46 protein-coding genes are annotated in these 48,068 nt (G+C 63.3%); 13 read left to right on the top strand and 33 right to left on the bottom strand.

The genetic code is table 11. The annotated features are described in order from the left end of the window. Nucleotides 1-39: 39 nt before the first annotated feature. From B6V73_RS18790 to B6V73_RS18800, 3 genes are all read right to left on the bottom strand, one after another. Nucleotides 40-2,736 carry a hypothetical protein gene (locus B6V73_RS18790; RefSeq protein WP_088726124.1) on the bottom strand — a complete coding sequence of 899 codons (2,697 nt, stop codon included), beginning with the start codon at nucleotides 2,734-2,736 and terminating at the stop codon, nucleotides 40-42. Then, entirely contained in the window at nucleotides 2,733-4,127 is a 1,395-nt protein-coding gene (locus tag B6V73_RS18795; protein WP_088726125.1) for a site-specific integrase, read from the bottom strand. The genes B6V73_RS18790 and B6V73_RS18795 overlap by 4 nt, the downstream gene beginning before the upstream one ends. 253 nt (nucleotides 4,128-4,380) lie before the next feature. Further along, nucleotides 4,381-5,943: an iron ABC transporter permease gene (locus B6V73_RS18800; protein WP_088726141.1), complete on the bottom strand. Its 1,563-nt coding sequence runs from the start codon at nucleotides 5,941-5,943 to the stop codon at nucleotides 4,381-4,383. A gap of 277 nt (nucleotides 5,944-6,220) precedes the next feature. Between B6V73_RS18800 and B6V73_RS18805 the strand changes: the two genes are divergently transcribed. Next, the gene (locus tag B6V73_RS18805) at nucleotides 6,221-7,096 is read left to right on the top strand and encodes a hypothetical protein (RefSeq protein ID WP_075774392.1); all 876 of its coding nucleotides are present in this window, start codon (nucleotides 6,221-6,223) and stop codon (nucleotides 7,094-7,096) included. Between the two features lie 46 nt (nucleotides 7,097-7,142). Here the strand turns inward: B6V73_RS18805 and B6V73_RS18810 are convergent, their stop codons facing one another. Next, the gene (locus B6V73_RS18810; RefSeq protein ID WP_075774391.1) at nucleotides 7,143-7,394 is read right to left on the bottom strand and encodes a DUF2312 domain-containing protein; all 252 of its coding nucleotides are present in this window, start codon (nucleotides 7,392-7,394) and stop codon (nucleotides 7,143-7,145) included. 204 nt (nucleotides 7,395-7,598) lie between these two features. Here B6V73_RS18810 and B6V73_RS18815 point away from each other — a divergent pair, with 204 nt between their 5' ends. Beyond that, nucleotides 7,599-7,814, top strand: a complete 216-nt coding sequence (locus tag B6V73_RS18815; RefSeq protein WP_075774390.1) for a hypothetical protein — start codon at nucleotides 7,599-7,601, stop codon at nucleotides 7,812-7,814. Between the two features lie 27 nt (nucleotides 7,815-7,841). Here B6V73_RS18815 and B6V73_RS18820 read toward each other — a convergent pair whose 3' ends face one another. Together B6V73_RS18820 and B6V73_RS18825 are read right to left on the bottom strand one after the other, a co-directional pair. Further along, nucleotides 7,842-9,839: an enoyl-CoA hydratase/isomerase family protein gene (locus B6V73_RS18820; protein ID WP_168173028.1), complete on the bottom strand. Its 1,998-nt coding sequence runs from the start codon at nucleotides 9,837-9,839 to the stop codon at nucleotides 7,842-7,844. Nucleotides 9,840-9,994: 155 nt separating this feature from the next. After that, on the bottom strand, nucleotides 9,995-10,333 hold the full coding sequence (locus B6V73_RS18825; RefSeq protein WP_075774388.1) for a TraR/DksA family transcriptional regulator: 339 nt from the start codon (nucleotides 10,331-10,333) through the stop codon (nucleotides 9,995-9,997). 198 nt (nucleotides 10,334-10,531) lie between these two features. Between B6V73_RS18825 and B6V73_RS18830 the strand changes: the two genes are divergently transcribed. Then, nucleotides 10,532-10,957 (top strand): YeeE/YedE thiosulfate transporter family protein, encoded by a 426-nt coding sequence (locus B6V73_RS18830; protein WP_075774387.1) that lies wholly within the window; start codon nucleotides 10,532-10,534, stop codon nucleotides 10,955-10,957. Further along, nucleotides 10,957-11,457, top strand: coding sequence for a DUF6691 family protein (locus B6V73_RS18835; RefSeq protein ID WP_240496906.1), 501 nt, complete (start codon nucleotides 10,957-10,959; stop codon nucleotides 11,455-11,457). The genes B6V73_RS18830 and B6V73_RS18835 overlap by 1 nt, the downstream gene beginning before the upstream one ends. A 43-nt stretch (nucleotides 11,458-11,500) precedes the next feature. Here B6V73_RS18835 and B6V73_RS18840 read toward each other — a convergent pair whose 3' ends face one another. The 6 genes from B6V73_RS18840 to B6V73_RS20895 form a co-directional block, all read right to left on the bottom strand. Next, nucleotides 11,501-12,724 carry a FliM/FliN family flagellar motor switch protein gene (locus tag B6V73_RS18840; protein ID WP_168174938.1) on the bottom strand — a complete coding sequence of 408 codons (1,224 nt, stop codon included), beginning with the start codon at nucleotides 12,722-12,724 and terminating at the stop codon, nucleotides 11,501-11,503. A gap of 89 nt (nucleotides 12,725-12,813) precedes the next feature. Then, complete coding sequence (locus B6V73_RS18845; protein WP_088726128.1) at nucleotides 12,814-15,540, bottom strand: ATP-binding protein; 2,727 nt, start codon at nucleotides 15,538-15,540, stop codon at nucleotides 12,814-12,816. A 1-nt stretch (nucleotide 15,541) separates the two neighbouring features. Next, nucleotides 15,542-15,883: a hypothetical protein gene (locus B6V73_RS18850; protein WP_233243029.1), complete on the bottom strand. Its 342-nt coding sequence runs from the start codon at nucleotides 15,881-15,883 to the stop codon at nucleotides 15,542-15,544. Beyond that, on the bottom strand, nucleotides 15,883-16,278 hold the full coding sequence (locus tag B6V73_RS18855; protein WP_088726129.1) for a response regulator: 396 nt from the start codon (nucleotides 16,276-16,278) through the stop codon (nucleotides 15,883-15,885). Before B6V73_RS18855 ends, B6V73_RS18850 begins: the two co-directional genes overlap by 1 nt. A gap of 51 nt (nucleotides 16,279-16,329) precedes the next feature. Then, nucleotides 16,330-17,688 carry a helix-turn-helix transcriptional regulator gene (locus tag B6V73_RS18860; protein ID WP_088726130.1) on the bottom strand — a complete coding sequence of 453 codons (1,359 nt, stop codon included), beginning with the start codon at nucleotides 17,686-17,688 and terminating at the stop codon, nucleotides 16,330-16,332. Between the two features lie 75 nt (nucleotides 17,689-17,763). Beyond that, nucleotides 17,764-17,931 carry a hypothetical protein gene (locus tag B6V73_RS20895; protein ID WP_157771568.1) on the bottom strand — a complete coding sequence of 56 codons (168 nt, stop codon included), beginning with the start codon at nucleotides 17,929-17,931 and terminating at the stop codon, nucleotides 17,764-17,766. Between the two features lie 169 nt (nucleotides 17,932-18,100). Here B6V73_RS20895 and B6V73_RS18865 point away from each other — a divergent pair, with 169 nt between their 5' ends. Beyond that, nucleotides 18,101-19,264: a mechanosensitive ion channel family protein gene (locus B6V73_RS18865; protein ID WP_088726131.1), complete on the top strand. Its 1,164-nt coding sequence runs from the start codon at nucleotides 18,101-18,103 to the stop codon at nucleotides 19,262-19,264. 44 nt (nucleotides 19,265-19,308) lie between these two features. On the opposite strand, the gene B6V73_RS18870 is transcribed toward B6V73_RS18865, so the two are convergent. The 8 genes from B6V73_RS18870 to B6V73_RS18905 all read right to left on the bottom strand — a co-directional run bounded on the left by B6V73_RS18870 (nucleotide 19,309) and on the right by B6V73_RS18905 (nucleotide 26,769). Continuing rightward, a complete protein-coding gene (locus B6V73_RS18870) occupies nucleotides 19,309-19,773 on the bottom strand; it encodes a hypothetical protein (RefSeq protein WP_075774380.1) in 465 nt (154 codons plus the stop codon). A 108-nt stretch (nucleotides 19,774-19,881) separates the two neighbouring features. Further along, the gene (locus tag B6V73_RS18875) at nucleotides 19,882-20,868 is read right to left on the bottom strand and encodes an ABC transporter substrate-binding protein (protein ID WP_075774379.1); all 987 of its coding nucleotides are present in this window, start codon (nucleotides 20,866-20,868) and stop codon (nucleotides 19,882-19,884) included. A 71-nt stretch (nucleotides 20,869-20,939) separates the two neighbouring features. Then, nucleotides 20,940-21,788: an ABC transporter permease gene (locus B6V73_RS18880; RefSeq protein ID WP_088726132.1), complete on the bottom strand. Its 849-nt coding sequence runs from the start codon at nucleotides 21,786-21,788 to the stop codon at nucleotides 20,940-20,942. Next, nucleotides 21,785-22,648, bottom strand: a complete 864-nt coding sequence (locus B6V73_RS18885) for an ABC transporter permease (protein ID WP_075774377.1) — start codon at nucleotides 22,646-22,648, stop codon at nucleotides 21,785-21,787. Before B6V73_RS18885 ends, B6V73_RS18880 begins: the two co-directional genes overlap by 4 nt. A 102-nt stretch (nucleotides 22,649-22,750) precedes the next feature. Continuing rightward, nucleotides 22,751-23,539, bottom strand: coding sequence for an ABC transporter ATP-binding protein (locus B6V73_RS18890; protein WP_075774376.1), 789 nt, complete (start codon nucleotides 23,537-23,539; stop codon nucleotides 22,751-22,753). Continuing rightward, nucleotides 23,536-23,958 (bottom strand): VOC family protein, encoded by a 423-nt coding sequence (locus tag B6V73_RS18895; RefSeq protein ID WP_075774375.1) that lies wholly within the window; start codon nucleotides 23,956-23,958, stop codon nucleotides 23,536-23,538. Before B6V73_RS18895 ends, B6V73_RS18890 begins: the two co-directional genes overlap by 4 nt. 6 nt (nucleotides 23,959-23,964) lie before the next feature. Further along, a complete protein-coding gene (gene hydA, locus B6V73_RS18900; protein WP_075774374.1) occupies nucleotides 23,965-25,416 on the bottom strand; it encodes a dihydropyrimidinase in 1,452 nt (483 codons plus the stop codon). A 102-nt stretch (nucleotides 25,417-25,518) separates the two neighbouring features. Continuing rightward, entirely contained in the window at nucleotides 25,519-26,769 is a 1,251-nt protein-coding gene (locus B6V73_RS18905) for a Zn-dependent hydrolase (RefSeq protein ID WP_075774373.1), read from the bottom strand. Nucleotides 26,770-26,896: 127 nt separating this feature from the next. Here B6V73_RS18905 and B6V73_RS18910 point away from each other — a divergent pair, with 127 nt between their 5' ends. After that, nucleotides 26,897-27,559 carry a TetR/AcrR family transcriptional regulator gene (locus B6V73_RS18910; RefSeq protein WP_088726133.1) on the top strand — a complete coding sequence of 221 codons (663 nt, stop codon included), beginning with the start codon at nucleotides 26,897-26,899 and terminating at the stop codon, nucleotides 27,557-27,559. A gap of 4 nt (nucleotides 27,560-27,563) precedes the next feature. Here the strand turns inward: B6V73_RS18910 and B6V73_RS18915 are convergent, their stop codons facing one another. Next, complete coding sequence (locus B6V73_RS18915; RefSeq protein ID WP_075774371.1) at nucleotides 27,564-28,427, bottom strand: hypothetical protein; 864 nt, start codon at nucleotides 28,425-28,427, stop codon at nucleotides 27,564-27,566. A 176-nt stretch (nucleotides 28,428-28,603) separates the two neighbouring features. Here B6V73_RS18915 and B6V73_RS18920 point away from each other — a divergent pair, with 176 nt between their 5' ends. After that, a complete protein-coding gene (locus B6V73_RS18920; RefSeq protein WP_075774370.1) occupies nucleotides 28,604-29,185 on the top strand; it encodes a VOC family protein in 582 nt (193 codons plus the stop codon). A gap of 125 nt (nucleotides 29,186-29,310) precedes the next feature. Here B6V73_RS18920 and B6V73_RS18925 read toward each other — a convergent pair whose 3' ends face one another. Then, nucleotides 29,311-30,636: an aspartate aminotransferase family protein gene (locus B6V73_RS18925; protein ID WP_088718966.1), complete on the bottom strand. Its 1,326-nt coding sequence runs from the start codon at nucleotides 30,634-30,636 to the stop codon at nucleotides 29,311-29,313. Nucleotides 30,637-30,836: 200 nt separating this feature from the next. Here B6V73_RS18925 and B6V73_RS18930 point away from each other — a divergent pair, with 200 nt between their 5' ends. Together B6V73_RS18930 and B6V73_RS18935 are read left to right on the top strand one after the other, a co-directional pair. Then, nucleotides 30,837-31,487 carry a TetR family transcriptional regulator C-terminal domain-containing protein gene (locus tag B6V73_RS18930; RefSeq protein ID WP_199224627.1) on the top strand — a complete coding sequence of 217 codons (651 nt, stop codon included), beginning with the start codon at nucleotides 30,837-30,839 and terminating at the stop codon, nucleotides 31,485-31,487. Between the two features lie 112 nt (nucleotides 31,488-31,599). Beyond that, nucleotides 31,600-32,232 (top strand): hypothetical protein, encoded by a 633-nt coding sequence (locus B6V73_RS18935; RefSeq protein WP_088726134.1) that lies wholly within the window; start codon nucleotides 31,600-31,602, stop codon nucleotides 32,230-32,232. 10 nt (nucleotides 32,233-32,242) lie between these two features. On the opposite strand, the gene preA is transcribed toward B6V73_RS18935, so the two are convergent. Next, nucleotides 32,243-33,544: an NAD-dependent dihydropyrimidine dehydrogenase subunit PreA gene (gene preA, locus B6V73_RS18940; protein ID WP_075774367.1), complete on the bottom strand. Its 1,302-nt coding sequence runs from the start codon at nucleotides 33,542-33,544 to the stop codon at nucleotides 32,243-32,245. A 3-nt stretch (nucleotides 33,545-33,547) separates the two neighbouring features. Continuing rightward, nucleotides 33,548-34,891 (bottom strand): NAD(P)-dependent oxidoreductase, encoded by a 1,344-nt coding sequence (locus B6V73_RS18945; RefSeq protein ID WP_088726135.1) that lies wholly within the window; start codon nucleotides 34,889-34,891, stop codon nucleotides 33,548-33,550. 295 nt (nucleotides 34,892-35,186) lie between these two features. On the opposite strand from B6V73_RS18945, the gene accB reads away from it, so the two are divergent. Then, on the top strand, nucleotides 35,187-35,687 hold the full coding sequence (accB, locus tag B6V73_RS18950) for an acetyl-CoA carboxylase biotin carboxyl carrier protein (protein WP_075774721.1): 501 nt from the start codon (nucleotides 35,187-35,189) through the stop codon (nucleotides 35,685-35,687). Nucleotides 35,688-35,697: 10 nt separating this feature from the next. Next, nucleotides 35,698-37,041 (top strand): acetyl-CoA carboxylase biotin carboxylase subunit, encoded by a 1,344-nt coding sequence (accC, locus tag B6V73_RS18955; RefSeq protein ID WP_075774365.1) that lies wholly within the window; start codon nucleotides 35,698-35,700, stop codon nucleotides 37,039-37,041. 45 nt (nucleotides 37,042-37,086) lie between these two features. Here accC and B6V73_RS18960 read toward each other — a convergent pair whose 3' ends face one another. Continuing rightward, the gene (locus B6V73_RS18960; RefSeq protein ID WP_075774364.1) at nucleotides 37,087-37,797 is read right to left on the bottom strand and encodes a class I SAM-dependent methyltransferase; all 711 of its coding nucleotides are present in this window, start codon (nucleotides 37,795-37,797) and stop codon (nucleotides 37,087-37,089) included. A 71-nt stretch (nucleotides 37,798-37,868) separates the two neighbouring features. On the opposite strand from B6V73_RS18960, the gene aat reads away from it, so the two are divergent. Then, nucleotides 37,869-38,507, top strand: a complete 639-nt coding sequence (gene aat, locus B6V73_RS18965; RefSeq protein ID WP_088726136.1) for a leucyl/phenylalanyl-tRNA--protein transferase — start codon at nucleotides 37,869-37,871, stop codon at nucleotides 38,505-38,507. Here the strand turns inward: aat and B6V73_RS18970 are convergent. From B6V73_RS18970 to B6V73_RS18995, 6 genes are all read right to left on the bottom strand, one after another. Next, the gene (locus B6V73_RS18970) at nucleotides 38,471-38,881 is read right to left on the bottom strand and encodes a DUF2155 domain-containing protein (RefSeq protein ID WP_075774362.1); all 411 of its coding nucleotides are present in this window, start codon (nucleotides 38,879-38,881) and stop codon (nucleotides 38,471-38,473) included. The two genes, aat and B6V73_RS18970, sit on opposite strands and share 37 nt — an antisense overlap. Then, nucleotides 38,878-39,348, bottom strand: coding sequence for an outer membrane lipid asymmetry maintenance protein MlaD (gene mlaD / locus B6V73_RS18975; RefSeq protein ID WP_088726137.1), 471 nt, complete (start codon nucleotides 39,346-39,348; stop codon nucleotides 38,878-38,880). The genes B6V73_RS18970 and mlaD overlap by 4 nt, the downstream gene beginning before the upstream one ends. Nucleotides 39,349-39,360: 12 nt before the next feature. Then, the gene (locus B6V73_RS18980) at nucleotides 39,361-39,735 is read right to left on the bottom strand and encodes an NADH:ubiquinone oxidoreductase subunit NDUFA12 (protein ID WP_075774360.1); all 375 of its coding nucleotides are present in this window, start codon (nucleotides 39,733-39,735) and stop codon (nucleotides 39,361-39,363) included. A 70-nt stretch (nucleotides 39,736-39,805) separates the two neighbouring features. After that, a complete protein-coding gene (locus tag B6V73_RS18985; RefSeq protein WP_088726138.1) occupies nucleotides 39,806-40,876 on the bottom strand; it encodes an acyltransferase in 1,071 nt (356 codons plus the stop codon). Nucleotides 40,877-41,005: 129 nt separating this feature from the next. Next, nucleotides 41,006-42,271 (bottom strand): ATP-dependent Clp protease ATP-binding subunit ClpX, encoded by a 1,266-nt coding sequence (clpX, locus tag B6V73_RS18990; RefSeq protein WP_075774358.1) that lies wholly within the window; start codon nucleotides 42,269-42,271, stop codon nucleotides 41,006-41,008. Between the two features lie 117 nt (nucleotides 42,272-42,388). After that, entirely contained in the window at nucleotides 42,389-43,018 is a 630-nt protein-coding gene (locus tag B6V73_RS18995) for an ATP-dependent Clp protease proteolytic subunit (protein ID WP_075774357.1), read from the bottom strand. A gap of 222 nt (nucleotides 43,019-43,240) precedes the next feature. Here B6V73_RS18995 and B6V73_RS19000 point away from each other — a divergent pair, with 222 nt between their 5' ends. Then, entirely contained in the window at nucleotides 43,241-45,847 is a 2,607-nt protein-coding gene (locus B6V73_RS19000; protein WP_168174939.1) for a methyl-accepting chemotaxis protein, read from the top strand. A gap of 42 nt (nucleotides 45,848-45,889) precedes the next feature. On the opposite strand, the gene B6V73_RS19005 is transcribed toward B6V73_RS19000, so the two are convergent. Next, nucleotides 45,890-47,188: a urate hydroxylase PuuD gene (locus B6V73_RS19005; RefSeq protein WP_088726140.1), complete on the bottom strand. Its 1,299-nt coding sequence runs from the start codon at nucleotides 47,186-47,188 to the stop codon at nucleotides 45,890-45,892. Between the two features lie 122 nt (nucleotides 47,189-47,310). Beyond that, the gene (gene uraH, locus B6V73_RS19010) at nucleotides 47,311-47,667 is read right to left on the bottom strand and encodes a hydroxyisourate hydrolase (protein WP_075774354.1); all 357 of its coding nucleotides are present in this window, start codon (nucleotides 47,665-47,667) and stop codon (nucleotides 47,311-47,313) included. Between the last annotated feature and the right edge of the window lie 401 nt (nucleotides 47,668-48,068).

Genomic DNA, 48,068 nt, shown 5'->3' on the forward strand with positions numbered 1-48,068 from the left:
GGCCGCATCGACGAACTTCTCCCGTGGAACTTCAAGCCGTCAAGCTGAACCTGAGGTGGGATGCAGCCGCCGCTTACAGATAAAGAGATCACCGTTGTGCTTAATGCGGGAAGTCAGTTGTCGAATTTTCGCGGCGATAGCAGGCAAGTGATCTATGCTCTTGCAAGCCAGTTTGCACACTCCGCATCTCATGGTTGCCCCCGCCGCAGCGATAACATCCTTGGGGCATTCTTCGCCGACAGGGCAGATATGAGTATCTCGAAACACGATATTCGCGACCGGACTGTTACGGAGGACATCGATACCCGTTTCATCCGCATCAGAGAGGGCCGTAGACAGGCTAATCATTCTGAAGCGATCAATGGTCTCTTCGCGATCGTTGGAGAAAGACCTTTGTAGCGCACTATTGGCCGACCTCGCCTTAATCGCGGCAGGGCCAGACTTAATCGTGGCAGAGGCAGATCGAGCCGCACCGGGATTGTATGCCACTTCTTCGCCTGCTCGCAATGCCTCGATTAACTCATGATGCTCGGGGTAGTCGTAGTGGATCGTTACCTCTTTGCTCTTCTGGCCGAGGAGTTTTGCCAGATACACGAAATCAGTTGCTCCGCTGCGCCGGGTTACATAAGTAGATCGGGCCGAATGAGGGGTTGAGATTCTCTTGATCGCCAGTTCGCAGTAAGGGAAGCCGTCCCGATTGTTTTTACCCGGATCAATTTCACCTTCGATCCCTGCAGCCTTTACAAAAGAGAACATCGGAGGCAGATTGAGGCTGTTGTCAAATGCGAAGCCCGCGAAAGCCACGAGAACTTCACTCCACGCATCATCGTAAGCCTGATCGGGGACAACCTTGCTTGATGCGTTCACGAAAAGAGGCGTAACGGGGTCAAATCGACTACTGGCGCGACCTTCGTATTTGAACTTGCGGGGTTTCGCCTTCAGGCGCTCCAGCTCCTCGACTTGCCTCTTGAGCAAATCGAAAACCCGCACCCGAATTGGTCGGGTCCATGGTTCATCCTTGGTCTTATCTGTATTGATGTATAGCATCCTAATTTCATCGTCGTCCTGGTTATTCGTATTGAGGTGATCCCACGTATATCGATCCAGCCACTGCACGGACTGAAAGCGCAATCCAGTTTCGAGTGCCACGATGATCATTCTCAGAGTGCTAAGGTTTATGCCCTTTTGAGCGTCACGTTGGCCGACGAGAAGCCTCAAGGGCACATGCCGGATGATGTAAGTCTCATCCATATATACGTAGCTGGGCGACGGACCGAAGTCAGAAGTCTTAATCAGATAATTATCGTTATACGTCCTGAATGGGATTGAACTGAGCACTTGCTTCGGCATCCTTGTGAGCTCGCACCCGAATTTCTCAACTGCGTTTAGATAGCTCATAAGGTGCGGAAACGTATCTTTGCGGATCGGGACCTTGTTGGTCTTGTTGTTTTTCTTAGTTGGCGGAGCGTTAAACTTGACGTTTAATGGGTTCTTGAATTGGGGTCCCGCTATGTGGGAAAACTCCTCGTCTCCGAAAGCATATGCAATCCAGTCGAAAAAGGACTGCACATGCGTGATGAGGACTCGAACGCCGCCCGGTGTCCGGGCTCTCGCCTTTGCGAAATCCGTGTAACTTTCGAACGCAATCGGCCTACCGGTTTGATCTACGAAGGGATACCTCTTGAAGTCCTTTGGAGCGGCAACAATAGGCAGGCTCGCCCCCGTTTCTTGACACCGCTGCGGAAGGAAGTAGGAGATGTAATCAGCAAAGGCATGAAACGTTTTCCTGACACCTTTTTCACTTTCCCAGCCTTTCTCATTAACTCTATAATCAATATACCTTTCAAACAGCTCGTTCCATTTGGCGGCCGTCACTTTAGGGAACTCCCACGCTGTGCCCACTAAGTGCTCGGGAAGTGCGAAGAAACCAAAGTTTCGCTGTCCCGCCCGGATATACGGGAGGTCCGAATTCTTACTCCGACCTTCCCAAGTTTTGTGCGCGGCAGTTTCGCGGCGTCCCTTGATAGCATCCTCAAGTTCTCCATGGGAGAAGCCGAGATGGCCATTCTTGGCTAATAGTTCGAAAAGGACCTTTACTGACGGCGGCGTAGTCTTTCTGTCGGGAGACTTATGTAGCTCCTGAAGATGATTCCAAAGCTCAAGAACCTCATCGAGTTTGACCTGTGCAAGAACATGCCAATCAGTTGAGTAAATCCAGCTGAGACTATGTTGCGTAACCCTGTGTTCAATCTGACTGCCAAAATCGAGCACGTCTTCTTCTTCCTCAGAATAGTTTGAAATGAACTTGAGGAGCTCGGTTCCCTCGCTTACTCGCATTTCCAGAGTGACAGAATTAGTCATTTTGTATGTCAGAGGTAGGATGAGTTTGTCATCGAGCCATAGACGAAATATGATGTGCCGGGCGGTCCTCCTGGCTACTTTTCGGATGGCGCCATTCGTCTTGCTCTCGAACCAGCTGACCTCGTTGGCAATTCGATTTGCCGGTGAGGGGACCCCTCCCGCTATGTCCGCGATCTCAGCGGCGATCTCTTGAGCGTTTTCAATGTTCGCAACAGCCTGTTCTATACATCTGACGTGGGGGATCGCTTGCCGATTGGCCTTTGTTGGCTTTTGATCATGAAACTCGACCGCTTCGCTGTAGCATCGAGATGCGACGCGGGCTATGTCTGCCTTCTTGATCGACTTGAAGATGATTTCTGAGTTTAGGTTTATCAATTTTCAATACCCTTCAAGTCGGAGTTGAGAAGTCGGTGAGCAATGTCCTGATGCCTTTGTGCGACCCACGCTTTCAGCTCGCGTTCGTTGGGCTGTTGGCCCATCGCGATTTGATCGATCAGAAGAAGCTTTGTCTCAAGGATGATCGGATCTTCGCGAGCATATTTGGCCGTTGTCGCGCGATCTTTATGGCCCATCAATCTCTGGACCTCTGTCAAAGTTATTCCGTAGCCCCCCTCAGTTGGGACGTAGTTCAACATGAATACGCCATAGAAATGGCGTAACGAGTGGGGAGTATAATTCTCTTTTCCAGGAGGAGCGGGAATTCCGGCTTTCTTGCATGCGCGTAAAAACGCTGCGCGTTTGCTCTTATCCGATACCTCGCTGTAGGGGCGGCCATTACCTCCTGCGGTAATGTCTTGGAACACCATATGGTCTGGGTCTTTCGGGCGGTGTTCATAGCGGACGTAGTCAGCCAGCGCTTCGAAAAACACATCCCGCAATTGAGGAAGAATGTATGTTTCAGAGTATTTCCTCCCCTTGAAACGAGGGCGATACTCCTCTGGCATTTGGTCAGCGTAGCGATCGCTATCGGGATCGAATACGAAAACCTGCTGCGCTTCGATATCGATGGCGTCCCAGGTCAGCTGTGCCGCCTCGCTGTGCCGCAATCCTGCCCCGGCCATTAGGGCCCAGACAGCACGATCGCGATAACTGGTGCTTGCATCCAGAAGGGGATGCACCCATTCGACAGGGAGGTCCCTTTTGTCGTCCTCTTGGGACCGCGTCTGCGGCGACTTGACGCCGCTTCCGCGTGGCTTCTCTATTCCTTCCGGCTTTGCTCGGACGACGTTTGCAATCATGGATTTTTGCATGATCTGCCGAACCTCAGAGTGGCTCCGTTTGGCTTCGGTCAGGCGCTTGAATAGGTCTTTTGGCGATGGTGTTTCCGCGTGCGTTTCGCCGTGCCACTCAGCGATCTGTTCTTCTAAGTCGGCGCGATAGTCGGATAGTTTGAGAAATCTGTTGATTGCTGCGGCGGCGCTGCTTGCTGATGAGCTATCCAAGCGCTTTAGGCCGAGGCTTCTAACGATTTTTATATGATCATTTGTGGCCGTTGGCCCGGCCATCCGTGCGGGGAGGTATCTATCTACGGCCTTCAGGAGATCGTAGCGGGAGCATGGCTGCCCGAAAACACCGGCATCGAAGAGGTAGTCCAAAAATTGAGCGACGGCCTCTGAGTAGCGTTTTACGGTGGCTGCGGCCAAGCGCGCATTGATTAGTGACTCGGTATAAGTGTCGAACACCTCGACAAAGTTACCGTCGCCGTCGATCAACCTATGGTTGACATATTTTCCGTTCTTGGTAGCGAGCCGCTCGAAGTTCCTCATTTGTTCTCCTCTGCGAAACGAGGTGTCGACGATACAATTTAAGGTGTATCTGTCAACCGCGCGTGGTTTTTGCGAAGTTGTTAATTCTTGCAGGGACTTAGATCAGAATTCCCGGGCGATTTTTCTGTATCTCTTACAGGGTAAGATAAGAACCCCCGACCCCCTGATTACAAATCAGACGCTCTACCAACTGAGCTACGCCGGCGTGACCGGCCCGCAATAGCGCGGCTGAGAAATTCGTGCAAGACGCCGCTCAGCGGGAACGCGCAAGATCTGCGCGCGCCGCATCCGCGCGGGCGAGAATCGCGACGGCGACAAGGCCCACCGCGCAGACCAGAAGCGCGGCGGGGGAGGCATCGCCCAGATTCTCGAGGCTCGCCTTTTCCTGCGTGCGCGTGGCCAGCGTCTCGAAATTGAACGGGCGCAGCAGCAGCGTCGCGGGCAGCTCCTTCACGCAATCCACGAAGACCAGAAGCAGCGCCGAGCCGACCGACCCGCGCATCAGGGGCAGGTAGAGGCTACGCAGAACGCCCCCTGGCGTGCGCCCCAGAGACCGCGCGGCCATCGGCAACGAGGGCGGCACGCGGCCGAAGGCGGCGTCGCTCGCGCCTTGGGCGATGGCGAAGAATCGCACGACATAGGCGAGGATGATCGCGAAGGCCGAGCCCGTCAGCAGCAAGCCCGGATCATAGCCGGTCAGCGCCAGTACGGTGTCGGCCAGCGCATGATCGAGACCGGCGAGCGGGATCAGGATGCCGACCGCCAGCACAGCCCCCGGCGCGGCATAGCCGAGTGTCGTCAGCGGCAGCACGGCACGCGGCAGGCGCTGCCCCGAGAGGCGCACCCCATAGACCATGAACAGCGCGAGCGTCACAGTGATCGCAGCGGCCGCGCCCCCGGTCAGGATCGTGTGCCATAGCGCGAGCCCGAGCCCCCGGCCGAACCACGCCTCGGGATTGGCGAGCGCATGTCCGCCCATCACTGCGACCGGCAGCACGAAGCCCAAAGCCACCGGGAGCACGCAGGCTAGCGTCGCCACCCAGCCAGCCGCACCCTTTAGGCGCTGCGCCTGAACAGGACGGGCCTGACGCGCGCTTTGGTAATACTGGACACGACGGCGCGAGAGTTTCTCGACCATAAGGAGCGCGAGCACGATCCCGAGGATCACCAGCGCGAGCTGCGCCGCCCCGCCTGCATTGCCGCCCGAAAGCCATGTCGAGAAGATGCCCGTGGTCAGGGTCTGCACGCCGAAATGATCCACAACGCCGAAATCCGCCACCGTCTCCATCATGGCGATCGCGGCCCCTGCGGCGATGGCTGGACGGGCGAGCGGCAGGCCTACGCGCCAGACCAGCCCCCACGGCCCGGTGCCGAGCGCGCGGGCGACCTCGTAGCTGGCGCCGGATTGCTCGCGCAGGGCCGCACGGGTGATCAAATAGATATAGGGGTACAGCGCGGCAGACAGCACGACGACCGCCGCCTCGCGCGAGCGGATTTCGGGAAACCAGTAATCGCGCGCCGAGGCCCAGCCGAAAGCGCCGCGCATGGCGGTTTGCACCGGGCCGGAATAGTCGAGGAAATCGGTGAGGGCGTAGGCTCCGACATAGGCCGGGATCGCGAGCGGCAGCAGGAGCAACCATTGCAATATGCGATGCCCCGGAAAGCGATACATCACCACGAGCCACGCGGCCCCCGCCCCGATGGCGGATGCCAGAAGCCCCACGCCGCCCGTCAGCACTGCCGTGTTGATCAGGTAGCGCGGCAGCACGGTCGCGATCAGATGCGGCCAGATATTGTCGCGCGGATCGAGCGCCATCCATCCAACGGCCAGGATCGGCGCAAGCACCAGCACCGCGATCACTACGGCCCCGAGCGACCACAGCCCACCCGCCGGACGCAAGCGCCCGCGCGATGCAGAGATGGGGCGGGCCGAGAGGAATGGGGCGGATTTTGGCACGGGCTTTCCCGATCAGTTTTGTCGGAATTGTTCCGACCTCCTACCCCGAAACGGGTTTGCCTGTCCAGAACGGAGCGGCTAGAGTGAGCGCCAACAATAAGGGCTTGACCCGGCAGACGATATTGAGGCGCGCAGAATGAAAGTCGTTTTCCATCTCGGAGCGCATTCGACCGATGAAGATCGTATCGTTGGCGCGCTTTCGAGCAATGATCGGCTTCTCGAATCTCATCGCATCGCCGTGCCCGCGCCCCGCAGCTACCGAATGGTTCTGCGCGATGCGCTGGTCTCTTTGAAAGGCGGACCGGCCCCGCAGGAAGTGCAGGACGCGATCATCGAAGCGAGCACCGACGCGCCGGTCCTCGACCGGCTGGTGTTCAGCCACGCATTCTTCCTCTGCATCCCCGAGCGGGTGATCACCAAGCGCGGGTTCTACGCGATGGCGCCGAGCAAGCTCGCGCCGCTGGCGAACCTGTTTCCCGACGCGGAGACCGAGTTCCACCTCGCGCTGATCAACCCCGCGAGCCTGATCCCGCAACTGGTCGCGCGGCTACCCAAGCGCAACTACGAGCAGATCATGGAAGGCCACGACCCGCGCGAGCTGCGCTGGGAGCCGCTCATCCGACAGATGGTGGAGGCCGCGGGCGGCCGGCGCTTCGTGATCTGGTGCAACGAGGACCTGCCGCTGATCTGGCCCGAGGTGCTGCGCTCTGTCGGCGGGCTGCCGGAGGATCAGGCGCTCAAGGGCGACATGATGGTCCTGCGCCAGATCATGCCCGAAGAGGGGATCGAACGGCTGCGGAGCTATTTCGACGCGAACCCGCCGAAATCGGTGCTGCATCGGCGCAAGATCGTGGCGGCGTTCCTCGACAAATACGCCAAGCCCGAAGCGCTCGAGATCGAGGCGCCGCTGCCGGGCTGGACCGATGAACTGGTCGAGGAAATCACCGCGCAATACGACGCCGACGTCGCCGCGATCGCGCGGATGCCCGGTGTGGAATTCATCGCGCCCTGAGCACAGGGCGGGTCGCGCCGGACCATCGCCCGGCGCGCGGTGGCGCTCAGCCCATCCCCAGCGCGGATTTGTAGAGGTCGAGAATCGCTTCTTCCTCCGCCACGTCGTCCTTGTCGCGCTTGCGCAGGGCGACGATCTTCTTCAGCACCTTGGTGTCGTAGCCGCGGGCCTTGGCCTCGGACATGATGTCCTTCTGCTGCTCGGCGATGTCTTTCTTCTCGGCTTCGAGGCTCTCGAACTGTTCGATGAACTGGCGCAGTTCGTCGGCGGCGACATTGTAGGCGGCATCGTTGGGCATGGGCCTCTCCTGCTTGCGATCGGGGGTCGGCGCTCTGACTAGCCCGAGCGTCTGCGCGCATCAAGAGGCGGCGCGCGCGGATCGGCGGGTTCCGCAAGCCGATTTTTCCTGTGCGATTTCCCGCGATCACACAGGCGCCCGCGTTTTTCTTGCCATACCCCCCGCGACGGGCTAGGCAGGCGCGCGCAACTTTCGGAGGCCGCAATGGAAAATCTGATCTGGGCAGGGGCCGTCGTCTCGGTGATCGGGCTGTTCGGCATCCTCTATTGCATCGTCAAAGTGGCGAGCGCCAAACGCGCAGGCCTGCCCGACGAGGAACTGCGCGCACGGCTGCAAAAGATCATTGCGATCAATATGGGCGCGCTGTTCGTGTCGGTGATCGGGCTGATGATGGTGGTGCTAGGCATCTTCCTCGGCTGAGGTGCCCCGTCCGACGGGCGCCTCGCCTCACGCGTCGTCGAGATCGGCGAAGCACTTCCCGTTACGGATCAACACATCCCAGAGCGTGACCGGCTCGGGGGCGCCCTCTTCGACCAGTTCGCGCAGCAGCTTGCGCGTGGCGAGAAGCCCGGCGCGGTCGGCGGCGAACATCACCCCGCCCATCTGTGGCGCAAAGCCCAGCACGTGGCGCGCCGCGACGTCGATATCGCCGGCCCGATGCGCCTGCGCGTGCTGCAACAGCTCCGCGCCGCAATTGGCAAGCTCGGCCAATATCCGGGCGCGGATGCGCGCATTCGACAGGCGACGCGGCACGATCCCCGCCTCGTCGCGCAACGCAGCCAGCGCCTCTGCCTGATCGGGCACCGGGCGTGGCGAGCCCTCGCTCCAATCGTAGAAGCCCTTTTGCCCCGCGCCTTTCGCCGCGGCATCGAGCGCGAGCAAACTCAACAGCGGACCGAATGGACGGTGGAGCCGCGCGAAATCCTCTAGCACGGCGTCGATGCCCAGCCGGTCGGTCAGTTCAAGCGGCGGACGCGCGCCGCCTGCCTCGCGGATCGCGGCATCGACCTGCGCGACCGAAGCCCCTGCGAGCACCGCCCGCTCTGCCGCGGCGATATAGGCCAGGCGCAGATGATCGGCGATGCCGCCTATGCCTGGACCGCCGCGCAGAACCTGCATCCCGCCCTGCCGCATCAACCCTGCCATCGCGTAGAGATCGGCAGGCAGCGCGCCGTCGGGCGGCACGATTTCGCACAGATCGCCGGTGCGGCGCAGCCCGAATTCCTCCGCGCCTTCGGGCAGATCCTCGGCATTGCGCGCGCTGAGCGGCGCGGCCGGGAAAGCCCCCGTCCCCGTCGCGATGATCGCATCCGACCCAGATAGTCCCTCGCGGGTCATCGCCGCGCCAAGCCGCGCCCAATCGGCCTCGCGGGTATCGGGCGACAAGCTGCCGCTCTGCACCGCGACTTCCTGCTTGCGCGCGATATCGGCGAAGGCGGTCTCGATCGCGGCGGGATCGGTTGCCCCGAACACCACCTCGTGCCCGGCGGCGAGCAAGCCCCCCGCCATCCCGGCGGGCTGATCCCACAGACCGATCCGCAACGGCGGCGGTGCAGTGGGATGACCTTCCCCGGGCAGATGAGCGGCGCGGCGCGTGACCCGGGCGGCGTGACGCAAGGCCCGTGACAGCGGCGCGTCGAGCAAATCCTGCAACGCCACCGACTCGACATCGAGCGCCTCGTCGAGCGGCAGCAACAGCGTCCCCTCGACCACCTCGAACAGCCGCGCACCCACTGGCGCAAGCGGCCCCTTCCCCAGCTGCGCACGCAGCGGCGCGAGATCGTTGAGATAGGCCGCGGGATCGTCCAGCGCGGTATCGGTGCGCGGCACGCCCTCGGCGATGAGCATATCGAGCGCGGCGGCTATCTGGCTGCGATCGGTCGCGCCCAGCACGAGGTCGCATTGGCCCTGCGCCCGGGCGGGCTCAGCCTCTACCTCTTCTCCGGCAGCCACGAGCGCGAGCGCTCGCGCGCCACCGATCCGCCGCGCAAGCCGCACGAGACCGCCCGCGCCGACGAAGCCGCCAAGCGCGAATTCCGGTGCCGCGAAACAGGTATCGGGATCGGCGATGCGCAGATCGGCGGCCTGCGCCAGCGCCATCGCACCGCCCGCGATCCGGCCGGAGAGCCGCGCCAGCACAGGCAGGTCGAGCGCTCCGAGCCGACGACACAGTTCCGACAGGCTCGGCACCGCGTCGCCCTTCCCGGCGCGCGGCGAGATTTCGTCGAAATCCTCCAGCGGATCAGGCGCGCAGGGCCAGCCCGACGCCCCACCCTGCAAAACCAGACCGCGAAGGCTGCTGTCACCCGCGACCCGGTCCAGCACACCGCCGATCGCCTGGCGCATCTCGGCGGTGATACCCGCCCGCGCGCCCTGATCGTCAAGCGCTGCAAGCGTCAGCCAAGCCAGCCCGTCCTGTGTACGGAATTTAACCCGTTTCGCCATCGTCCCCCACTTGTTACGGGACATCCCGTGCGATGCGCCGCCGCGCGAAGTTTAAAGCGAAGCAGGTTCAAAACAAAAGGGAAAACGCGCATTCCCACAGGGGAGGTGCAGGGGCATCGAGCTCCTCCTGCACCGTACAAAGAATGCGCTTCACGTTACTGGCGGGGTGCCTTTGCGCCCGGCGCGTGCTCGCGGCAGAACGGCGTCGCAGGCAGCAGATCGAGCCGCGCTTCGTCGATACGCTCGCCGCAGGTGACGCAATAGCCGTATTCGCCCGCTTCGATCCGGGCCAGGGCCGCGTCGATCGCGCGCATCTCGGACTGCGCCGACTGCCCGAGGTCTTCGAGAACCTCGTCGCTCTCATGCTCGATCGCGGCGTCGTCCCAATCCTTTTCCTCGTGCCCCTCAAGTTCGGATTCGACCTGTGCCATCCGCTCCGAGAGTTGGGCCCGCCGGGCTTCGAGTTCGTTCTTGCGCGTTTCAGTTGACTTCATCCTGTCCTCCTTGATCGATACAACCAGCTAATCGGGCAAGCGTTCCTTCGCTTTGACGCAAATCAACCGGTCGCATTCACGCACATATGCAGATATCAACGTGCTTGCGCCCTCGCAGGCGCGAGGGCTAGCATCCGGACCGTGACGGGTTCCGGACGGAGAGCCCGTTCGATCCGAAATGGAGCACGGGGAGAGCTCATGCATCAAGATTGGATTTGGGGCCTCGTCGGGGGCCTTATGATCGGCGCCGGCGCCGGCCTGTTTCTGCTGGTCAACGGCCGGATCATGGGCGCGAGCGGCATCGTCGGCGGGCTCGTCGATGGGTCGGGCCGCGAAACCGTGTCTGAACGCGTAGCCTTCCTCGGCGGGCTGATCGCGGTGCCGCCGCTGCTCGTGCCGCTCTACAAGACGGTCGACACCCATATGACGACATCGGTCTGGGTCATCGTCGCGGCGGGCCTGATGGTGGGTCTTGGCACGCGGATCGCGAACGGCTGCACCTCGGGCCACGGCGTCTGCGGTATCTCGCGATTTTCGCTGCGCGGCATCGTCGCCACCGCCTTCTACCTGCTGGGAGGCGCGCTGGTCCTCGTGATCTTCCGGCATTTTCTGGGAGTGATCTGATGCGCAACGTCTTCGCGTTCCTGTCGGGCGGGTTGTTCGGCGCGGGTCTCCTCGTGGCGGGCATGGTCGACACGAAAAAGGTGCAGGGCTGGCTCGACGTGTTCGGCGACTGGGACCCGACGCTGGCCTTCGTGATGGGCGGCGCGGTGAGCGTGATGGCCTTCGTCTGGATCTTCGCGAAGCGGCGCGAAACCTCGATGCTGGGCTCGCCGATGCCGGGGCCGTTCCCGCGGCTGGTGGACCGCAACCTCGTGCTCGGCTCGCTCCTGTTCGGCGCGGGTTGGGGCCTTGCCGGGCTGTGCCCCGGCCCCGCGATGGGCTCGCTCTCCTTCAATGGCTGGGAAGGCTGGCTGTTCCTGATCGCCATGGGGGTCGGCATGGCGCTGGCGCCACGGGCGAAAGTCTGGCTGAGCATGCTGGATCGCAGCACGCTGGAGGTGCCGCCCTGCGAGAACGGGACCAACGAGACGGCCACACCCCCGGCGGCGCGTGGCGCGTAAGGCTACACCGCGCTTCCGTCGGCAGCTTTCGGGGCGCCTGTGGTCACAGGCCCGACTGAATCTTCAGCGGTGTTAGCTCCTCCTCGTCTTGCGATGGCGCGAGCGTGTCGAGATCGAGCGGCTCGCCGAAATCCATATCCGGGGCAAGCCCGACCAAGCCGCGCGGCTCCGAGGCGTGAACGGCATGCCCCCCCTTTTCCGCGTCGTAAGCAGGATCGAACGGGTCGCCGAGGCGGGACAGGCCGGGCAGATCGTCCGGCGTCGGCGCCTCCGCATAGGGTGACACTCCGGCATCGAACGCCCCCACCCCTTGCGCGCCAGCAGCCCCCGCGGCTTCCGCGTCACACAGCCTCAGCGCCCGCATGCCGTGGCTTTGCCCAAGCCGGGCGAGCGAGAGCTTGCGCCGCCCCTGCGCCTCGAGCGCGATCCGCTCCAGAGCGTCTCGCGGGATCGGAATCTCGGAACCCTGACGCAGCGTGAGCACGGCGGACAGCGGCAAGGTCACACGGTGCAGGACCGCTTCAAGCTGCGCGGAAGCCGCGAGGATGGAGCGTTCGAACGTGGCGGACCAGTCGCGCGCAGGGTCGTCGGGGACGAAAGCGGCCTCCGGGCTCGCAGTTCCCTTCGCATCCTCCCACGTCGCCGGGGCCACGCGGCGCATTGCGGCGCCCCGCCCTTCGCGCGGAACCGCCCAGAGGAAACCGCCGCTGCGTTCGCCCGTCGCGCCGAAGCTGAGCTCTGCCGTCCAGACACGATAGCTGACATCTTCCAGCAGCAAGCCGAGCGGACGGGGGTCGTCGAGATGCGAGGCGAAGCGGAAGCCCCCGGCCCATGAAATAGCCGGCTCGCTGATCAGGGCCTCCTCGATCTCGGTCAGCACCGCATCGACGAAATCGGCGGCGATCGCAGCATCGATCCGGGTGGGTTTCCGCGGGGCGGGCATGGTCTTGCCGAACCGCCCCATCGTCTGCATCTCGATTAGCGTCGCCAAAGTGGCGGGCGGAAGGGCGAGGACGCCGAGCGCCTCCGCCGGACCTTCGATCACCGCAAGCAGTGACAGGTCTTCGAGCATCTCCGGCAAATCGGCGAGCGACCGCATCGCCTCTTCGATCGCAGTGACCTGCAACGGTAGATCAAGCCTGTCCTGCGCGACCTTGGACAGCGCGAGCGTCACCGCCCGGGCAGCGGTGATCGGGGCCGTGCCTGCACCCGTCTTCGCCGCCTCGGTCTTACGCCGCAGCACCGATGTCTCGCGCTCGTGAACCATGACCTCCATCCGCCCGCTTTCGGGGTCTCTTTCCCAGCTTTGGCAGGTCGAGGTTTACAAACCGTTTCAAATGCTACGGCGATCGCGTCTTAGCGTGAAAGCGTTGCGCTCTCGGAAGCCTCGTCGGAGGGTGCGCGCAGATCACTGCGCCGGAGTGGCAGGGTGATGCGGAACGCGGCCCCGCCCTGCCCCGGCACATAGTCGATCGTGCCGCCCAGATTGGACATGATCTCGCGGCAAATCGCGAGCCCGAGCCCCGCGCTACCGGCGCGGCTTTGGTCGGTCAAGCGGGCGAATTTCTCGAAGATCAGCTTTTGGCTCTTTTTCGGAATCCCCGCGCCGTTGTCGATGAAATCGATCTGCACCCGCTTGCCGCGGCGCTTAACTTCGATCCGCAGCACCGCCTTCTCGGCATCGCAATATTTCCGCGCGTTCGAGATCAGGTTGATCATGACCTGAACCAACCGGTCGGCATCGGTGAAGATCGGCATATGCTCGGTCGGGAAATCGCGCTCGATGCGGAATGCCCGTTCGGGCCGCGTCGAGGAGGCCGATTGCACCGCGCGATTGATCAGGTCGTGCAGATTGGCGACCGAGACATTGAGCTGCGCGCGACGGTTTTCCAGCACGGACAGGTCGAGCAGATCATCCAGCAGACGCGTCAGGCGGCGCGCTTCTTCATGGATGATCTCGGCATATTGCGCGCGCATCGAATCCGGCAGATCGGGCTCCATCAGAATCTCGGAAAACGCCCGGATCGAGGTCATGGGCGTGCGTAGCTCGTGGCTGATCTGGCTGAGGAAGCTGTCCTTCTGAACCGACAGATCCTGCAGCTTGTCATTGGCCTCGCGCAGCGCACGCGCAACCCGGGCCAGCTCCTCGGATTTCGCCTCTAGCCGCGCGGTGTATTCCTTCGCTTCCGCCGTCTCGCCCGCCACCGCGATCAGATCTTGCATCGACACGGAGGTGCCCCCGGTGAGCTGCGCGATCATCGCATGCGCCGTCGAGGCACCGACCGAGCCTGCCAGCTTCCGCTCCAGACGGGCGAGGAAATCGGGCGTGGTGTCGGGCAGGAACCCGGCCTTGCCCTGCCCCGCCGCCTGCGCCTGAAAGAAATGTTGCGCAGGCTCGGCGCCCAGAATGCGCTGCGACATCGACAGCAGGTCCTCGGCCTCGGCACCGCCTTGCACCCAGGATCGCGCGGCGGGGCTCTGGTCGTAGATATTGACAAACGCCACGCCCTGCAGCCGCTCCATCGGGCCGGGGAAGGACAGCATCGAGAAGATCAGGAAGGCCAGCGTGTTGAACAGCAGAGACCAGAACAGCGCATGCAGCAGCGGGTCGAGCCCCGCGATCCCGAACAAAGCATGCGGGCGCAGCCATTCGAACCCGAAGAGGCCGTGATCGAGAACGATCTGCGGTATCAGCCCGGCATCGCCCACCGACGGCAGGAACAGCGTATAGGCCCAGAGCGCGAAGCCGATCACCAGCCCCGCCGCCGCGCCCACATGGGTCGCGCCGCGCCAGAAGATGCCGCCGATCAACGCTGGCAGAACCTGCGCTGCGCCGACGAATGCGATCAAGCCAATCGCCGCCAGCGCCTCGGAGCCGCCCGACATCCGGTAATAGGCATAGCCCATCGCCAGCACAGCGATGATCGAGACCCGGCGCGAGGCCAGAACCAGCCCGCGCACATCGCCTTGGGCGCGCGGCCCTTCCCGGCGCAGCGCGAGCCAAAGCGGCGTCACGATATGGTTCGAGACCATTGTCGCGAGCGCAATCGCCGCGACGATCACCATCGACGTGGCCGAGGAAAACCCACCCAAGAAGGCCAGCAGCGCCAGCTTTCCCTGCCCTTCGGACAGCGGCAGCGTGAGGACGAACAGATCGGGGTTCGCGCCCTCGGGCATACGCTCCAGCCCCATCACCGCGATCGGAACGACGAAGAGGCTCATCAGCATCAGATAGGCCGGAAAGGCCCAGCTTGCGGTCGCGAGGTGCCGCTCGTCCACGTTCTCGACGACCAGCACCTGAAACATGCGCGGCAAGGTCAGGATCGCGGCCGCCGAGACGAAGGTCAGCCCAGCGAAGCGCCCCGGGTTGAGATTCCACTCCGCGATTTTCGAGGCGTCGATCCGGGCAAGCATGTCCATCGGCCCGCCGCCCAGGCCCCAGACGACGAAAACGCCCACCGCGACCAGCGCGACCAGCTTCACCACCGCCTCCAGCGCGATGGCGGTGACGACGCCATGGTGACGCTCATTCGCATCGAGGTTTCGGGTGCCGAAGAGAATTGTGAAGATCGCAAGCCCGCCCGCGATCCACAGCGCCGTCGCCCCCTGATCGGGCAATGCCCAGCCCTCGGGCGTCCCTGCGGCGAAGACGCCGAAGCTCAGCGTCACCGATTGCAGCTGCAGCGCGATATAAGGCGTGGCGGCGGCGACCGACATCAGCGTAACGATGACGCCCAGCGTGTTCGATTTCCCGTAGCGGCTGGAAATCAGGTCCGCAATCGAAGTCACGCGATGGGTGCGCCCGATCCGCACGAGCTTGCGCAACACCCACCACCAGCCGACGAAGACAAGCGTCGGGCCGAGGTAGATGGTCAGGAATTCCAGCCCCGAGCGCGCCGCGTAGCCGACGGCGCCGTAGAACGTCCATGCGGTACAGTAGATCGAGAGCGAGAGCGTGTAGATCACCGGCGAGCGCAGAAATCGCAGACGGCGGCGCTCTGCACGGCGTTCCGCGACGAAGGCCACCGAGAAGAGCACGATCACATAGGTCAGGCAGACCGCGACGAGATTATTGAAGGGCATCTCAGCCCTCCGGCGGCGGCGCGTCCGGCGCGCGGCGTGTGGAGGCGGCGTCCATCCGGTCGTCGTCTGCGTTGGCCGTGCCTTCGGCCACATCCTCTGCATCGAGCACCGGGCCAAGCCCGCGGGCGATCGCGAAGGCCGCGACGATCAGGGCGATCCAGACCCCAAACAGGTAGAGCCCTCCACGACCGGTATCGGGCATCGGGGTCTGCGCCGGATGCCACAGGCCCGGGATCAGGATCAGCACGAGCCCGACGAGCGGCAACAGCCGCGCCGCATCCATCAGGCGGCGGCGGCGATAGGAACGGCGGGCAAGAAAGAGCGGCTGGCCCGTCTGCGGCATCAGGCGGGCTCCCGGCGCGCCGCGCCCCCGCCGGTGATCGCCTCGAGCTGATCGAGCACGTCGCCATTGGCAAAAGGTTTGGCGAGGAAGGCCGTCGCCCCGGCGCGGTTCGCGGCATCGCGGTCGCGCCCCTGCCCGCGCGCGCTGAGCATCAGAACCGGCAGATCACGCAGCGCGGCATCCGCGCGCATATCGGCAAGGATTTCGAGACCGGACCGCCCCGGCAACATCAGGTCGAGGATGATTGCATCGGGCGGATCGCCGGTGATGCGCGCCATTGCCCGCGCGCCGTCTTCGAGCACCGACACCGTCCAGCCGGCACGCGTCAGGATGAACCGGATCGCTTCCGCGATATGCGGCTCGTCCTCGATCAACAGCACCTGTCTTTGCGCCATAGCCATCCCCCTCACCCGACTATCGCCACCGTGTCGCGCCCTGTCAAACCCTCACGCCCGCTCCGCCGATGCATCCGCGACGATCGAGGGCTCGCGCCGCCCCGGACAGTCGCCACGCGGGCAAATCCGGCACGACGCACCGATCGGGCGCGCCGGGGCATCGGAGCTCTGCGGCGGCGCGGGCAGGATCAGCATCGTCGCGCGCATCAGCACGGGTCCGTCGAAGCCGGTCGGGCGCGGTTCGGAGACGGCATATGTCAGGAAGCGTTGCGGCAGCCGCCCGGCCATGTCGACCAGCGCCCGGATCGGCTGCATCGGACGCGCGAGCGCCTCGTAGAGCGGCCAGAGGGGACAGGCGGCGGCGAAGCGCGGCAACAGGAATCCGGGCGCTGCGCGGCGGAAGGTCAGCGTGCCCGAGCCGTCGCAGATCACGAGCCCCGGCTGCCCCAAGCCCGGCGCGCCCGCCGGCAGCGCCGCGAGCCGCCGCAACACCTGCGCGAGCGGCACCGCGAAGCGCGCGGCCAAGCCCCCCGGATCGGGCCCGAGCTCGGCCAGCGCCGCCAGCAGCGGATCGAACGGCAGCGCACGCGCATCCTCCGCCTGCCGCCGCAGATGGTTGCGCGCCAATTCCCGAGCCGCCGCGGAGGCCAATTCCGGCGCGCCCGCGATCAGCTCGGCCGGATCGGTCCCGTCCCCCTCGAGTTCCGGGAAATGCCAGCCGCGCGCCTCGAGCCACGCCTCCACCTGTTCCTGCGGCGAGGACAGACCGGTCTCGGCGGTTTCCATCTCGTCGAGATAGCCGACCAAGGCCTCCGCCGTCCCCGAAAGGCGCAGGCTTTCCTCCTGGATCGTGTTGAGAAACCGCGCGCGCCATTCCGGCTCGATATCCTCGGTCTCGACAAGGATCGCAGCGGTAGAGCGCAGCGACGTCACAGCCGAGAGCACTTCGTGAAGCGAGGTCAGCAGGAACGGGTCCTGGGCCATGCGCTCTGCATAGGTCTCGACGACGCGCTCCAATTCGGCCAGCCGCGCCTGACGGTTCACCAGAAGCGCGGCCCAGGCGGGAAAGCGGCCCACGAATTCCTCGATCCGGTCGAGGTCGGGCGCAAGCTGGCTGACAGTCGCGGCGCTGCCAGCCTCGCCGGCCTCGGCCAGCTCCACCGACGCCGCCGCCTCGCGCAGCCCTGCGAACAGCGCCCCTTCCGCCCCCTCGCCCAGCGTGACCGGATCAATGCCCATCGCGCTCGCGATCCGCTCGATCAAGGCATCGCTGACGCGGCGGCGGTTGTGCTCGATCAGGTTGAGATAGGCGGCGGAAATTCCGGCGGCTCGCGCGAGGTCAGCCTGTTTCAAACCGAGCGAAGTGCGCCGCTCGCGAATGCGGGTGCCAGTGAGTGCGGAACGGGCCATATGCAATACTCCTGCCCTCGCTTTTACAGGCAAGTGCAGGAGAAGAAAATCATTTTACAGCGTTTTACACGCCACTCAGCAGGTTCCCACGCCCGACGGGGCGACCGTGGCCATACCGGACATCCCCGCGACGCCCGGCTCGCATTCCCCGATGTCGCGCTCAAGCTGCGTACAGCCCGCGAAGGCGACCAGCGCGAATAGGGCTGCAAGCTGCGCGATGGTTGCAGAAAAGCGATGTCTCATAGCTTCCTCCAGTGCTCGAAACGGGATGTTTTCCCGAATGTCATTCTACATTCCCGCCTTTCGGCCTCGATGATCTGCGTCAATGTCCAGGCCGATTTGACAGCGCAGATCGAAGCGCCATCATCAATGCGGCAACGCAGCAAAAAGGCGTGGCATTGCGGAGACGCGGATGGAGCCCGATACGATCGAGACCGAACTGGCCAGCGCCATCGATACGGCGCAGAAATTCCTGCCGGACTGGGCGGTGGCGTTGATCACCTATGTCGCGGCGGCGCTGCTCGCTCTGCTGCTGTTCCGGGTGGTGTTCACGGCGCTCAATCGCGCGGTGGCCGATCGCGATCTGTTCTGGCGCTCGCTGATGGCGCGCGGCGCGCGACCGATGCGGCTGATACTGCTGATCGTGGCACTTGGCCTCGCGAACGGGGTCGCCCCGGTCGGCGCTGCGGTCACCAGTGCAATCACGCATATCCTGTTGGTCGCGCTGATCCTCTGTCTGGCATGGATTGCCTATACCGCACTCTACATCTGGACGACGATCCATCTGCGGCGCTTCAAGCTCGACGCGGAAGACAACCTGCTGGCGCGCAAGCACGTCACCCAGACCCGCATCCTGATGCGCGTGGCCAAAGTGATGATCGTGATCATCGCGGTCGCCACGGCGCTGATGACTTTCCCCGCCGTACGCCAATATGGCGTGTCGCTCCTCGCGGCGGGTGGCGCGGCGGGCCTCGTGGTAGGCCTTGCGCTGCAACCGGTACTGAAGAACCTCTTCGCTGGCATCCAGCTTGCCCTGACCCAACCGATCCGGATCGACGACGCGCTGATCGTCGAAGGCGAATGGGGCAATGTGGAGGAAATCACGTCCACCTATGTCGTCATCCGCGTCTGGGATTGGCGGCGGCTGGTGGTGCCGCTGAGCTATTTCATCGAACAGCCGTTCCAGAACTGGACCCGCGAAAGCGCAGAACTGATCGGCACCGTGATGATCTACCTCGATCACACGGCCGACATCGCCGCCATCCGCGCGAAAGCCGAAGAGATCGCCCGTGCCGATCCATTGTGGGACGGCAAGGTCTTCGCGCTGCAAGTCACCGATTTCCGCGAGCGGGTAATGGAAGTGCGTATCCTCGCCTCCGCCCGCAACGGTCCGCGCACCTTCGATCTGCGCTGCCATATCCGCGAGGAGTTGGTGGCGTGGATTCAGGCCGAGATGCCGCACGCCCTGCCCCGAACCCGGGCCGATCTGTCCCCGGCCGAAGCTGCATTCCTCGGGGAGCCCGCAGGTGAAGCGTCCTCGGCTGACGCGCCACCAAGTGACGCGCCCTCTCCCTGAACAGGTTTCTCAAGCGCCTTCCTTCTAGTCCACGTATCTCCGCGCTAATCGAACGCGTCGAAATGCGCCCCGTAATTCACCGCACGGTTGGAACATTTGTCCATCGCATCGACGAGCCATTGGCGATCCGGTACGGGCCTGCCGACCAGATGACGTCCCAGCGCATCTTCCCCCTTCGCGATATTGCCTGCGACGTCGCCGCTGAATTCCAACAACCGTTCCAGCCAGAAATCCTGCGCCTCTCCGACATAGCCACCGCTTCCTCCGCCCGAGAGTCCCCGCACCACCGCGAGGCAATAGGCCGCTTCGATCGGCTGTGTGGGCGTATCGAAGAGATAGCTCGGCGGGGCCGCGAACTGGCTTTTCCATGCGAGGTAGAACAGCGCGCCCGCAAACCCGATCACGAAGATCGAGTAGAGCGCCGTCAGGGCCGGGTGCGTGCGCTGCTGGCGCTTGCGAGCCCGGGCGCGAGCCCGCGCACGTTGCGCGGTGATTGATCGATCGGCCATGCGACTGCCTCCTGCCGCTCACCAAAGCCGATTCCCCTTAAGAAACCGCGAACATGGAAAAGCCCTCCGGCGCACCGGAGGGCTTCGTCATCAGCAACAGGGCCGCGTTTATTCGAGGCCAGCCTTGTCGGTCACGTCATGGGTCCAGGCGCCTTCCGGCTTCTTGGTGATAACCGGGTCCGAGCCGCCCGACATCAGAACATCGACGGTGCGATCGTAATCCGCGGGATCGAGCGTGCCGTTCGAGCCTGCGGTCAGCTTCGAGACCTCTTTCATCATGCCCAGCTGGTGCTCCATCGTCTGCGCACCGGTCTCGTCATTGTCGAGCACGATCTGCGCGGCTTCCTCCGGATGCGCCTCGGCGTATTTCCAGCCTTCCATCGAGGCCTTCACGAATTTCGCCATCTTGTCGACGAAGGCCGGGTCCTTGAGGTTGTCTTCGAGAACGTAGAGGCCGTCCTCGAGCGTCGCCACGCCCTCGTCTTCGTATTTGAAGGTGACGAGCTGGTCCGGCTGGATCCCGGCTTCGAGCACCTGCAGATACTCGTTATAGGTCATGGTCGAGATACAGGCGGCCTGTTTTTGCAGCAGCGGATCGACGTTGAAGCCCTGCTTGAGAACGGTCACGCCATCGTCGCCACCCTCTGTGGAGATGCCCAGATGGTTCATCCAGCTCAGGAACGGGTATTCGTTCCCGAAGAACCAGACGCCCAAAGTATGACCCGGGAAGTCCTCGGGGGTCTTGATGCCGCTTTCCTTCAGGCAGGTCAGCATCATGCCCGACTTCTTGAAGGGCTGGGCGATGTTCACCAGCGGCAGCCCCTTCTCGCGCGCGGCCAGCGCCGCCGGCATCCAGTCGACGATGACATCGGCGCCGCCGCCGGCGATCACCTGCTCGGGTCCAATATCGGGGCCGCCCGGCTTGATGGTCACGTTGAGACCCGCATCGTCGTAGAAGCCCTTGTCCTGCGCGACATAGTAGCCTGCGAACTGGGCCTGCGTGACCCATTTAAGCTGCAGCGTCACGTCCTCGTTGGCCCAGGCGGCCCCCGCCATGGTGAGGCTAGCCGCCACCCCTGCGATCAGTTTCTTCATCTTTCACTCCACTGTTGGCCCCGGATCTTTACGCCCGGGATTTTGGGTTTTTCTCAGGCTCTTCCTTGCCCTTACGTCCGGGCCCGTTGCGACGGGTGCCAGAAAGTCACCAGCTTCTCGATCAGGGCGACAAGCCCATAGAAGCCCGAGCCCGCGAGGGCCGCAACGGTAATTTCCGACCACACGAGCGGCAGATCAAGCTGCCCCACCGCGGTCGAGATGCGAAACCCCATTCCTTTCGTCGGACTGCCGAAAAATTCGGCAACGATCGCACCGATCAAAGCCAGTGTCGTTGCGATCTTCAACCCGTTGAAGAGAAAGGGCATCGCCGCAGGCAGGCGCATCTTGAAAAGCCCCTGCCAATAGCTTGCGGAATAGGTCGCCATCAGGTCGCGCTGCAGCGCATTCGTGGCCGCCAGCCCCGCCACCATGTTCACGAGGACGGGGAAGAAGACCATGACCACGACGACCGCCGCTTTGGACTGCCAGTCGAAGCCGAACCACATCACGAGGATCGGCGCGATCCCGACGATCGGCAGGGCCGCGACGAAGTTCCCGATCGGCAGAAGCCCGCGTTGCAGGAAGGGCGAGCGGTCGATCAGGATCGCCACAACCACGGCGGCACCACAGCCGATGACATAGCCCGACAGCGCGCCTTTCAGGATGGTCTGCACGAAATCCTCGCGCAGCACCGCAGTCGAGTCCATCAGGCTCGCCGCGATCTGACTCGGCGCGGGCAGGATCACCGGGCTGATATTCAGACCTCGAACCAGACCTTCCCACAGAAGCAGGAGGGTGATGCCGAACAAGGCCGGGATCAGGAAACGCGCCCAACGCTCCGAGCCATGATGGCGGGCAAGCCAGGTGTTGAGCGCCCAGGCCGCCAGCCAGAAGACGATTGCGAAAATAAGCCAGCTCATTGCACCATCCCCATCCGCTTGAGCGTGATCTGTTCGATGATGCCGACCACCACCACGAGGATCGCAGCCAGCGCCGCAGCCGCGAACAGAGCGGACCAGATCTGCACCGTCTGTCCGTAATAGCTGCCCGACAGAAGCCGCGCGCCAAGCCCTCGGGTCGCGCCCGCCGGCAGTTCGGCCACGATCGTGCCGACGAGGCTCGCCGCCACGCCCACTTTCAGCGAGGCGAAGAGGTAAGGCATCGACGACGGCAACCGCAGCTTCCAGAAGGTTGCGCCTTGGCTCGCATTATAGGTCTTCAGCAGGTCGAGTTGCATGTGATCGGGCGCGCGCAGTCCCTTCACCATGCCGACGAGCACGGGGAAGAAACTGAGATAAGCCGCGATGATCGCCTTGGGCAGAAGCCCCGTGACCCCGAGGCTCGCCAGCACCACGATCACCATCGGCGCAATGGCGAGGATCGGGATCGTCTGGCTCGCGATCGCCCAGGGCATGACGCTCAGGTCCATCGCGCGGCTATGGGTGATCCCCACCGCCAGCAGAATGCCCAGACCGGTGCCGAGTGCGAAGCCCGCAAGCGTCGCCGACAGCGTGATCCAGCCGTGGAAGACGAGGCTCCGCTTGGAGGTAATCTTCTGCCCGGCCACGCCTTCCCAAAGGCCGACAGCCACCTGATGCGGGGCGGGCAGAACGGGACGTTTCTGGGTCAGCGTGTCGGTGACAAGCTCGGAGAACGTGACCTCTTCTCCGGCCCGTGCGGCCTGGTCGTAGGTCCATTGCGAATTCATCCAGACGGTCGCGGCGTACCAAAGCAGCAGGATCGCGGCCAGAACCGTCAGAACAGGTGCCACCATTTTCATGAGACCGCCCTCCCCGTCGGCTTGGCCGAAATATCCTCGGGGAGTGAATGGCGCAGCCTGAGGGGGGCAGACAGCCCCCCTTCCGGGGTCGGGGTCATAGCGTCATTCATCATAGGCATGCCCCGCTCGCAGCCCTTCGCGCACCCGGTGTGCGATATGCAGGAATTCCTCGCTGTCGCGGATATCGAGCGGGCGTGGGCCGTTCGGCAGCGTGCTCTCGATCACCTCGTGGATGCGACCCGGACGGGGCGACATCACCACGATCTTGGTCGACAGATACACCGCTTCCGGGATCGAGTGGGTCACGAACCCGATCGTCTTGTTCGTGGCCGACCAGAGCTTGAGAAGCTCCTCGTTGAGCTTGTCGCGCACGATCTCGTCCAGCGCGCCGAAGGGTTCGTCCATCAGCAGGATCTCGGCGTCGAAGGCCAGCGCCCGCGCGATCGAGGCGCGCTGCTGCATCCCCCCCGAAAGCTGCCATGGGAACTTCTTCCCGAAGCCTTCGAGATCCACCAAAGAGAGCACTTTTTCAACGCGCTCTTGCTGCTGCGCCTTGGAATAGCCCATGATTTCCAGCGGAAGTTTCACATTTCCCGCAATCGTGCGCCAAGGGTAAAGCCCGGCCGCCTGGAACACGTAGCCGTAGCTACGCGCCTTGCGGGCTTCCTCGGGCGAGATTCCGTTCACGGTCAGCGCCCCGCCCGTGGGCGTTTCCAGCGCCGCGATGCAGCGCAGGAAGGTGGTCTTGCCGCAGCCCGAGGGGCCGATGAAGCTCACGAATTCGCCCTTCTCGATATCGAGATCGATATCCTTGAGCGCATGAACCGGACCGTCATTGGTCTGGAAGGTCAGGTCGAGCCCGCGGGCCTGAATTACCGGTGCGTCCGTCATCCGCGCCTCCACAGGGTTTTGTCCGCGATCTCGACGCTATTTCCCGCCGGGTCGCGCAGATAGATCGATCGCGCCCCGTTCGGCCAATAGAAGTCGGCCTCAATCTCCACGTTGTTGTCCCTCAAATGTCGTTCCCATTCGTTGAGTTGTTCCGCGTCCGCCGCGAGGCATACATGCCCGGGTCCGACCGCACCATGCGGGGGGACCGGCAGCGCCGCCTCGGGATCGGGTGGCTCACGCGTGGCCTGAGCGATGAAGGTCAGGATCACGCTGTCGCCACAGCGAAAAAAGACATGTCGCCCGTCTCGACGGGTTATCCGATCAAGCCCCAGCAGCCCGCCGTAGAAGGCTTCGGTCTTGTCGAGATCCTCGACATAGACCGCAGCCTCCAAGACGCCGGAACTGACCGGGGCCGCCATAGCGCCTTATACCCCGGTCGCCGGGATACCGCTGCGCTCCACAGGACGCGGCGCGGTCAGCTCTTTCCAGGTGGACAGAGCCTTGGTCACCGGCATGCCCGGATCGCGGGCCACGAATTCACCGTGGCCCTCGGGCGTGTGGATCTTGCCATCCGCCCAGGCGACGACACCGCGGCTGAGCGTGTAGCGCGGCAGACCCTTGACCTCCTTGCCTTCGAACACGTTGTAATCGATGGCGGATTGCTGGGTCTCGGCCGAGATCGTCTTGGTCGCCTCTGGGTCCCAGACCACGAGGTCGGCATCCGCGCCGACGAGAACTGCGCCCTTCTTCGGATAGACGTTGAGGATCTTCGCGATGTTGGTCGAGGTGACGGCCACGAATTCGTTCATCGTGATCCGGCCGGTCTCGACCCCATAGGTCCAGAGCATCGGCATCCGGTCTTCCAAGCCGCCGGTGCCATTCGGGATCTTGGTGAAATCGCCCACGCCATAGCGCTTCTGCTCGGTCGAGAAGGCGCAGTGATCGGTCGCGACAACCGAGAGCGAGCCCGAGGCGAGACCCGCCCAGAGGCTGTCCTGATGCTGCTTGTTGCGGAAGGGCGGCGACATCACGCGGCGTGCGGCGTGATCCCAGTCCTTGTCGAAATACTCGGACTCGTCGAGCGTGAGGTGCTGGATCAGCGGCTCGCCCCAGACGCGCTTGCCCTGCATCTTGGCGCGGCGGATCGCTTCGTGGCTTTCCTCGCAGGAGGTGTGCACGACATAGAGCGGCACGCCTGCCATATCGGCGATCATGATCGCGCGGTTGGTGGCCTCGCCCTCGACCTGCGGCGGGCGCGAATAGGCGTGTCCCTCGGGGCCGTTATTCCCTTCGGCCAGCAGCTTCGCAGACAGTTCGGCCACGACGTCGCCGTTCTCGGCATGAACCAACGGGATCGCCCCCAGCTCGGCGCAGCGCTTGAAGCTCGAATAAAGCTCGTCATCGTTCACCATCAGCGCGCCCTTATAGGCCATGAAGTGCTTGAAGGTATTGATGCCGCGCTCAGTGACCTGCTTCATCTCGTTGAAGACCTGCTCGCTCCACCAGGTGATCGCCATGTGGAAAGAATAGTCGCAATGCGCGCGCGTCGATTTGTTGTCCCAGCGCTTGAGCGCTTCCAGCAGGCCCTCGCCCGGTGCGGGCAGCGCGAAATCGACGACCATCGTGGTGCCGCCGGCCAGCGCGGCGCGGGTACCGCTCTCGAAATCGTCGCTGGAATAGGTGCCCATGAAGGGCATCTCCAGGTGGGTATGCGGATCGATCCCGCCCGGCATCACATAGCAGCCGGTCGCGTCGATCTCTTCGTCGCCTTTCAGGTTCGGGCCGATCTCGATGATCTTGCCGCTGTCGATCAGCACATCCGCCTTATAGGTCAGATCCGCGGTGACGATGGTTCCGTTCTTGATGACTTTGGTCATGTTTTACCTCCCACGAAGGTCTTCCGCCTTCGATTATTTCAAGTATTCCGGGGGCTGGGCGCGCGAGCGCCTCAGGGGGCCGCGCCCCCTGCTCCGCCCGTCTCAGCTTACGATTTCCGCGGTTTCCAGCACGGCGTGGAACAGCACATCGGCACCCGCGCTCGCCCAGTCCTTGGAGATATCCTCGGCCTCGTTATGGCTCAGCCCGTCGACGCAGGGGCACATCACCATCGCCGTCGGCGCGACCGCGTTGATCCAGCAGGCATCGTGGCCCGCGCCCGAAATGATGTCGCGATGCGAATAGCCCAGACGCTCGGCTGCGCTGCGCACGGCGCTCACGCAGGTCGGATCGAACGTGACCGGGTCGAACCCGCCGGTCTTCTCGAACTCCACCTCAAGGCCCATCTCGTCGCAGATTTTCTTCGCTCCCTCGCGCAGTCGCTTTTCCATGTCCTGGATCACACTCAGATCGGGCGAGCGGAAATCGACGGTGAACACGGCTTTGCCCGGGATCACGTTACGCGAATTCGGGTAGATGTCGATATGGCCCGCGGCGCCCACCGCGTGGGGCTTGTGCGACCAGGCGATCTCGTCGACCAGTTCCAGCACGCGCGCCATTCCGAGACCCGCATTCTTGCGCATTGGCATCGGGGTGGAGCCGGTATGCGCGTCCTTGCCCGTGATCGTCACTTGGGTCCAGCTGAGGCCCTGCCCATGCGTGACGACGCCGATATCCTTGCCCTCTGCCTCGAGGATCGGGCCCTGCTCGATATGCAGCTCGAACATCGCATGCATCTTGCGCGCACCGACCTCTTCGTCGCCTACCCAGCCGATGCGTTTCAGTTCGTCGCCGAACTTCTTGCCTTCCGCGTCCTCGCGATCGTAAGCCCAGTCCTGCGTGTGAACGCCCGCGAACACGCCCGAGGCCAGCATCGCCGGGGCGAAGCGCGTGCCCTCTTCGTTGGTCCAGTTGGTCACGACGATCGGGTGCTTGGTCTTGATGCCCAGATCGTTCATCGAGCGCACCGCCTCCAGCGCGCCGAGCACACCGAGGACGCCGTCGTACTTACCGCCCGTGGGCTGCGTGTCGAGGTGGCTGCCCATGTAGACCGGCAGCGCATCGGGGTCTTCGCCTGCGCGGGTGGCGAACATGTTGCCCATCGTGTCGACGCCCATCGTCATGCCGGCCTCTTCGCACCATTTCTGGAACAGTGCGCGGCCTTCGGCATCCGCATCGGTAAGGGTTTGGCGATTATTGCCCCCGGCGACGCCGGGACCGATCTTGGCCATCTCCATGAGACTGTCCCAAAGGCGATCGGGATTGATGCGGAGGTTTTCTCCGGGTGCTGACATTTCATTACTCCCTGTCGGCTGCGTGGGGGTTATCCCCTCTTGCGACGAATCTTTTTCTGACCGTATGGTCAGGTTGAGTGGGCCACGGTCTGACCATTCGGTCAACAAAAATCAGGACGCAGTTCGAATGAAAGATGATGAGAGCGGCAAGCGCTCAAAAAATGGGCAAGCGAGCCGCGGCAGTCGGGCCGAGGCCCGGCGCGCTACCGAAGAGTCGATCCTGAAAGCTGCCGAGCGGGTCTTCGCGGAGGCCGGATTCGGCGGCGCCACGATGCAACTGATCGCGGATGTGGCGGGGCTGCCGAAAGCCAATCTCCATTACTATTTCGAGACGAAGGAATCGCTCTATCGCCGGGTCGTAGAGCGCATTTTCAACATCTGGCTGGAAGCGGCGGATGTGTTCGACGCGGCGAGCGGCCCCGCCGAGGGGATCGGTGCCTATATCGACGCCAAAATGGAGATTTCGCGCAATCACCCGAACGGCTCGAAGGTCTGGGCGTCGGAGGTGATGCATGGCGCGCCGGTCATTCAGGACTACCTCGAGACCACGCTCCGCGACTGGACCGAGGGCCGCGCGGTCATCATCGAGCGCTGGATTGCGGAAGGCAAAATGGCCAAGGTCGATCCCCATCACCTTCTCTACATGCTCTGGGCCACCACCCAGCACTATGCCGATTTCTCGCATCAGATCGAGACGTTGAACGGCGGCGCCCCGCTGAACGACGCTCAGTGGGAAGACGCGAAGACCTGCGTAAAAAGCATCGTGTTGCGCGGGATCGGCGTGAGCTGATCGCTCAGTTCGCTGCCGGATCGGCGGTGATATCCGGCGCGCCGACGGGTGCCGCGTTGGAGCTCGCCGGTGCGGGCGATTGCGAAGCCCCCTCCGACGCATCCGGCGCATTTGCGTCTGGCGCGGCTGGCAGCGTCTCGGTCTCGACCGGGCGCATCGGTGCACCGGCCACGCCTGCGGGCAGATGCGTCTTGGGCAGTTTCGAGCCCAGCAGCTCCTTCCCATCCGAGATCGGCTCGACCGGGTCGGCTTCGAGCCCCACCGCCTCCGCGCCGGTATCCGAACAAATGTAAATCGCGCCACCGACGACGACCGCGGTGGCCGCAAGAGCGGGCGCCGAGGCTCCGGCCAGCACGCCGAGGCCCGCATCGCGCAGCTTCTTTTGCAGGTTGCCGGCCTGATCCGACACGATCATACCGCCGATTTTTTTGCCCAGAACCTTGCTCGCCGCGTCGCCCACGGCGCTTTCGGCCTCGTCGCGCAGATCGCCGGCGGCCTTTGCAGTCCCCTTGAGGCGCTCGCAGATGCTTTTCGACGGCTTGCGGCAGAGCCCGTAGGCGTCGCGCTCACCGCGGTCGTAGCCCAGATAGGTCTCGGCTTCCTTGTCCCATTGCAGGCAGAACGGGGCGCGGCTTTTGTCGTCCATTTCGGGCGTCAGCGCCCGCAGCGTGACCAGTGCCGGGCAGGTTACCTCCCCCTTCTCGCCGAAGAGTTTTTCCCGCAGCGAGCGGCTTTCCTTCAGCGCCGCATTGTCCGCGTCGTAAACGTAGGAATAGGTCTTGCCGCGAATGGAAGTTTCACACGGCACCAGTTCGGCCATGGCCGGCAGCGGGCATATCAGGGCGAGAACAAAGGTCAGGCGCAGCATCGCGAGTCTCCGGGCATCGCTGCGCACCATAGCTCACCCCCGCGCCGCGACAAGCTCGCGCAGCGCTGCGTGGCGACGCTCGGCGGGGTTTCGCGCGGCCCCGCACAGATCCTGTTCCTAGACCTGAGCGCTGCACGGGTTATCTTGATCGAGAGGCAATTCAGGCAGAGGACGACATGCGCAAGATGCAGGTTCAGGGGGTTCACCACATCACGCTGACCGGCGCGGATCGGCAGAGCTCCATCGATTTCTGGGAGGGTGTCCTGGGGATGCCGTTCATCTTCGATCAGCCCAATCTCGACAATGCCGACGAAGGGCATCTCTATTTCGATCCGGGTGACGGTCGGCTGATCACGATCTTCACGAACGAGACCCGCAAGCCTGTTCACGACCGCACGCCCACCGACCCGGGCTGCGTGCATCATCTAGCCTTCAATGTCTCGATGGCGACGCATCGGCAGGTCGTGGCAAGACTCGATGCGCGCGGGATCGCGCATTCCGGCGTGAAGGATCGCGGCTTTATGGATTCGATCTATTTCAAGGATCCGCTGGGACTCCTGATCGAGCTGGCCACCTACAAGTTCGAACCGCCGCGCGGAACGTCCCATGCCGAGGTCATGATCGAGGCGCATCGCATCCGGGTGGCGCGCGGTGACAATGCCATCGGTGAGGAACATCTCGCCGACGCGATCGAGATGATCGTCGAGCGCTCGCAGCAATCGCTGAGCGAGGATCGCGGGGCGAAGAACCCGTACTGAGCGACGCGCCGTCTCGGACGTCAGAATGGCGCGGGGCGACTAGCCCCGGGCCGCGCATCAACCCGCAACGAGAAACGGCCGCGCAATCCCTGCGCGGCCGTCTTGTCATCTCGGCTTGAGCCCGATCACTCAACCTCTTCGAGCACCTCTTTGAGCGTGCCGACCAGCTGGTCGATCTGCTCTTTCGAGATGATCAGCGGCGGGCTCATCGCGATGATGTCGCCGGTCGTGCGGATCAGGATGCCTTTCTCATAGGCCTTCAGGAAGGCCGAGAAGGCGCGCTTCGTGGGTTCGCCCGCGATCGGCTCCAGCTCGACCGCACCGATCAGGCCCTCGTTGCGGATGTCGATCACGTTGCGCACGCCCTTGAGCGAATGCAGCGCATCTTCCCAATAGGGAGCGAGCTCGGCGGCCCGCTCGAACAGCCCCTCTTCGCGATACGTCTCGATCGTCGCAATCCCGGCTGCGGCGGCGATCGGGTTGCCCGAATAGGTGTAGCCATGGAACAGCTCGATCATATGCTCGGGGCCGTTCATGAAGGCGTCGTGGACCTCGGCCGTCGTCAATACCGCGCCCATCGGGATTACGCCGTTGGTCAGGCCCTTTGCGGTCGTGATCATGTCCGGCACGACGCCGTATTTCTCGGCAGCGAAGGCCGCGCCCGTGCGCCCGAAGCCAGTGATCACCTCGTCGAAGATCAGCAGGATGCCGTGCTTCTTGGTGATGTCGCGCAGCTTCTGCAGGTAGCCCTTCGGCGGCAGCAGCACGCCGGTCGAGCCCGCCACCGGCTCCACGATGACGGCAGCGATGGTCTCGGCGCCATGCAGCGCGATGATCCGCTCGAGGTCGTCGGCCAGATGCGCGCCATGCTCGGGGCAGCCCTTCGACCAACGGTTCTCCTCGGGCAGATGGGTGTGCGGCAGGTGATCGACCCCCGGCACGAGCGGACCGAAGGTCTTGCGGTTGGTGACGATGCCGCCCACCGAGATACCGCCGAAGTTCACGCCGTGATAGCCGCGCTCGCGCCCGATCAGGCGCGTGCGAGCCCCGTCGCCGCGCGCACGGTGATAGCCGATGGCGAGTTTCAGCGCGGTCTCGACCGATTCCGAGCCGGAGTTGGTGTAGAACACATGCGCCATCTCGTCGGGCGCAATGTCGAGGATGCGGTTCGCAAGCTCGAACGCAATCGGGTGGCCCATCTGGAAGGCGGGCGCGTAATCGAGCTCGGCCGCCTGTTTCTGGATCGCCTCGGTGATCTTCGGGCGGCAATGGCCCGCGTTGCAGCACCACAGGCCTGCCGTGCCGTCGAGCACCTGGCGCCCGTCGGAGGTGGTGTAATGCATATCCTTCGCGCCCACGAACATGCGCGGGTTCTTCTTGAACTGGCGGTTCGCCGTGAAAGGCATCCAGAAAGCGTTGAGATCATTGGGGGACTTGCGGTCGAGCGCCATGGGAAAACTCCGGTCGGAAGGCCGGGTCGGAACGCGGCCGGGATGTCTAGTTTGACCGAACGGTCAGACTCACGCTAGCACAGCTTGGGAACCAGTCAAGCGGCCTTCACCTGGCGTTTATAGCGCGCTCTCCTGCCTGTAGCGATTGATCCTGCAGTCACGCTTCGGTTAACGTAAACGACGCATTGGGAGACGAATACTTGGCAGACGACCTCGAACCGCGCGACTTCACCGGCGACGACGACGGCAAGCGCCCGCTGACCCGGATTCAGAAGGTCAATCGCGGCAAGATTCTCGAGGCGGCGCTGGACGTGTTTTCCGCGCATGGCTTCCGGGGTGCGACGCTCGACCAGATCGCGGCGGAAGCGGGGCTGAGCAAGCCGAACGTGCTCTATTACTTTCCCTCCAAGGAGGCGATCCACGAGGCACTTCTGGAAGGGCTTCTCGATATCTGGCTCGCGCCGCTGCGCGCGATCTCCGCCGAGGGCGAGCCGCGTGAGGAAATCATGCGCTACATGCGTCGCAAGCTCGAGATGAGCCGCGAAATGCCGCGCGAAAGTCGACTGTTCGCCAACGAGGTGCTGCAGGGCGCACCGCGTATGGGCGCGGAATTATCCACCGATCTCAAGACCTTGGTGGACGAGAAGGCGCGGATCATCGAAGGCTGGATCGCTGAGGGCCGCCTCGCGCCCGTCGATCCGCACCACCTGATCTTCTCGATCTGGGCGCTCACCCAGCATTACGCGGATTTCGACACGCAGGTGCGCGCGGTCCTCGGCCCGGGCAAGGAGCCGCTGGAAGGGGCCGCCCCCTTCCTAGACTTGCTCTTCGCGCGGCTTCTGGCGCCCTGAGCGGTTAAGCCTTCCGCAACCATTTCCGAAGTTTCCGCCGGATCTTAACGGTCTGGTAACACCCTCGACGCAGTTTGAGCATGCGTGGGGGCGCAAGAAAATGGAGCTCGGAATGGACCGGATTTCGGGGTTGATGCCTCAGATCGGGTGGTCGCCTCTATTGACGGTCGCGGCCCCGAAAACAGCGCCTGCCAGCAAGGTGGAGGCGCCTGCGGATGCGGCCAATACGAACGGCGGCCTCGGCGCAAACGTAGACACCCAGACGTCGCAGGATCGCGCGAAGCAAGTGCGGGCCCTGGAGGCGCGCGCGGCGCGCAGCGCAGATGCGTCGAAAGACAAAGGCCAGGATCGGGGCACGGAGGATTTGAACCAATCATCCCGCGCAATTGGCATGAGCGATGGGGGCGCGCGTCCCGATCCCGACGCCTTGACCGGCCCGATCCCGACCTTCGAGGTCACGCCGCTCGAAGCGCAGGCGGCAGCACTCTGGGCGGCACCGGATCTTATGCCAACCCCGGAGGGCCCTGAGCCTGAGCCGGTACGGATTGTCACCGCCCCGCTCGCCGACACATCGACGGTGAAGAAAGAGGCCGAAACCTACCACGCTGCCGAGATCCATCCGGAGACTGCGCCACAGACGGCGGAGAAAAAAGACGCGCCGCCCGATACTCGGAACAGCGCGCCTCAGGAGGGTTGGTCTCAGGTGCCCCCGCAGGTCGCGCCGAACCTCGACGTGACCCGCTAAGCCCCTGCCCTTATTCGGCTGCGGTCGCGGCGGAGGGGTTGTTGGGATGGCTCGTCCAGTTGGCATAATCGCCGACCGTCTCGCCAGTGCGTGGATCCACCTCACCCTTGTCCATCTTGCGCATCGTGATGCACTCAACCGGGCAGACCTCGACGCAGAGGTTGCAGGCCACGCATTCCTCGTCCTTGACCGAATAGACACGGTCGTCGGACACCGCGATCGCCTGGTGCGAGGTGTCCTCGCAGGCGGCATAGCAGCGACCGCATTTGATGCAATCTTCCTGATTGATCTCTGCCTTGGTGACGTAGTTGAGATTGAGATACTGCCAATCGGTCACATTCGGGACCGCGCGGCCCACCAATTCGGAGGTCGAGGTAAAGCCCTTGCGATCCATGTATTCCGACAGGCCGGAGATCATCTCCTGCACGACTTTGAAGCCGTAGGTCATCGCCGCCGTGCAGACCTGCACGTTGCCAGCCCCGAGCGCCATGAACTCTGCCGCATCGCGCCAGGTGGTCACGCCACCGATGCCCGAGATCGGCAGACCGGCCGTATCGGGATTGCGTGCGATCTCGGCCACCATGTTCAGCGCGATCGGCTTCACCGCCGGACCGCAATAGCCGCCATGGGTGCCTTTGCCGTCAATGGTCGGCTCCGGCGCGAAGTCGTCCAGATCGACCGAGGTGATCGAATTGATCGTATTGATCAGCGAGACCGCATCGGCCCCACCGCGCTTCGCGGCTTCCGCCGGGCGCCGGATATCGGTGATGTTCGGCGTGAGCTTCACGATCACTGGCAGGCTGCAATATTGCTTACACCAGCGGGTGACCATCTCGATATATTCGGGGACCTGACCGACAGCCGACCCCATGCCGCGCTCGGCCATGCCATGCGGGCAACCGAAGTTCAGCTCGATCCCGTCGGCGCCGGTTTCCTCGACCAGCGGCAGGATCGCCTTCCAGCTTTCCTCGTCGCAGGGCACCATCAGCGAGACGATGATCGCGCGGTCCGGGTAGTCCTGCTTCACCGCCTTGATTTCGCGCAGGTTTGTCTGCAGCGGACGGTCGGTGATCAGCTCGATATTGTTGAGACCGAGCAGACGACGATCCGCGCCATAGATCGCGCCGTAGCGCGGGCCGTTCACGTTGACCACGGGAGGCCCTTCCGAGCCCAGCGTCTTCCAGACGACCCCGCCCCAACCGGCTTCGAAGGCACGGCGGACATTGTATTCCTTGTCCGTCGGCGGCGCGGAAGCGAGCCAGAACGGATTGGGGGATTTGATACCGATGAATTCAGAAGTCAGATCGGCCATCTCTTAGCCCTCCATCAGGAATTGGTGGATTTCTTCAGCTGCATCGCGCCCCTGCGCGACCGCCGTCACGGTCAGGTCTTCGCCGGCATGGGTGCAATCGCCCCCCGCCCAGACCCGTTCGACCGAGGTGCGGCCCGCGCCGTCCACCTTGATCTTTCCGCCCGCGACCTCGACTTTCGGAGGCATGTCGCCCAGCGTCTGACCGATCGCCTTGAAGACCTGATCGGCGGGCAGTTTGAAGGTCGCGTCGGTCATCTCGAGACCGTCGGGGCCCTTCTTCGTATAGGCGAACTCGACCTGACGCACCGCGCCATTGCCGTGGATGGCGATGGGGGCGGCGTTCTCGATGATGTTCACGCCATGGGTCAGCGCGTGCTCCTGCTCGACCGTGCTGGCGGGCATCTCGGCGCGCGAACGACGGTAGACGAGGGTCACGTTGAGCGCACCCAGCAGCTTCGACTGCACTGCGGCGTCGACCGCCGTCATGCCGCCGCCGATCACGACCACATCGTGCCCGATCGGCAGTTCGGCCAAATCGGAGGCCTGACGCAACTCCGCGATGAACTCGGTCGCGGGGCGGATACCGTCCTTGTCTTCGCCATCGAGGCGTAGCGCGTTCACGCCTGACAGGCCCATCCCGAGGAAAACAGCGTCGAAATCGCCCAGCAGCTCGGCCAGATCGCCGTCACCGGCGCGGCCCAATTGCCAGTTTTCGACCACGGTGATGCCGCCGATCTGCAGCAGCCAGTCAACTTCCGCCTGCGCGAACCCGCCCGGCGTCTTGTAGCTTGCGATACCGTATTCATTGAGGCCGCCTGGCTTCGAGCGCGCGTCATAGACGGTGACCTCGTGGCCCTTCATCGCGAGGCGGTGCGCACAGGCGAGACCTGCGGGCCCGGCGCCCACGACGGCGACCGATTTGCCCGTGCTCGCGGCGCGAGTGTAGGGGTGGCTTTGCTTGGCCATCAGCGTATCGGTCGCGTAGCGCTGCAGCGCGCCGATCTCGACCGGCTCGCCCTCCGACTCCATACGAACGCAGGACCCTTCGCAGAGATTTTCCGTCGGGCAGACGCGGGCGCACATACCGCCCATGATGTTCTGATCGAAGATCGTCTTCGCTGCGGCTTCCGGTGTTCCGGTCGAGATTTGCCGGATGAACAGAGGGATGTCGATCGCGGTCGGGCACGCCTCCATGCATGGCGCATCATAGCAGAAATAACAGCGATCGGCCGCGATGCGGGCCTCTTGCGCCCCAAGTGGCGGCGCGTGATCGGCGAAATTGGTGCAGTAGCTTTCCGGGTCGAGCCGTGCTGGCGCGATCCCTTCGGTGAGCTGGCTATTGGACACTTGCGGGCTCCCTGTCAGTTTTTCTTGTTCCCTACGCTCGCACAGGATTGAATTTTATCAAGTGGTAAAATATGCCGCAGCGCGGCGGGCCGCCAATTTCCCGCCCGATTGCCCGGTTGTTGAGCAGTTTCTACCCCACACATGCTCAAATACCGGGCAATCACGAGATCGCGACCCCCTGACAACCGGACGGCCGATGCGCCTTTTCACCGCGCGTTACCTCGCGTATAACCGCCCTCAGCATCAAAGAGCCCCGCAGAATGGGCTCCATTTCAAAGCACCCTTCGAGGACCGCATGACCAAAAATACCCGTGACAACGACGTGGCCTTCATTCAGGCCCTTGCCGAACTGCTCAATGCGAACGAGCTGACCGAAATCGCCGTGACCCGCGATTACGCGCAAGATGACAGCCTGAAAGTGCGGGTGTCGAAACAGACCAATATCGTGCACGCTGCCGCCCCTGCCCCCGCAGCGGCCCCCGCTCCGGCACCCGTTGCTGCCCCGGCTGCCCACCCCGCGGCCGCAGAGCAATCCGCGCCTGTCGAAGACCCCGCCGATCACCCCGGCGCCGTGGCCTCGCCCATGGTAGGCACCGCCTATCTCTCGCCCGAGCCGGGCGCATCGGCCTTCGTGAAGGTCGGCGACCAGGTCAAGGAAGGCCAGACGCTGATGATCGTCGAGGCGATGAAAACCATGAACCATATCCCCGCCCCGAAGTCGGGCACCGTGAAGCGCATCCTCGTCGATGACGGTCAGCCGGTCGAATACGGCTCGACCCTGATGATCGTCGAATAAGGGGGCCGGTATGTTCGACAAGATCCTGATCGCCAACCGGGGCGAGATCGCGCTGCGCGTGATCCGTGCCTGCCGCGAGATGGGGATCGCCTCGGTCGCGGTCCATTCGACGGCGGATTCGGACGCGATGCATGTGCGCATGGCCGATGAATCGGTCTGCATCGGCCCGAACTCCTCGAGCCAATCCTACCTTTCGGTGCCCGCCATCGTCGCGGCCTGCGAAATCACCGGCGCTCAGGCGATCCACCCGGGCTACGGGTTCCTGTCCGAGAATGCCGCCTTCGTGCAGGTGCTCGAGGATCACGGCATTACCTTCATCGGCCCGTCCGCCGCCCATATTCGCATCATGGGCGACAAGATCACCGCGAAGGAAACCGCGAAAAATCTTGGCATTCCGGTCGTACCGGGCTCGGCGGGCGGTGTTCCCGATACCGAATCCGCGAAGCAGATCGCGGCCGATATGGGTTATCCGGTCATCATCAAGGCCACCGCCGGCGGCGGCGGTCGCGGGATGAAGGTCGCGAGGTCCGAAGAAGAACTTGAGGTCGCGTTCCGCACCGCGCGTTCCGAGGCGAAAGCCGCCTTCGGCAATGACGAAGTCTATATCGAGAAATACCTTCAGAAGCCGCGCCATATCGAAGTGCAGGTCTTCGGCGACGGCAAGGGCCGCGGCGTCCATCTGGGCGAGCGCGACTGCTCCCTCCAGCGCCGCCACCAGAAGGTGCTCGAAGAGGCCCCCGGCCCGTCGATCACGCCAGAAGAGCGCGCCCGCATCGGCAGCATCTGCGCCAACGCGATCGGCGAAATGGGCTATTCCGGCGCCGGCACGATCGAGTTCCTCTACGAGGATGGCGAGTTCTACTTCATCGAGATGAACACCCGCCTTCAAGTCGAACACCCGGTGACCGAGGCGATCTTCGGCGTCGATCTCGTGCGTCAGCAGATCAAGGTTGCCGCCGGCGAGCCGATGGAGTTCGATCAGGACAAGCTGTCGATCCGCGGTCACGCGATCGAAGTACGGATCAACGCCGAGAAGCTGCCGAACTTCGCTCCCTGCCCCGGCAAGATCACCCATTACCACGCGCCGGGCGGCCTTGGCGTGCGGATGGATAGCGCGCTTTATGACGGCTATTCGATCCCGCCCTATTACGACAGCCTCATCGCGAAGCTGATCGTGCATGGCCGCGACCGCCACGAGGCGCTGCAGCGCCTGCATCGCGCGCTTGGCGAGCTGATCGTGGACGGGGTGGATACGACAGTTCCGTTGTTCAACGCGCTCCTGCAAGAGCCAGACATCCAGAGCGGCAACTACTCGATCCACTGGCTCGAGAAATGGCTCGAGAAAAACCTCTGAGCGGGTCGACATTGACGAAAACGCCCCCGGTTTCGGGGGCGTTTTTCATTTCGGGGTCAGCAGGCAGGTGCCGCGCTTTTTCTCTTTATCCTTGGGGCGATAGTAATCGCCGATATGGCTGCGTTGGCCTTGTCCGATCTGCTCCCAGTCGAGCCAATGGCAGTCGTAATCGAGCACATCTGCCATTGCGGTCATCGCCGGGAAGGATGGAATTCCGATCAACGCTTTCTCCTGCCCGTCGATCTGCGGGATCGAGTTCAGCTCGTTATCGGTGCGCTCGCGCATCAGCAGAATGATCGGCCCCGGGCGCTGTGCGAATTCGCTGTCCACGATCACCAGTTCGGGCCCAAGCTGGCGCACCAGCTGGAACAACCGGAAATGGTCCATGACGTGGTAGAGAATGCCGAGAACACCGACCACGTCGAAGCGCTCGCCCGCGTCGATCAGCTTCTGCATTCCGTCGAAGATGTCGTCGCAGATCAGCTTCACCTTCTCGCGCAGATGCGCGCGGGGGAACTGCTCGAAGCGGTCGATCAGCTCCTGCCGCCCTTCGATTCCCACCACTTCCGAGGCTCCCGCAGCGGCGAAGGCATAGGCCCAGCGACCATCATGCGCCGCCAGATCGAGCACACGCTTGCCCGCGATCTCCTGCTCGAGCGGCTTGATGATCATCTTGTGGCGCAGGTTCATCCGCTCCACCGTACCGGGATCTTCGGCATATCGATCGATCTCGGGGAGGAAATCGTAGAAACCCATATTTGCGCTCGGCCCCGCTCTGGTTCATCTTGTTGGCGAGCCTAGGCGTAACGGGAAAACCGGGCAAGACAATGACGGACAGACTGAGCGCGGAACTACTTCTCGCGGGATATGCGCAGGGCATCTTCCCGATGGCTGAAAGCCGCGACAATCCGCAGCTTCACTGGTTCGACCCAGCCTTGCGCGGGATCGTCCCCTTGGACAAATTCCACATTTCGCGCTCTCTCGCGAAAGTCATCCGGCGCGGGGATTACAGTATTTCGACAAATGCCGCGTTTCGCGGCGTGGTCGAAGGCTGTGCCGACCGCGACGAGACATGGATCAACGGACCGCTCTTCGCGCTCTACGATCAGCTCCACGCCGCAGGCTTCGCGCATAGCCTGGAGGTCTGGCAGGATGGGAGACTCGCGGGTGGCATCTTCGGGATCACCCTTGGCGGAGCGTTCTTCGGAGAGAGCATGTTCTCGCGCCGTCCCAATGCCTCGAAAGTGGCGCTCGCCTACCTGGTGGACCGGCTGCGTCAGACGGGGTTCAGCTTGCTCGATACGCAATACATCACGCCGCATCTGGCTTCGATGGGCGCGGTCGAGGTGACCCGGAACGAATATCGCGCGCGGCTCGCGCAGGCGCTGCCCCGAGAGTGCGACTTCACCTCAGGCGCGATCCCCGCGCCTCAGTCACTTTTGCATCGGATGACCCAGACGTCGTAACGCGGGTGATCGAGTGCCGAGAGCGCCGGGCTCGAAGCAATCATCCAGCCTGCGAAATCGGGCTGCGGCTTGTCCTCTTCGGTTACCGTCACATAGGCATAGGCATCGGAGGACGGATCGTCGGCCGGGTAGCGGCATTCGCGTAGCGTTACCGTGATGAACCCGTATTTCACGCTCTGCCCGACATTCAGATTGATGTCCGAGGCGATGCCCGACACCTTGTCGAGCCCGCGCAGCATCGCGCCCGTACCGTCAGCCAGCCCTTTCGCGGGCTCATCCTGCGGGATCTGGTCGTCCGGCGTCGTTTGCGTGAAGTCCTGTGCGACAGCGAGCCCTGGAACGAGTGCTGCGATCAAAACCAAAGCGCGGATCATTGCGCCCCCTCCCCTGCGCCGTCACCACTGCCGCCACCTGCGAATTTCAGCATCAGGTTCAGCATCGAGACCGCGCTCTGCGTGTCGAGAATTTCATCACCCGGCTTGAGATCGTCGATCGCTCCGCCAGGGATCAGTTCGATATAGTTCGCGCCCAAGAGACCGTCTTGCGTCACCGCGATCACCGTATCCTCGGGCAGCGCGACGCCCTTCTTCACCGAGATCGTGGTGTCGGCGAAGAACGTCTTGGGGTTCAGCGCGACATCCGTCACCGTCCCAACCTTCACGCCCGCAAGTCGCACATCGGTGCCGGGCACGACGCCCCCGATCGACCGGAAGGAGGCATGCAGCGGATAGGAACCGCCATCGGCCCCGATTCCCATGCCACGCCCCGCCCAGAGCAAAAAGCCCAGTGCCACGACCAGCACGATCGCGCCGGCAATGATCTCGGTGCGGTTTTCGCTCATAGCGCGGTGGCCTTACTCGGGCTGCCAAGCCTCGTAATCGCGGCGCTCGACCGGGTGCGCGAGGCGAATCGACCCCGGCGGCACATAGGCCGCTTCGGTGCCGGTGTGGTTCTGCTCATGCGGCTTTTCCCATGGCTTATGGGCCAGCGGCTTGTCGGTCGGCGGCTCGTCATAGGTGAAGTGGATCCAGCCATGCCAGTCCGGAGGAATACGGCTCGCTTCGCTCTCGCCGTTATAGATCACCCAGCGGCGCTTGGCGTCCTTGGTGCGGTAATAGATGTTGCCTTGCTCGTCCTCGCCAACTTTCACGCCCTTGCGCGCGGTGAAAAGCTGCGTGCCGACGGTCGAGCCGTTCCACCAGGTGAGAATTCGAAGCAGAAACTTCATGGGGCAACCTCCGCAATGCGTCCCGCCTGTTATATCCGCTGGGGCGTCGAGGTCCAGTACCCGTGCGGGCTCAAGGCGCCTGCGAAGCGGAATTTGCCTGCGGAATCTGCCCGCGGCGAAGGATTTTCATCGCCGGACGCTCGACCCAGTGCCACGACAGCATCGCGAGCGCGACGGTGATCGGCGTTGCGAGGGCGATATTGGAAAGCGGGCCCATCTCGCCCAAGAGCGCCACGACCATCCCCTGCACAGGGAAAGCGTAGATATAGATACCGTAGGAGTAGTCGCCCACCCGATTGAACTCGCGCAACCTTCCCGAAGGCAGCCCCGCCAGCCAGAGCGTTGCGTAGGAGACAGCGAGTGCCATCGACGGATACGCCAGAGGGCCGTGCATACTGATAGCCGCCAGAACCGCGAGGGGAAGGGCGACCACCGGCGAGGCCGGGATGCGCGCACGCATCAGGTAGGCCCCCATGCCGAGGAAAAAGGGCAGCCCCGGATACCAGAGCGAGCGAAGCGCATAGGCTCCGGGAAAATCGAATGCGGGGGCTTGGCTGAGGCCCGCTAGACCTACTAGAACCGCGGTCATCAGCAGGAGCGGCTTGCGCATCAAGCCAAGCACGCCGAGCAGCGCGACGACCACGTAGAGCCGTATCTCGACCGGTAGCGTCCACAGCGAGCCCTGAACCGTCGGATAGGGATTGCCCTCGAAAACACCAGGCAGATGGTAATCGAGCCGGACGAGACTCACATTGCCGAGCCACGCCAGCCATGTCTCGACCGAGGCGAGGTAGTCGGCCGGGGACAGTCGGCTGAAAATCGGCCCGATGACGAAGGTGACCAGCGAGATCGAGACGATCAACCCGGGGTAAATCCGCGCCACGCGGGCGCGGACATAGCGCCATGGGCTGCTAGAACGCTCGAAGCTCGCCGAGATCAGGAAGCCCGAAATCGCGAAGAACACGAAGACCGCAAGCGCACCGAGGCTGAAGCCGGTCGCGGCCTCGAGCGGTTCCAGCGCTCCCGGTCCGAGGCTGATCGGCCAAGCATGCGACACGAGCACGCAGGACGCTGCGATCAGGCGGATCAGGTTGAGATTGTTGTTCTGCCCCGCTGCGAGCGGCGCAAAGCTCTGCCTCATGTCCTTGCCCTTCTGCGAGGGGAATGCGCCAAGGACTAGCGCAAACCCTTCCGCACGAGAAGAATCAAGTCGCAAAACAAAGGGGCGAACCGAAGCTCGCCCCTTGCTGAATCGTTGCTTACGTCGCGATCAGCTCGCCGATTTGCCTTCCTTCTTGGCTTCGGCATAGATCAGCAGCGGTTTTGCGTCGCTCTGGGTCACGGCCTCTTCGTTGACCACGACCTCTTCGACCTCTTCCATGCCCGGCAGTTCGAACATCGTGTCGAGCAGGATGTCTTCCATGATCGACCGCAGGCCGCGCGCACCTGTCTTCCGCTCGATTGCCTTCTTGGCGATGGCGGTCAGCGCATCGTCGGTAAAGGTCAGCGACACACCCTCGATCTCGAAGAGACGCTGGTACTGCTTCACCAGCGCGTTTTTCGGCTCGGTCAGGATGGTCACCAGCGCCTCGGCGTCGAGATCGGTCAGCGTCGCGATGACCGGCAGACGACCGACGAATTCCGGGATCAGGCCGAATTTCAGCAGATCCTCGGGCTCGAGCTCCTTGAACAGCTCGCCGATATTGCGGTCTTCGCTATCCTTTACGTCCGCGCCGAAGCCCATCGCCGAGCCCTTGCCCCGCTGCGCGATGATCCGGTCGAGACCCGCGAAGGCGCCGCCGCAGATGAACAGGATGTTCGTCGTGTCGACCTGCAGGAATTCCTGCTGCGGATGCTTGCGCCCGCCCTGCGGCGGCACGGAGGCCACGGTGCCCTCCATGATCTTCAGCAACGCTTGCTGCACACCCTCGCCCGACACGTCGCGCGTTATCGACGGGTTGTCCGACTTGCGGGTGATCTTGTCGACCTCGTCGATATAGACGATGCCGCGCTGCGCCCGCTCGACGTTGTATTCCGACGCCTGCAGCAGCTTGAGGATGATATTCTCGACATCCTCGCCCACATAACCGGCTTCGGTCAGGGTCGTCGCGTCGGCCATCGTGAAGGGCACATCAAGGATGCGCGCCAGCGTCTGGGCGAGAAGTGTCTTGCCGCAGCCCGTCGGGCCGATCAGCAGGATGTTCGACTTCGCCAGTTCGATGTCGGTCTTCGTGCCGTGGTTGAGACGCTTGTAGTGGTTGTGCACCGCGACCGAGAGCACGCGCTTGGCATGTTCCTGACCGATCACGTAATCGTCGAGCACCTGGCAGATATCGCGCGGGGTCGGCACGCCTTCGGTGGATTTCAGCCCGGCCGATTTCGTCTCCTCGCGGATGATGTCCATGCACAGCTCGACGCATTCGTCGCAAATGAACACGGTCGGACCCGCGATCAGCTTGCGGACCTCATGCTGGCTTTTGCCGCAGAACGAGCAATAAAGCGTGTTCTTGCTGTCGGAGCCGTTCGAGTTCGCCATCTCTTACCTCTGCTGCCCGGGCCGCCCCGGGCTTCGTGAATTGGCCTGTCCCTTCAAGACTAGGACAGGCCAACCGTCACCTCAATGTCAAAATCGTCCCGAAGTTAAGCGGGAGGATCACTTTTCTCCGTCGTCGCTGACCCGGCTTTCAAGGATCTCGTCGATCAGGCCCCACTCCTTCGCGGCCTCGGCGGACATGAAGTTGTCGCGCTCGAGCGCGGCTTCGACGGTCTCGTAGTCGTTGCCGGTATGCTTGACGTAGATTTCGTTCAGGCGACGCTTGAGCTTCTCGGTCTCGCGGGCGTGGATCATGATGTCGGTCGCCTGCCCCTGGTAGCCGCCCGAGGGCTGGTGGACCATGACGCGGCTGTTGGGCAGCGAGAAGCGCATCCCCTTTTCGCCCGCGGTCAGCAGCAGCGAGCCCATCGAGGCCGCCTGCCCGATTACCAGCGTCGAGACCTTGGGTTTGATGTATTGCATCGTGTCGTAGATCGACAGACCGCTCGTCACCACGCCGCCCGGCGAGTTGATGTACATCGCGATCTCTTTCTTCGGGTTCTCGGCCTCGAGGAACAGAAGCTGCGCGCAGATCAGCGTCGACATGCCGTCATGGACGGGGCCCGACAGGAAGATGATGCGCTCCTTCAGCAGGCGCGAGTAGATGTCGTAGGCACGCTCGCCGCGTGAGGTCTGCTCGACCACCATCGGCACCAGCGTGTTCATGTAAAACTCGTGGGGATCTTTCATCTCGGCCCTTCCTGGTCGTTCGACGCTCTTCATAGCGTGTGATCTTTACGGAAGTCTTAGTGACCGCATCGGGGACCTTCAAGGGCACTGACTGCGGGGAAAATGCGCTTGCGGCGCAAATGCTGACCTGCAGCAGGTCCGCGTTAAGGGCATCGAAAGGGGATGGACGTAGCGTGTCCGCGATTTTGCGGGAATGCCCCCGTGTGGAAAAAAGAGGCGGAGATGTCCAAATCCGAGGCTGGCGCAAGCGCCTGGCACACCGTGATGGTCAAATTGCTGGCCCTGATCGCGATCGTCGGCATCATGTTCGCGGCGCTGATGACGTTGCTCACGATCAATTCGAACCATCGCCGCGCCAACGAGGCCGCGAGGACGCAGCTCGACCAGATCCTGCCTATGCTCGGTGATTCGGTAACGGATGCGCTGATCACGGGACGGATCGCAGACGCGTCTCATGAGGTCAAAGCGGTCCTCGCGGGCTCCGACGGCGCCGGTCAGTCCGCGCTGGTGCTCAACTTGCGCGGCGACGTTCTGGCTAAGGCGGGCGAGGCCGACCCAGCCTTGGTCACGCTTGCGCAAAACGCGATTGAGGCGCAGGACCTGAAGAAATCGGCAGACGGGCTGAGCGAAGCAATTCCCCTGCGCATTTCCCCGCAAGACGACCCGCTCGCCGTGCTCGCACTGCGGTGGAGCCCGGCACCCGCCATCGCGCGCGCTGCCGAGGACATGATACGCAACCTCGCTTTCACGGCCTTGATTTTTGTGGGCATTCTCGGCGGCGCGATGCTCGGCGTACGCTGGCTTATCGCGCGCCCGCTCACCCGCGTGACGCAGGCGATGCGCTCCGTAGTCGCGGGGCAGCTCGATGCCGAAATCCCCGCCACCAAGCGCCACGACGAAATCGGCGCGATCGCCCGCGCGCTGCAAACCTTCGCGTCCGAGCTTGCGATCGCCGAATCGCGCAACCGCGCAGCGCGGGTCCACAGCGCCGCACTCGAAAGCGCCTCGGTCGCGATCATTCTCACCGGCAACGATCACGTCATCACCTTCGCCAACGAGGCCGCTTCGGATCTGCTGCGCCCCTTCGCGCCAGAAATCCGATCCTACAACCCGAGTTTCGACCCCGATAAGCTTGTCGGAACCCGCGCGGACCAGATTTTGCCAGCGGGGACGACCGCGGCCGCAGCGCTCGACGGCGGGGCACGCGACACCCTCACCCTCGAAGGCCGAATGCGCGCCGGATCGCTTCGCTGCCTCGTCAGCCCCGTGACCGACGAGGCGGGCGAAAAGATCGGCCATGTCTCGCAATGGCGCAACACCACGGAAGAACGGCGCAATGCCTCGCTGATCTCTGCGATCGACGCCAACCTCCTGCGCGTGGACCTACGCCCCGATGTAACGATCGACACGCTCAATCACGCGTTTGCCGAAGTCTACGGCGCGCCCCGCGAAGATATGGCCGGGATGTCCGTAGCCGGCCAGATTACCTTCGAGGGCACGCCGGTCTGCGAAATTCTCCGGCGCGATCCGCAGCCATTCGCGGGTATGCTGATGCTGCGCTGTGCCGACGGCCGCCAGGCCTGGCTCGAAGGCTCGGTCAACCCGATCCTCGATTCGGACGGCACGATGGTCATGTTCACCGTGCTCGCGAGCGACCGCACCCAGCAGCATTTGGAGGCTGACGCCCGCCGGAAAGAACGCGACGCGATGCAAGCCGCCCAACAACACATTGTCGAGACCCTGAAATCGGCCTTGGCCGGGCTCTCCGCCGGGGATCTCATGGCCGAGATCACCGCTGAATTCGAAGGCGATTCCAAGACATTGCGTGACGACTTCAACAGCGCGATCAGCGATTTGCGCGACGCGATGCGAAAGGTGCTCGACAACGCCGGATCGATCCGCACTGAGGCGCGGCAAATTTCGTCAAACTCCGATGACATGGCGCGGCGCACCGAACGGCAGGCCGCCACGCTCGAGGAGACCGCCGCCGCGCTCAACGAGATCACCGCCTCGGTCGAGGCGGCCGCCCAGGCCGCCGGCCGCGCGAATGACCTTGTCGAGACCGCCCGGCGCAGCGCGGAAGAAAGCGGCCAAGTCGTTTCCGAAGCCGTGCAGGCGATGTCGGAAATCGAACAAAGCTCGGAGCAGATCAGCCGGATCACCAGCGTCATCGACGAGATCGCCTTTCAGACCAACCTGCTCGCTCTGAACGCCGGGGTGGAGGCGGCGCGCGCTGGCGAAGCCGGACGAGGCTTCGCGGTCGTCGCGTCGGAAGTGCGTGCGCTCGCGCAGCGCTCCTCTGACGCTGCACGCGAGATCGCCGAGTTGATCGCGAACTCCTCAGCACAGGTGAAACGCGGCGTCGGCTTGGTGGGCCAAGCGGGCGATGCGCTCGGGGGCATCCAGTCCTCCGTTTCCGATCTTCTCGCCTATGTCGCGGACAGCGCGAATGCTACGCAGGAGCAAAGCGCGGGCCTGACGGAAATCAATTCCGCCGTCACGCAGCTCGATCAGGTTACCCAGCACAACGCCGCCATGTTCGAAGAGGCCCTCGCCGCTAGCCAGGTCCTCGAACGCGAGGCCGTGGAACTCGGCGAGGCGATGGGACAATTCAAACTTGGCGAGTCATCGGGTGCCAGCGCCAGTCGTGTCGACTCTGCGGACAAACCTGCTGTGGCGACGCGACGTGCGCCCGAGAAATCGGAGCGCATTGCCTCTGCGCCGCCGAAATCGGCCCCGCGCGATGCTGCTTCGCCTATCAGCGTGTCAGGCAATACTGCCTTGGCTTTGCCGCCGCCGCCTACGGATGACGATTGGGAGGATTTCTAGCTCATCACTATGATCCCTGAACCCGCCGATATGCGGCAGCGATCACGACGCGTCGGGATGGGGAACCGCGATCTCGGCCTCGGCCCGATCCGTTGGACCTGCCGCTTGCGTCCCGGCCTCGCCCGCTCGGAACCAAGCCCGGATGGCGGCGCGCTCCTGCGGCTCCATATAGCTCAAATTCGCAGGCGGCATCGCGTCGGTCAGCCCGGCTTGCACGTAGATTTGCCGCGCGGCGGCGGCGATTTCGCGGGGCGTCTCGAGCTTGATATTCTTGGGCGCATGGCCAATCCCTTCATAGCCGGGCTCGCTCGCATGACACATCGAACAGCGCCCCATTACGATACCGCTCACTTCGTCGAAGCCGGGCGCCGCCGCGAAGCGCTGCTCGAAAGGCGTCAACATGGCGCTGTCCTCGGTGTCCGCCCCGGCATCCGCCTTCGGGATAGAGGACAGCCATACGATCGCAATAAACAACGCCGCGGTGGCGCCCCAGGTCCACCACGGCTTACCCTTATGGGCGTGGTGCGTGTTGAAGAAGTGCCGGATCGTCACCCCCATCAGGAACACCAGGGAGGCGATAAGCCAGTTATAGGCGCTCGCGAAAGCCAGCGGATAATGGTTCGACAACATCAGGAAGATGACCGGCAGCGTCAGGTAATTGTTATGGGTCGAACGCTGCTTGGCGATCTTGCCGTATTTCGGATCGGGCGTGCGCCCCGCCACGAGGTCGGCCACTACGATCTTCTGGTTCGGAATGATGATCAGGAACACGTTTGCGGTCATGATCGTCGCGGTGAAGGCCCCCAGATGCAGCAGCGCCGCGCGGCCCGAGAAGACCTGCGTATAGCCCCAGGCCATCGCGACGAGAATGACGTAGAGGCCGAGCATGAGCCGGGTATTGTTTTCGCCGAAGCGCGATTTGCAGATCAGGTCGTAAAGGAGCCAGCCGAGCGCGAGCGAGCCGATCGAGATCAGAATTGCCCCCCAGACCGGCAGCTCCATCACCCGCGGATCAATCAGATAGAACTGCGCCTGCGTCCAGTAGAGCACCACCAGCATCGCGAAGCCCGAAAGCCACGTCATGTAGCTTTCCCATTTGAACCAGGTCAGACGGTCGGGCATCTGCGCCGGGGCCACGAGATATTTCTGGATGTGGTAGAAGCCGCCGCCATGGACCTGCCACGCCGCCCCATGCACCCCTTCAGGCGCGTTGGGTTCGGGCACCAGCCCCAGATCGAGCGCGATGAAATAGAAGGACGACCCGATCCACGCAATCGCGGTGATCACGTGCAGCCAGCGCACCGCGAACTGCACCCATTCCAGAAAAAAAGTGTAATCCATCCGTCGTCCCTCGTTTTGCGCCCAGAGTTTCCGAAGCCACGGCCGAGCGCAAGCGATGGCGCGGCGGAACCGCCGGATTTTTGTCCGGATGCTCAAATCACGAGCAGATGGACGCCCCGGGCTCAGCTGCCGCGATAGGTCGAGTAGCCGTAGGGCGAGAGCAGCAGCGGCACGTGGTAATGCGCCCCGGCATCATTCATCCCGAAGCGGATCGGAATATCGTCGAGAAACAGCGGCTCTTCCGCTCCCTGCCCGCTCGCCCGCAGATAATCCCCCGCAGCGAAGACCAGTTCGAACTGCCCGGTGCGAAACCGCTCCGCCGGCAGGATCGGCGAGTCGGTGCGCCCGTCGGCATTCGTCACCATCTCGGCCAGCACCTCACGATCGTCTCCGTTGAGAGCGAAGAGCGTGATCTTGAGCCCGTCCGCCGGGCATCCCCGCGCCGTGTCGAGCACATGGGTGGTCAGATATCCTGCCATCGCGTTCTCCTTCGCCAATCGTCGTCACCGCGACCACTATGCTTTCGGGTGAAACAAACCGCAAGATATCGTGCGCTCACCGGAAGTTGCTTGGTATTTCACACCCTTATGGTTGATCACCGCACAGCTGCCTCTAGGTGACATAACAGGTTCACGTAGCCGTCACATCGATGTCACGTCGGAAGGCGATGGGCAGCGCAGCAAAGAGCGGAAGGATCCTATGGCCCATAAATTGCAGTCTGCCATTTTCCGGACTGTTTCCGCATCGCTTCTCTGCGCAGGCGCCGGGTGCCTGCCTCTCCCCGCCGATCCACCGGAGATGTGACATGAGCCGATCGCGCCATCACAACAAGCACCACTACCGCAGCCTCTTCCTCTCGGATTTTCACCTTGGCTCGCGC

Source organism: Thioclava sp. JM3 (assembly GCF_002213185.1).
Taxonomy (GTDB): domain Bacteria; phylum Pseudomonadota; class Alphaproteobacteria; order Rhodobacterales; family Rhodobacteraceae; genus Thioclava; species Thioclava nitratireducens.

Bases quoted from the DNA above. Each gene is read 5' to 3' on its own strand.
- B6V73_RS18895 (WP_075774375.1), bottom strand. From the start codon at position 23,958: ATGGCGGCCCCGGTCAGTTCCGGCGTCTTGGAGGCTGCGGTCTATGTC.
- hydA (WP_075774374.1), bottom strand. From the start codon at position 25,416: ATGACCAAAGTCATCAAGAACGGAACCATCGTCACCGCGGATCTGACC.
- B6V73_RS20895 (WP_157771568.1), bottom strand. From the start codon at position 17,931: ATGAGACATCGCTTTTCTGCAACCATCGCGCAGCTTGCAGCCCTATTC.
- B6V73_RS19000 (WP_168174939.1), top strand. From the start codon at position 43,241: ATGTCCAAATCCGAGGCTGGCGCAAGCGCCTGGCACACCGTGATGGTC.
- B6V73_RS18910 (WP_088726133.1), top strand. From the start codon at position 26,897: ATGAAAGATGATGAGAGCGGCAAGCGCTCAAAAAATGGGCAAGCGAGC.
- aat (WP_088726136.1), top strand. From the start codon at position 37,869: ATGACGGACAGACTGAGCGCGGAACTACTTCTCGCGGGATATGCGCAG.
- B6V73_RS19005 (WP_088726140.1), bottom strand. From the start codon at position 47,188: ATGGATTACACTTTTTTTCTGGAATGGGTGCAGTTCGCGGTGCGCTGG.
- B6V73_RS18925 (WP_088718966.1), bottom strand. From the start codon at position 30,636: ATGGCGCTCGACCGCAAGTCCCCCAATGATCTCAACGCTTTCTGGATG.
- B6V73_RS18810 (WP_075774391.1), bottom strand. From the start codon at position 7,394: ATGCCCAACGATGCCGCCTACAATGTCGCCGCCGACGAACTGCGCCAG.
- B6V73_RS18815 (WP_075774390.1), top strand. From the start codon at position 7,599: ATGGAAAATCTGATCTGGGCAGGGGCCGTCGTCTCGGTGATCGGGCTG.
- preA (WP_075774367.1), bottom strand. From the start codon at position 33,544: ATGGCCGATCTGACTTCTGAATTCATCGGTATCAAATCCCCCAATCCG.
- clpX (WP_075774358.1), bottom strand. From the start codon at position 42,271: ATGGCGAACTCGAACGGCTCCGACAGCAAGAACACGCTTTATTGCTCG.
- B6V73_RS18845 (WP_088726128.1), bottom strand. From the start codon at position 15,540: ATGCCCTTCAATAATCTCGTCGCGGTCTGCCTGACCTATGTGATCGTG.
- B6V73_RS18820 (WP_168173028.1), bottom strand. From the start codon at position 9,839: ATGGCGAAACGGGTTAAATTCCGTACACAGGACGGGCTGGCTTGGCTG.
- B6V73_RS18985 (WP_088726138.1), bottom strand. From the start codon at position 40,876: ATGAGGCAGAGCTTTGCGCCGCTCGCAGCGGGGCAGAACAACAATCTC.
- B6V73_RS18920 (WP_075774370.1), top strand. From the start codon at position 28,604: ATGCGCAAGATGCAGGTTCAGGGGGTTCACCACATCACGCTGACCGGC.
- accC (WP_075774365.1), top strand. From the start codon at position 35,698: ATGTTCGACAAGATCCTGATCGCCAACCGGGGCGAGATCGCGCTGCGC.
- B6V73_RS18825 (WP_075774388.1), bottom strand. From the start codon at position 10,333: ATGAAGTCAACTGAAACGCGCAAGAACGAACTCGAAGCCCGGCGGGCC.
- B6V73_RS18980 (WP_075774360.1), bottom strand. From the start codon at position 39,735: ATGAAGTTTCTGCTTCGAATTCTCACCTGGTGGAACGGCTCGACCGTC.
- B6V73_RS18830 (WP_075774387.1), top strand. From the start codon at position 10,532: ATGCATCAAGATTGGATTTGGGGCCTCGTCGGGGGCCTTATGATCGGC.
- B6V73_RS18880 (WP_088726132.1), bottom strand. From the start codon at position 21,788: ATGAGCTGGCTTATTTTCGCAATCGTCTTCTGGCTGGCGGCCTGGGCG.
- mlaD (WP_088726137.1), bottom strand. From the start codon at position 39,348: ATGAGCGAAAACCGCACCGAGATCATTGCCGGCGCGATCGTGCTGGTC.
- B6V73_RS18970 (WP_075774362.1), bottom strand. From the start codon at position 38,881: ATGATCCGCGCTTTGGTTTTGATCGCAGCACTCGTTCCAGGGCTCGCT.
- B6V73_RS18875 (WP_075774379.1), bottom strand. From the start codon at position 20,868: ATGAAGAAACTGATCGCAGGGGTGGCGGCTAGCCTCACCATGGCGGGG.
- uraH (WP_075774354.1), bottom strand. From the start codon at position 47,667: ATGGCAGGATATCTGACCACCCATGTGCTCGACACGGCGCGGGGATGC.
- B6V73_RS18935 (WP_088726134.1), top strand. From the start codon at position 31,600: ATGGACCGGATTTCGGGGTTGATGCCTCAGATCGGGTGGTCGCCTCTA.
- B6V73_RS18850 (WP_233243029.1), bottom strand. From the start codon at position 15,883: ATGCCGCAGACGGGCCAGCCGCTCTTTCTTGCCCGCCGTTCCTATCGC.
- B6V73_RS18800 (WP_088726141.1), bottom strand. From the start codon at position 5,943: ATGGCGCTCGATCCGCGCGACAATATCTGGCCGCATCTGATCGCGACC.
- B6V73_RS18870 (WP_075774380.1), bottom strand. From the start codon at position 19,773: ATGGCCGATCGATCAATCACCGCGCAACGTGCGCGGGCTCGCGCCCGG.
- B6V73_RS18995 (WP_075774357.1), bottom strand. From the start codon at position 43,018: ATGAAAGATCCCCACGAGTTTTACATGAACACGCTGGTGCCGATGGTG.
- B6V73_RS18905 (WP_075774373.1), bottom strand. From the start codon at position 26,769: ATGTCAGCACCCGGAGAAAACCTCCGCATCAATCCCGATCGCCTTTGG.
- B6V73_RS18915 (WP_075774371.1), bottom strand. From the start codon at position 28,427: ATGCTGCGCCTGACCTTTGTTCTCGCCCTGATATGCCCGCTGCCGGCC.
- B6V73_RS18805 (WP_075774392.1), top strand. From the start codon at position 6,221: ATGAAAGTCGTTTTCCATCTCGGAGCGCATTCGACCGATGAAGATCGT.
- accB (WP_075774721.1), top strand. From the start codon at position 35,187: ATGACCAAAAATACCCGTGACAACGACGTGGCCTTCATTCAGGCCCTT.
- B6V73_RS18840 (WP_168174938.1), bottom strand. From the start codon at position 12,724: ATGGTTCACGAGCGCGAGACATCGGTGCTGCGGCGTAAGACCGAGGCG.
- B6V73_RS18855 (WP_088726129.1), bottom strand. From the start codon at position 16,278: ATGGCGCAAAGACAGGTGCTGTTGATCGAGGACGAGCCGCATATCGCG.
- B6V73_RS18885 (WP_075774377.1), bottom strand. From the start codon at position 22,648: ATGAAAATGGTGGCACCTGTTCTGACGGTTCTGGCCGCGATCCTGCTG.
- B6V73_RS18835 (WP_240496906.1), top strand. From the start codon at position 10,957: ATGCGCAACGTCTTCGCGTTCCTGTCGGGCGGGTTGTTCGGCGCGGGT.
- B6V73_RS18865 (WP_088726131.1), top strand. From the start codon at position 18,101: ATGGAGCCCGATACGATCGAGACCGAACTGGCCAGCGCCATCGATACG.
- B6V73_RS18960 (WP_075774364.1), bottom strand. From the start codon at position 37,797: ATGGGTTTCTACGATTTCCTCCCCGAGATCGATCGATATGCCGAAGAT.
- B6V73_RS18795 (WP_088726125.1), bottom strand. From the start codon at position 4,127: ATGAGGAACTTCGAGCGGCTCGCTACCAAGAACGGAAAATATGTCAAC.
- B6V73_RS18890 (WP_075774376.1), bottom strand. From the start codon at position 23,539: ATGACGGACGCACCGGTAATTCAGGCCCGCGGGCTCGACCTGACCTTC.
- B6V73_RS18860 (WP_088726130.1), bottom strand. From the start codon at position 17,688: ATGGCCCGTTCCGCACTCACTGGCACCCGCATTCGCGAGCGGCGCACT.